This is a genomic window from Facklamia sp. P12950 (assembly GCF_050409465.1).
Lineage (GTDB): Bacteria > Bacillota > Bacilli > Lactobacillales > Aerococcaceae > Facklamia.
The window spans coordinates 230,686-288,356 of record NZ_JBNUPK010000001.1 but is presented as its reverse complement, the minus strand read 5'-3'; the positions used below and the strand labels follow the sequence as shown (position 1 = coordinate 288,356).

Here is a 57,671-nt window from a genome sequence, read left to right as displayed (position 1 = left end):
ATGATCACTTTCTTTTTCCTCCAAAGGTATAAAGTCACTGGAGGCAACTAATTGAGCTGTTGCTCGCATCAATGAATCAATTCCCTGGGCTTGCCAAGCTGAAATTTGATAAATTTTTGGAATAGAAAGATTTAAATTCTGATAATAATCAGATATTTTTTCTTCAAATACTTTTAAATTATCTTTAGCTTGATCTAAATCCATTTTATTAGCCACAATCAACATGGGTCTTTCTAAAAGACGAGGATGATAATTAGCTAACTCTTGCATAATAGAAGAAAAATCTTCAAAGGGATCGCGTTCATGTACCGCTGCCATATCCACAATATGTAATAACGTTTTAGTTCTTTCAATGTGGCGTAAGAAATCAATACCTAAACCAACACCATCAGAAGCACCATCAATAAGGCCCGGCATGTCTGCAACGACAAATTCCTGACCATCAGCAATTTTAACCACTCCCAAGTTGGGTACTAAGGTAGTAAATTGATAATCTGCTACTTTGGGTTTAGCATTAGAAATAATGGACAATAGGGTTGATTTGCCCACGCTTGGATAACCAACCAAGCCCACATCTGCTAGAACTTTAAGTTCCAATTGTAACTCCAAGGCTTGACCTGGTTCTCCATTTTCAGCAATTGAAGGAGCAGGGTTTTTATGCGTGGCAAAGCGTATGTTTCCACGCCCCCCTCTCCCTCCTTTAGCAACAATTACTTCTTGTCCATGGTCCACTAAATCGGCAATGAGTCTACCGCTTGCTTCGTCATAAACAGAGGTTCCTGGTGGAACTTTTACATAAAGGTCTTCTGCATTCGCTCCATATTTACTCTTACTCATTCCATTTTCCCCGTTATGCGCTTTGAATTGACGATTGTATCTAAAATCCATCAAAGTATGAAGGCCTTCATCCACTCGAAAAATGACATCGCCACCGCGGCCGCCATCTCCTCCTGCAGGTCCACCATCTGGTCGATATTTTTCTCTTAGGAAAGCGACCATTCCGTCGCCACCTTTACCAGCAATTACCTTCACTTTTGCGCGATCTAAAAAGGTAGACATTATTATCGCTCCTTTACTCTTATTTATGGACCACTTTTCTAGGATCCATGAGACTGAGAATTGTTTGTGTTAATTGGTACATCATTTGATAGCGATTATGGCGAAGAGCTTCTTGGTCAGCGTTAACCATATGTAGTTCTAAATATGAAGCAATCATTGGACTAATGCTTTCAAAATATTCCATTAATCTTGAGGTGTCTTGTAAGTCCTCTATTGCCACTATCTTTTCAATTAAGTCCTTTTCTAGTTGACTTTCAGCTAGGTTATCAGTGATTTTAACTTGCTCGCTAACCTTTTCACCTAAATTAACTACTCGTGCCAAATTTTCAATCATTTTTGAAAACTCAACCGGTTTGGCAGCTTTGAAGTCTTGTAAACTTTTAGCCGTTTCTTTTATTTTTACAGGATTTAGTTGTTTTTGTGCGAGTGCTGCTTGAATAATATCGTAATCCATTCCTAGATTACCTAATCTAACTTGAATCCGAGCTTCTATAAAACTAAGCAAATCATTTAAGTAATCGGCTGCTGAATCAGCATCTTCATGGTTAATCTTCACTAACAAGCTCTTTAAATCGATATTCCAAGATTGGTCTAAAAGAATGTCAATTAATCCCATGGCTTGTCTTCTTAATGCATAAGGATCATTAGACCCTGTTGGTATCATATCCGCTTTGAAGTAAGCAATTAGACTGTCTAATTTATCTGCAATCGATAAGGCGGCAGCCGCAGGTTTATCAGGTAATTTCCCTCCAGCCGAAGTTGGTAGGTATTGCTGAGCAATTGCTTGCGCTACACTATCTTCTTCACCATAATGTTTGGCATAAATCCCACCAATGACACCTTGTAATTCGGCAAACTCATTTACCGCTTGAGTCACAAGATCAAACTTGTAAATCTCACTAGCACGCAAAATGGTCTTTTGATCTTGAGCAGATAAATCGATAAAATCCATCAATTCTTCAAGCAAGTGTTTAACACGTTCTTGTTTTTGACTATAAGTACCTAACTTAAAATGCTCTTTCAAGCTTGATAATTTAGCTAAGTCTTCTTTTAAAGATAATTTTAAATCTTCTTGGTAAAAGAATAAACCATCTGCTAAACGAGCTCTTAATACCTTTTGATTACCTTTAATGACTTGATCAATATGCTGATCATTACCATTTCGTACTGAAATAAAATAAGGCAACAATTCTTTGCTTTTAGGATCTAAAACATAAAAATAACGTTGATGATCACGCATTGCTGTGATGACCATTTCTTGGGGAATTTCTAAATATTTTTCCTCAAAACTGCCGTAAAAAGCAGTTGGCCACTCGACAATGGCTGTTACCTCTTCTAGTAATTCATCATTTTCCGGTATAACCCAGCCCCTTTCATCTTCAATCGCTTGAATTTGCTGGTAAATCTTCTCTTGTCGTTTTTCAAAACTGGCAATCACATACATCTTTTCTAGTGCGTTTTCATAGTCACGACTATTTTTAATTATAACTTTGTCATTTTTAGTTAGAAAACGATGACCATGTGAAAAATTATTCGCCTGAATACCAGCAAATTCAAAGTTAATCACCTGATCTTCTAGTAATGAAAGTATCCAATGAATCGGACGAATATATTCTAAATTTAAATCTGACCACCGCATGGTAACTGGGAAATGCATACTGGCAAGAACAGTTGGGATAGCTTTTAACACTTCTTCTACTTTCTTCTGCTCAGCCACCTTATTCACAAAGAGGTAGTCAGTTCCTTTAACTTCTTTAACAAATAAGTCTTCCTCTTGACAGGCTTGACCTTTTAAGAAGCCCAATGCAGCTTTCGTCAGATTCCCTTCGTTATCTTGTCCAACTTTTACGGACGGTCCTCTTACTTCTTCTTCTAAAGCTGATTGCTGATCAGATAAACCTTCTACTCTTAGAGCTAATCTTCTAGGAGTTGCGTAAGTTTCAATGGATTGAAAGCTGATTCTTTCTTCTGCAAGAAATGCTGCAAGTTTTTCGGCTAATTGATCACGCAATTTCAATAAAAATCTAGCTGGAATTTCTTCCATTCCTACTTCTAATAAATAATCTCTCATAGCAATCCTCCTAGTTCTTATTTTCTTTTAATAATGGAAATCCAAGTTTTTCTCTTTCTTGTACGAAGGTCTTAGCAATACCGCGAGCTAATTTACGAACACGTCCTAAATAAGCAGGGCGATCTGATGCCGAAATCATCCCTCTAGCATCCATTAAGTTGAAGGTATGACTGGTCTTTAAAATATAATCATAGGCTGGATGAACTAAGTTTTCCTCAAGTAAACGGTTGGCTTCTTTTTCATAAGCTTCATACTGCTTCATTAATAAGTCAGTATCAGCTAATTCAAAAGAATATTTAGACTGCTCATATTCTTGTTGGAAAAAGATTTCGCCATACTTCACGCCTTTGGCCCACTCTAAATCATAGACATTTTCCACATCAAAAATATACATAGCAAGACGCTCCAAGCCATAAGTAATCTCTGACATTACCGGATCACACTTTAATCCCCCCACTTGTTGGAAGTAGGTAAATTGAGTCACTTCCATACCATCAATCCATACTTCCCATCCCAGTCCCGCACAACCCAAGGAAGGGTTTTCCCAATTATCTTCTACAAACCGTATATCATGCTCTAGGGGATCAATGCCTAATTCAATCAATGAATCCAGGTAATATTCTTGTATAGCAAGAGGAGAAGGCTTCATAACCACTTGAAACTGATGGTGTTGGTATAAGCGGTTAGGATTTTCACCGTATCTTCCATCAGCAGGTCGTCTTGACGGTTCGACATAAGCGGCATTCCAAGGTTCTGGTCCATTAGCCCTTAAAAAGGTATAGGGGCTCATGGTTCCGGCTCCTTTTTCAGTATCATAGGATTGAAGGATCAAACATCCTTTCTTTGACCAAAAATTTTGCAAGGTTAAAATCATATCTTGTAACGATTCAACTGCCATTTTGACACCTCTTTCTTAAAATAAAAGTCCCTATGACCCCTTTGGAGGTCATAGGGACGAAATAAATTCGCGGTTCCACCCTAATTCTAGTTAGACTAGCACTCTTAAAATTCATTTGTTAACCCAAAGGACCATTCGATTTGCTCTAGCTTTCACCTGCCTAGAGTCGCTTTACTATCTTCTTTTAATTGCTTTGGCTTGTTAAAATTCTACTAATTATAAAGCTTTTTGTCAATTATCTTCCTTGATTTTTACTGATTTTCAATTGGTCGGCTACTTTATATAATTGATTGAGATAAGATTCTCCTTTTAATTTAATCCCTACTTGTTCATGGTAGATGGTGAAGATCAATTCATCAATTTTTTTGTAAGAAAGGTCTGAAATTGAGACTTGTCCTAATTGATTCAGTTTAATTTCATTAAAGAGTTGTAAAATTTTGACTTGCTTAGAACTAAGATGCATTCGGTTGGGATCTTTATCTAAATGGTTATGACACAAAACACCCAAATGGACCATCGAAAAGTCCTCAATCCTCTGGCTCGATCCGCAGACTACACAATTTTTCATATTTAATTGAAGCCCGAAGCGTTGCAAAAGTTTAAGTTGCAAAAGTAATTGAATAGGCCGGGCATCTTCACGCTCATTGAGACTGCTTAGAGTAGCTTGGAAAAAATCAAATAGCTGTTGATCTTTGCTATTATCATCCACACTGGCATCCACTAGTTGACTTATATAAGCAGCATGCGCTTGCTTAAAGGGATCAGATTGAATGGATCGAAAGAGGTTAAGGGTTTGACCTTCTTTCAAAAAGGACAAACCCTGTTGCTTAATAGTTCCCCAATATTGATGTTCTGTCAATGGGATTAAATGCTTTTTAAGGGGATGATTGAGTGACTGTAAACCTCTTACAAAAAACATTTTAGTACCAAATTCACGTGTAAAAATTTTAACTAGACTATCTTTTTCGCGGTACGGCCGAATAAACAAAACAATTCCGGTAAATTTTTCGTTCATTGGCACTCTCCTTATTAATAATTCTCACTCTGATAGCCCAATTCATTTAAATTACTTTGACGATCCCGCCAATCTTTTTGCACCTTGACCCATAAGTCTAAATAGACTTTGGTTGCTAAAAGCTTTTCAATATCACGTCGTGCCAGATGACCTATCTTTTTAATCATTGATCCTTGAGCACCAATAATTATTCCCTTTTGGCTTTTACGTTCCACGATTATTGTAGCTAGTACTTCTACCTTGTCATCAGCATTTTTTTGCATGGATTGGACTTGGACGGCTACTGAATGAGGAATTTCTTCGCGTGTTAACATTAAAATCTTTTCACGAATTAACTCCGCAACGAGGAAATACTCAGGATGATCCATTACCTGGTCAGCCGGGTAATATTGGGGGCCATCTGGCAAGCTGAGTGTCAGTTGGTCTAATAAAGCTTCGACATTTTCACCTGTAAGTGCAGATAAAGGGATAATCTGATCAAAATCATAAGCATCTTGATATTTAGTGATAATATCAAAAAGCAAATTTTTTTCAATCAGATCTACTTTATTAATAACTAAAAAGACTGGTTGCTGGACATCTTTTAAACGATTGATAATAAATTGATCGCCAGGTCCTATTTTTTCTGTCGCATTGACTACCATAATCACTGCATCCACCCCACTCAAAGAGGAATAGGCTGTTTTTATCATGAAGTCTCCTAAAGCATGCTTGGGTTTATGGATTCCGGGGGTATCAATAAAAATGATTTGTGAGTCTTCACGGGTATAGACACCCTGAATTTTATTGCGGGTTGTTTGGGCTTTATCAGACATAATCGCTATTTTTTGGCCAATAATTTGATTTAATAAAGTTGATTTCCCAACATTGGGACGGCCAAGAATAGCTACAAAACCCGATTTAAAATCTTTTTTCATTTAAACTCCTTTAGTATGATTAATTGTCACCTTTTAAAATAAATAGGGGAGAAATAGTATAGCCCCGATTATAATGGAAATGATTGCTGTCATTAAAACAGAAGCAGCAGCGATATCTTTTGCCTTTTTCGCTAAGGGATGCCATTGGTCTGCTACAATTAAATCAATAACCGCTTCTATTGCTGTATTGATTAATTCGGAAAAGATAACAAGGCCAATAGTTAATAGTAAAATCGTCCATTTCAGTGGTTCAAATTTAAAATAAAAGGCTAAAAGGACTGCCACTAAAGCAAAAAATAAGTGGATTTTTAGATTTCTTTCACTTTTAATTGCTTGAAAAAATCCTTGGCTGGCACAAATAAAAGACTGGAAAAAATTTGAATTCTTAAAAGGATTATCTTGTGAGTCCATATTCACTCAGCACCTCTTCTTGAATTGCAAACATCTCTTTCTCAGTTTCAATGGTTTGGTGATCATAACCATTTAAGTGTAAGAAACCGTGGACAGCTAGAAATCCCAACTCTCTTTCTAGAGAGTGGTTGTATTCACTGGCTTGTTCAAGCGCTCGTTCGATTGAAATAATAATATCTCCCAAGTGAAGATTGATTGGCTCTTGAACTTCATTTGAGCTGATAACTGACCAATCTATTGGTTCTTCCCCCTCCATTAAAGCAAAAGATAGCACATCCGTTGCTCGGTCAATACCACGGTAGTCGCGATTCAATTGGCGAATGGTGTGATTATCGACGATGGTTATGTCTAATTCTGCTTGAGTAGGAGCAGCGATTTTTAAGCCTGCTTGATCAATTAAGTCTAAGATAATCTGTTTTTGTTTTTCAGTCAGCCTCTGACCTTCATCAATTAATTCAACTTGCATTTTCTTCTCCTTATTTAGGATATTCCACACGTGTGTGATACATACTAGCTATCCCTAAAATTAGTGACTTTCTTACTGTTTTTAGTTCATCAACCGTCAACCCACAATCGGCAAATTGGCCATCGTTAATCTTACTCGCAATTATGGAATCCAGTAATTCTTCAATACTCTTTTGAGTATGTTCTTTCATTGTTCGAGAGGCTGCTTCCATTGAATCTGCAATCATCACTATAGCGGATTCTTTTGATTGTGGAATCGGGCCAGGATATCTAAAGGTCTCTGGATTAATAGGCATTTTTTGCTCTTTAGCTTGGTAATAAAAATAGCTAGTCATGGTTGTGCCATGGTGTTCTTTACATAAATCAATAACAGACTGAGGCATACGGTACTCTTCTAATAATTTTACACCTTGAGCAACATGATCAATAATAATTTTAGCAGACTCATCTGGCCCTACCATGCGGTGAGGTGATTCAATGCCTCCAGATAAGTTTTCAACGAAGAATAGGGGATGGACTGTCTTTCCAACATCATGATAGTAAGAGGCTACCCGGGTGGTCAAGGAATCCCCGCCTATGGCTTCCACGGCATTCGCTGCTAAATTAGCCACCATAATTGAATGATGATAGGTTCCCGGTGCTTTTTCAATCAACAATTTTAATAAGGGATGATTTAAATTAGCTAACTGATTCATCGTCATGGCTGAACGACTGGATAAAAGTTGCTCCCAGTAGGGTTCAAAAACAGCGATTAATAACAAGCCAAGTAAATTAGCTGCAATTGTCATTATTAGGATGATAAAAGCCTGACGAGATAATATAGGAATTGTAAGAACAGCCATTAGAGGCAAAGCAATTATGAACTGCCAAATGATATTTAAGGCCACTCTTTTTTCTACTTTCATCGCCTGACGATCAGAAAAAGTAGTCAGTAAAACGGAAACAATGGTAGTAAATAGGTAAAATAAACTGATGAAGGTTACAACAGTTTGATTGTCTAAATCACTAACTATAAAAATAGCAAAGATATTAATAAATAGAAATGCTAACAATGTTACTTTATAGGAAGATTTTTCTTTTAAATATCCTGGTAAAATCATCAAAGGTAGAAGCAACATACCATACTCTAGACCTGCCTGTTGGAAGAAATGTCCCATCTTGGCCATGATCAACGACCCAAAAACAATAATCATATAAGCAGTAGCCTGCATATTCGCACGGCTTAAATCTGTCCAATTTAATTTATCAGAAAAGATATAAACGAATAGAAAAGCATGGACAAAAATTAATAGAACAAAGACTGGCATGAGATATTGCTTAGTCGATGCATCCAAGTAACCAAACATCTCAAGTTGTCGCATATTATTTTGATTGATAATATGACCTTCTTGAACAATAACTTGTCCTTGTAGAATATAAGATGTTTGAACTTTGGAAGCTGCTTCTTCCTTTAAGCGATTTGTTTCTGACTCCGAATATACCATCGTTGGTTTTATCAAGGCGCCTAAAAAGTTTAAAGTCGTTTGCTGAGCAAGCTCTGACATATCGGAAGATGTGATTTGTAAACGATATTTGTCCAACTCTTTATCAACTTGATCAGGACCTAATTCTTGAGCAAGACTCTCGGATATAAAATCAGTTAAATTCGATTGTAATTCAGATAGTTCTAAGGGACTGATTTTAAAAACTTGATCAATTGAGCGGTTAGAAAGCTGATCAAACAAATTAAAAACATTTTCATCTACCATTTGTAATTGTGCTTGAATCACTGTTCGCTTTTGCGCCTCGGATAAATTATCGAAGTTGGTTTTTTTAGTTGGTAAATTATTGACCTTTTCATTAAAAGATTGATCCAGTGGCTTTTCTTTAGATGCATTCTTTAAAGAATCAATTACACCGTCTCGTGAGTACTTACCATTACGAGCCTCACGAACAAAGCCAAAAAACTGCTCAATCCGCGTAATTTCCTGAATCCTGATATCTTCTTGATATAAATAGATATCATTAATAGCATCCTTAGCTCTTTGTTGATTGGCTTTTGTCTGCTCAACATCTTCCATCGTCACAGGCGCTAAAATTGTTTCATCTGCTACTTGATTCAATTCAAAGTGATAAACTTCTGGTTTGACGTGTTGATAGCCAATTAAAAAAATTGCTAAGGATAGTATGAATGTAATAAGAGGTATAAAGACTTTACCTAAACGCTCATGAAGTAACTGTAGTCGACGATTCATTTTCTTCTCTCCTTGGAAGGTTTTCAATCATGGGTTCTTTGCTATAAGCTCTAATAATATCCGCAACTACTGGATGACGAACCACATCGAACTCATCAAAAGATACAAATTCAATGCGTTTAACCTTTCTTAATTTATGATAGGCGTCAATCAATCCAGATTTTACCCCTTTAGGTAGGTCAATTTGTGACTGATCGCCATTTATAATCATTTTTGAGCCAAAGCCTAATCGAGTTAAGAACATTTTCATTTGTGCAATTGTTGTATTTTGAGCCTCATCTAAAATAACAAAAGCATCGTCTAGGGTTCGACCTCTCATATAAGCCAATGGCGCAATTTCGATAATGCCTCTTTCCATTAGACGGTTGGTTTGTTCCGTTCCGTAAATGTTATATAAGGCATCGTATATTGGTCTTAAGTAAGGATCTACTTTTTCTTTCAAATCACCTGGTAAGAAACCAAGGTTTTCTCCAGCTTCGACTGCTGGGCGTGTCAGTATTATTTTTTTCACTTTACCTTCTCGCATAGCCTGGACAGCCATCAAAACAGCCAAGTAGGTCTTTCCAGTTCCAGCAGGTCCCATACCAAAGACAACGTCTTGTCGGTTAACAGCTCTAACGTATTGTAACTGTCCAAAGTTTTTGGCACGAATAGCTGTTCCATCTGCAGAACGACCCACCACTTCTTCGTAAAGGTTGAGAAAAAAATCTAATTTATTACTTTTTGCCATTTTAATGGCTGTCATGACATCCATGGATCGAGGGGTGATTCGCCTTTCCAAAAGTTGAATAAGGTTTAGGAGGATTTGACGAACAGACTCCACTGTCTCTTCACGCTCACCAATAATGTTAATTATTTCACCGCGGTTGGTTATTTCTACTTCGAAACTATCTTCAATCATACGTATGTATTTATCATGATTGCCCAACAAGGAAATTAGCCAATCTGTGTTTGTGACGGTGACTTGTTTTGAGAATTTTTCGTTGTTATTCAAATAGTCGTCTCCTTTATTAATAAACTAAGTTAAGATTACCATAAAATGCTTATAAAATGGAATAAAAGACCGATATATTAATACTTATTATGATATTTTTTAAAAATAAAAAAGAACCAGAAAACTGATTCTTTTTAAACAGAATATTTTATTCTATATTGTTGCTTAGGCGATACGCTTAAAACTTGCGTTTACGAGCTGCTTCTGATTTCTTTTTACGTCGAACACTTGGCTTTTCGTAAAATTCACGCTTACGAGCCTCTCTCAAAGTACCGGTTTTAGAAACGTTACGCTTAAAGCGACGAAGAGCGTCATCCAATGATTCGTTATCACGAACTACTGTTTTTGACATCTGGTTCCCCTCCCCCCGAGCTTATAGTAACCTTTCCTTAGAAATAATAATCTAAACAAAGTCCTCTCTATATTATAGCATGAATCTAAAGCTTTTCAAGAACAAAGAAAAACTTTTGTGAAGTTTATGCGGGATTATCTTGTAATACTTCTTTACATTCAGCACACAGGCCAAAGACTTCAAAGCGGTGACTCCTTATTTCAACTGAGGATAAATCGGTTGTAATATGTTGCATGGGACAAGCATCAAGTAGAATTGTTTTACCACAATTGGTGCAAATAAAATGATGGTGATGGTGATGGTCTGTGCCGTGAGTTAAATGGCAATTATATCGAAATAGTTGTTCTTGTTGGTATTCCGTCGTTTCAAGAATACCCACTTCAACGAAATCATAGAGGTTACGATAAGTAGTATTATAAGACATGGTCGGATACTTCTCTTCCAATGCTTTATGAATGCCCAAAGCAGATAGGTAGCGTTGGTTTTCAGCAAAGAGGGAAAGTATTTCTCGGCGCTTCTTGGTCATTTTAAATCCTTCTTTTTTTAGAGTCTTTAAACCTTGATCAATAAGTTGTTGAACTTCTGGAGCTAACTGACCTTCATTTAATCTAACTTCTTTCAATTCTGTCACCTCTTTCAAGAAATATGGTAAACTTAAATTAATTCATTAACTGGATAGCCATTAGGAATCAAGCAAATCCGTTACCACTTCATTTTTTATCATATCGGATTCAATTGGTGAGACCACCTTAAGAGTTGCTAAAGCAGTAGCCTATCAATTCCCATATGTTCATATATTATTGCACAAATATGTCTTCATTTCAACAAGCTCGCGCTTGCAAGGGGTTCTACAAGAGGCTAAAAATCATCAAGCTAAAGAGGCCGAATCTTTTTGCATAATGAATAATTTACATTTCTTTAATTTATCACCACCCTTTACTCAAGTGGTATCACAACTTACCGAAAAAACAAGTCAAACTATCGGTGCTCAAAACGAGTTAAACCATGAATATTTTGACCGTATTAATGCCGTGGAATTTGCCATGCGCTATGCTGATGGAAAAGAGCCCAAAATTTTTATCGAAGCAGATATTATCTTATTAGCTGTCTCACACCCTTCAAAAACACCCCTAAATGTTGACGTAAAAACATTTAGGGGTTATTATCATTGCCATTGTTGATATTTTTCTTTTAAATAACTCGTAATATCCATTTGATAACTGCTATTTAATTTTTCTGAAGACAAAGCCTTAGACACATCATTAAAAACTACTTGATGTCCCTCTTTTAACAATAGAGCCCGATTTCCATATTTTTTAGCAAGACTCAAATCGTGCATAACTGTAATAATGGATCGTCCTGGCTGCTGCAACCACTCTTTAAGTGTTCTAAAAAGGTTTTGCTCATATATTAAGTCTAAATGATTACTTGGTTCATCTAATATTAATAACTTAGGATCCTGTAAAAAAAGTTGAGCTAAGTATGCTCGCTGCCTTTCTCCTCCTGATAAGCTTTGAACTGATCGCTTACGCTTTTGATATAGATTGGTTTGAAGCAGGACTCTTTCAAGCGCCTCTTGATCTATGTCTGTCCAGCTCTTAAACCAGCCTTTAAGATGTGGGTAGCGTCCCATACGCACTAATTCTTCTACAGTAAAATCAAAGTCTGAACCAGGATGTTGGTCTAAAACACCAAAAATCATTGCCTTTTGATTGCTTTTTAAAAGCCGAAGGTTGCTGCCATAGATCTCAATTTCTCCAGTGTAGGGATTTTGACCAGATAGAGCTTTTATTAATGAGGTTTTTCCTGATCCGTTTGGTCCACAAATCATCAACCAATCACCCTCGGCTACTTCAAAATTAATGTCATGTAAAATTATTTTTTTATCTAATTCCATTTTGAGTTTATTAACTTTAAGCATTACGCTTCCCCCTAGCAAAGATAAGAATAAAAATACAGCTGCCAAATAAGGAAGTGATTGCCCCTATTGGTATTTCAAGGGGGGAGGCAATGGTGCGAGCTAATAAATCGGTTACCACCATAAAGTTACCACCAATAAATAGAGTCCAAGGAATCAAACGTCTATGATTGGAGCCCACAATTAAACGACTAATATGGGGGGTTATTAAACCTACAAAAGGTATCGAACCGCCTATTGAAACAGCAACACCAATCAAGATGGAAGTGGCAATAAACAATTTAATTCGAACAGAGACTATGTTTATCCCAATATTTCTTGCGATGTTTTCCCCCATTGAAAAAGCGTTCAATTCTTGCCATTTCATAACAATATAGCCACCCATTATTATGACGCAAACACCCATTACCCAAACATCGGTATACCTGGAGCCTGAAAGCGACCCTAAAGTCCAAAAAACTAAAGAAGGCAGCTTTTCTTTGCTAATAATCATTAAAATATTCATTAATGAAGAGACCAGCATGGTAAAGACGATTCCAGTTAAGATAACAGTCATATTCTTTAACTGTTTATCCAAATAATAAGAAAAAGATAAAATCAATACTAGTGATCCAAAAGCAAAGATCACCGCCATCAAAAAGATTCCTTGCCTTTGGATAAAGGAAGGAATCCCAATGACGATAGCAATGCCAGCACCCAAGCTTGCTCCAGCTGAAACTCCCAAGGTAGAGCCATCAGCCAAGGGGTTCATTAACAAGCTTTGCATGGTCATTCCACTCAAAGAAAGGGCCATGCCGATTAAAAAAGCAGTGAGTAAACGAGGTAGTCTAACAGCAAGTAAGATGGTTGCCTGTTGTTCCAAGTCGGTCATTGATTGATTTAAGACTTGATTTTCTAGCACTTGATACAAGTCAGTAAAAGAAATTTTCACACTTCCTATAATCAAAGCCATAGCTAGTATTAAGAGAGTTATTGACACCATCAGGACTAATTTTACGACACTTTTTTTAGCTGATTGTGAAAGCTGCCAGCTCTTATTCTGTGCCATAAACTAGATCATATAGTTCTTTGACAGCATCCATCAAGCGCGGTCCAGGTCTAGTGAAAGCAGAATTGTCTACTGCAAAAACTTTATCATTTTTTACAGCTGAAAGGTCATCCCATTCTTTGCGTTGCATAATTTCTTCTTCAGGAGAAGGAGCCTCTTCATCCATAGGAAGAGAAGTAGTAATGATTACTTGTGGATTGGCTAATAAAACTTGTTCTTCTGAGACTTCAACAAAGGATTTTTGATCTGCAAAAACATTTTCTAAATTCAACATCTGTCCAATTTCATCCATGAAGGTTTCAGAACCAGCAGTCCATAAGCCAAACTCTAGCGGAGAAACTTCATAATAAACACTCTTAGATTCTTCTTCTTGGTCAGCTTTTTCTTCAAACTCTTTAAAGACTGTTTCCATTTCTTCAATTAATTGGTCTGCTTCTTCTTCTTTACCAACTAATTGACCGAGCAAATCGATTGCTTCATAGACTTCCTCAATTGTCTGGGCATCTGTCACCAAGACGGTAATTCCTGCGTCTTCAATAGCAGTCATTTGATCTTCAGTTAAGGACATAGCAGTCATCACAACCACTTCTGGGTCTAGGGCAATAATTTCTTCAATATTTAAATTTTCACCAGTAGCGATAGCTGGAATCTCTTCCACTTCATCTGCCGGGAAGTCTACATAAGTTCCTCGACCCACAATAGTGTCTCCCGCTCCTATTTCAAAGAGTATCTCAGCATCTGCTGGCATTAAAGTAACAATTTCATCAACGGGTCCCTCTTCAAGCACAACTTCTCTACCAACCATATCGGTCAATGTGAGAACCGTCGTTTCTTCACTAGATACCATTTGTCCGGTAAACAGAGTCATCACAAACATCATTAAAACAGCAATTTTTTTATTCATTTAATTTTCTCCTTTATTTCTTTAAATTTTTTTACTTTATATTCACTGCAATTCCTGAAACCACCCAATAAACTAAGTTCGCTTGTCTGGCAATTTCTTGATTCATTAAACCATGAATATTTCTGAAAATGCGCCCGAGTTTATACTCTGGAACTAATCCTAGACCTAGCTCATTTGACACAATGATAAAATCCGTTGATGAAGCTTTTATTTCTTTTAAAAAAGCATTAAGCTCTTCCATAACAAAATCTTCTAGCTTTTGGATTTGCTCACCCTTTAGTTCATTGACATACTCATCAAAAGATAGTTCTTGATTGTTAGCTAAGAATTGCCATTTATCAAAAAGAATATTGGTTAGCCAAACCGTCATACAATCGACTAAAGCAATTTGATAATTATTTGAAAGTTGCTTAACCAATTGATCCAAATCATGAGCCTGTTCATAAGTATCCCAATCTTTGGGTCTTGATAAACGATGTTTTTCAATACTCCTTTTTACTTCTGAATCAGAAAACTTATTGGCTTGGGTTGCTATATAAGCAATATTTTGAAGCTTTCGTCTATAAATTTCTTCTTGAGCTAATCTAGATTTACCAGATTTAGCTCCTCCAGTATAATAAATAATTTCCCCCATTCACTCACTTCCTAAACATCGATATATTTATTTTTGTTAGACCTTCAAAAAGTCGCAAAGCTAACAATATATTAGCAAGAGTAGCTAGCTTTAAGGGCCAAAAGAAACTTACCAGCATTGCAGCCCCTAAAATCGGTTGAAAACATAGAAGTGGTAATAAAACATTAAACAAGCAGGCGCCTAGAGTTGGAAGAATAACCGGCCATATTTCAAAGATTTAAATTTACGATAAATCATAACAAAATTAATCTGAGCTAGTATCATAAGTGCCATTAATAAAAGATAAGTGGAATACTTAAGGGAAAAGCTGAGCTCATTGCCGTTGTTAAATGTCCTATAGCACCAACTATCGCGCCAGCAGATCTTCTCATAGCTAGCAAGAGTATAAAAGCTGGACTTGAATCAAAAGCTACTGTCAAGAATAGCTTGAACTGTGCTAAGATGATTGACAATGACATCATATGAGCAAGGGTTACTAAATCTTTTGCCTTCATCTTACCTCCTTAAAAAAACCAGACTAGCTACTTGTCTGGTTAATAAACGTATTTGTTAACGAACCTTGTTACGAGACCTTGAGAAATAACAATCATCCTTGATAAAATAGGTAATCTGACTTAGATTTTCATCCATACAGTAGCAAGGGACTGCGCACGATTCTCACGTGCTTCCCCTATTCTATCTTAATTATCAAAGAGCTTAGCATCATTATAGCATAATTATTAAAGAAAATGACAATCCTAATTCTTATTAAAAAGAAGTAAAACAAACAGCATATAAATGATTTGACCAATTAAAGCAGCAGCTCCCATGGTATCTCCTGTCATACCTGAAATTTTATGATACACGAAATAGCGATAAAAATACATGGTAAGCAAAAGACTTATATAACTAAGTAGATACGGCCACCCTAATAGGAAAAAGAAGGCCATTGTTAAAATCTGACTGGCCACAATTTTCCAAGTAGAAACGCCTAGGAAAAGACTACCTAAGCCATTGGGGTTATCACCAACATACACTAACTGATAAAACATTAAGGGTAAACAGCTACGACCACTGGCAGCCCAAGCAATAACAAAGACTATTTCATTTTCAAAATAATTAATTAAAAACTCTCTTCCTAAAACAAAGGTAAGTAAAATAGTCGAAATTAAGATCAAAGCACCATTGGCTCCAATTGCTGAATCTTTCATAATTCGAACCATCTCATCAGCTTTTTTAGAGGATAATAGTCCGTCAGCAGTATCAGCCAAAGCATCATAATGAAAGCCTCTAGTTAGTAAAATATCCAAGATAATTAATAGAGACCATGCGATGGTGGATGAGAAAAAGTTACGAAATAAAAAAAAGAACAAAGCAAAGATTCCGGCATATATAAAAGCAAAAGCTGGGAAATAGATTACCCCTTTTTTTAATTTAGTAGCTGCTTGATCGACTGATTGATTAATTGGGATTGCTGTAAAAAATTGAAAATATAAAATAATAGACTCAATCAATATAGCTCACCCACCCATTTAATATCTTTAAAAATTGTCAATAAATTAGCTTTAAAAGCTGGTTTTATTACAATTAAGAGCGATGTTGCAGGCCCTGCTGATTGATAAAATTGAGGTAAATCTTGACCTAATCTAAAATCAAGTTGGTTAAATTTAGCCACTTGCTGTGCTTCAGCAATCGCACCTTTAGACCCAATTGGAACTATTTCATGAATGACATCTTTAAGATTTAATAAGTGGTAAAGCTCTTGATAACTAACTATTTGATCGACCTGGTCAATTAAATCCTGACCCATTAAAGGTTTTCCTATTTGATAGACTTGATCCCCTGGTTGGACTTTTTTTATTTTTAAATCAGCGATTTTGGCCTTTGCAAGCAAGGTGAGTCCAAGGGATGTCATCTTAGTTGGCATATTTTCCTCAGTTGAGCCATTCATTGCTAAATCAAAAAGACCTGCTAATGCCAGTTCTTTTTTTATACCATCAAGCATTAAATCTCCAGTTGGATTCATTTCATTGCCAAACATATTTATTAATAATTGTGGCTGGGCGTTTACAGAAAGAACCTCCATAAGTACCACGCGAACAGCAAAAGCTGCAGTAATTTGGGGTGAAACGCTTAAAACATCAGCTTCTTTTTGGCCGATTGAAGCTGAAGTGTCACAAGCAATAACTAAGGACTCATCATTACTTAATGGCATAATATGTATATCACGATATTTTTCCATTTCTACTCTCCTATCTCAATAACCTTCAAAGCTTCCTTTAGATTGTCCAACAAAGTCGATCCCTCTTCCCACTCTCTAGGTGTTCCTAAACTTGTTAAATAATAATTACATCCTTGCTTAGTCAGTTTCTGTCTGCGGTGGACATGTCCCATAAAACTATGACGGATGGGATATTTATCATAAAGAGGCTTAAGATCATCAGTAGAAATAAAAGCATTAAAATAATCTATGTCTTCTTGAAATTTAGGATCTGGTAAGATTTGCAAATCAAAATCTGTTACAAAATGAGTGACTAGAATATAATTAGCTTTGTTTAGGTAGATCATATCTTTTTCTATTGTTCTGGCAAATTCTCTTGAGACTTGGCGATCAGATTGCTGCCAATTAATATGTAGTTTATCCTCCCACTTATAACCTTGGTATCTACCTGCTTGAAGAAATTTTTCATCATGACGTCCAAAATTTCCCGAATGATTGTACCAAGCGGAGTGCCCGACTAATCCCCAATCTTGATTTAGAGAAAGTGGCTTTCCTATTAAACAGTTCGGATGGTTACAATAGCTATCATAAATAATTTGGGTTTCTTGATTAGTAGACCAATAATCGTGATTTCCTGGAACAAAATATAAAGGGATGGTTATGGCTGCTTGTAAGTCCTTAATGAATGAAAAAACTAAAGACTGATGATTCGCTATGTCTCCAGCTATAATTAAATAAGACAAATTCCACTCATCAGTTTCTTTAGCCAGTAAATCAATAATTGTTTGAGCGTAGGGCTCTGCTTGTAAATCAATATGGAGATCAGAAATAACACCAATCTTCATTTTCTATCTCCTCACAATTAATTTAAACCACTTAGCGAAACACTTTCCCCGATCTTACATACTTCGGTTCTGCTTGATTATTAAGGTGGTTAACTAAGCGACCACCTACAAACAAATAATCGGAAAGCCGATTAAGAAATTTTAAGACATTCGGATTTAACTTTTCAGAAATTGGTAGGCTAACCAGCCTTCTTTCAACTCTACGAGCAATACTACGAGCATATTGAAGTTGACTGGCTTCCATGGTTCCTCCAGGCAAGATAAAAGATTCAATAGGGTCAACTCTTTTATCGTAAGCATCAATTCGTTCTTCTAACCAAGTAATAGCAGTCTCTGTGGTACGATAAGGAATCTTTTCATCTGCGTTTGCAACATCTGTCCCACAATCAAATAGTAATTGTTGAATTTCTAATAAATCTTGACGAATTTCATCGGCTAAATTAGGGCTTGCAATAAGGATACCAATATAAGAATTGAGTTCATCAATACTTCCATATGCCTCAACTAAGGGGTTGTTTTTGGCTACCACACGGTTGCCAATTAAACGCGTATTCCCTTGATCTCCTGTTCGCGTATAAATTTTCATTGTTTTCTCACCTCTTTGATAGTTACTGAATCAGGTCGTTAAAATATTTCCAATCATGATAAATTATTTTTTTACGTGTAAAAGTAATTTTTTTCTCTTGAGTTAAATCTTTAATGACTCTTCCTGCTGTCTCTCTTGTCGTACCGGCTACTGTCGCCGCTTCGTTAATAGTCAATGGATGTGGAATAACCACATGATCACCCATAAAACGCCCCATATCATACATCCATAAAGCCAGGGTCTGAATTACTCGGCTAGAAGCACTTGGTATAGCCGTCATTTGCACACGTTTTTCCAAATAATATTGGACACTGGCTAAATTTTCATAAAGAAATTTGAATTGTTCCGCATTTTTAAAGACAATATTTTCCATTAGGTTTTTGGGGATGTAAGCTAAATCAACATCTGTAGCTGCATAGGCATCATAAAGATGGTGGTCTTTAAAAAAGAATTCCGCATAAGGAAAAAAACTTTCCTCCGCCACATAATCTAAGTAACAAAACTCTCCTGAAGCATTTTCTCTTTCAAGACGAACCAATCCTTTAAAGACGAAATAACAATAAATATTTGGATCATCTTGAAAAAAGATTAACTGACCTTTTGGAATGTGATGAAAAATAGAGTTAGAAGTAATTTGATTGACTTCATCAATTGAAAGTCGATTGAAAAAATCATAGTTATATATATCGTTAATATAATTTTCAATTGCCCGATTAACCATAAAGACCCCTTTCTTTGTCAAAGTAAATTGTTTACTGACGATAAAAGGAGTCTTTTGTATAGAAATTTAGTTTTCAATTTTCAAAATTCAATTCAAAAGATGCCACTATATTTACTCACCTTTTATGTCATTTATTCATAGATATTATCTCACTTGTGAATATATAAATCAAACAATGAAAGGTGTCCAATAAATGTTAACAGGAGGTTCTCATTACATCTTTTCAGGAGCGCCAATACCTAGCAATGATAATGCATCTTTTAGAACAATCGTAATCGCTTTAACCAATTGAATTCTTGATTCTAACTGATCATTTTCTTCCAAAATACGGACTTTGGCATAATACTTATTGGACAATTGTGCTAATTGAATAACATATTTTGCAATGACTGATGGTTCAAAATGCTCAGCTGCCTTAATAATGACTTCTGGATACTGTTTAATTAATTTAATGATTTCCCATGAGTGTTCATGATCTAAGTTCAACTCTTCCGTTGGCTTTATTTCCTTACTATATTTATTAAGCACTGTATTTAAACGCGCATAAGTATACTGAACATATGGACCAGTTTCACCTTCAAATTGAACGATATCATCTAAATTAAAATCAAAAGAGTTGAGACGATCTGCTTTTAAGTCATGGAAGACAACAGCCCCCACACCCACTTGTTTAGCAATCTCAGCTTTATTTTCTAAGTCAGGGTTCTTAGCTTTGATCTGTTTATCGGCAATTTCAATCGCTTCATTAAGCACTTTTTCAAGTAAAACTATCTTACCTTTACGAGTGGATAATTTTTTACCATTTAAAGTAATCAAGCCAAATGGAATATGGTGCATATTTTCAGCCCAATCGTTACCCATTTCATTTAAAACAGCTTTTAATTGTCTAAAGTGATCACTTTGCTCATTACCAACAACATATAAACTCATCACGAAATCAAAAGTACGCTTGCGATAGTAAGCAGTCGCTAAGTCTCTAGTCAGATACAAAGTAGCTCCATCTGATTTTTTAATTAAAGCAACAGGTAAGTGATACTTTTCAAGGTCAACAATTGTGGCTCCACGTTCGATTTTAGAGATATTATTATCTGCTAAATAATCTAAAACTTCGCCCATCTTATCATTATAGAACGATTCTCCAGTATAATAATCAAATTTAATATTTAAAAGATTGTAAACACGTTTAAATTCATTAATAGACTCTTCTTTAAACCAAGTCCATAGTCTATGATACTCTTCATTGCCATCTTCTAGGGCTCTGAAGACTTGTCTTGCCTGATCTTCTAATTCGGGATTTTCTTCAGCTTTTTCATGGAAATCAACATATAACTTTACTAATTCATTAACTGGATCTTTCCTTACTGTTTCTTCATCACCCCAACCTTGATAAGCAACAATTAATTTACCAAATTGCGTTCCCCAATCACCTAAGTGGTTAATACGAATAGGATTATAATTTAATTTTTCCAAAATTAAGGCAATCGAATTCCCTAATACGGTTGATCGTAAGTGTCCCATTGACATTGGCTTAGCGATATTAGGAGACGACATATCAATTGGAACGTTACCTCCTTTACCAATATCTGTTTGACCATAGCTTTCACCTTGTTCAAGTACTTCTTTTAAGACTTTGCTAGCCAAGTCGTCGCGCTTAATATAAAAGTTGATATAAGCTCCGACTACTTGAACTTTTTCAAATGCAGAAGTATCAATTTTTTCTGCTACTTCTTCAGCAATTTGATGGGGGGCTTTGCGAAATATTTTAGCCAAAGAGAAAACTGGAAAAGCATAGTCTCCGTGCTCATTATTATTAGGTTGTTCAATTAAATTTTCGATCTGTTCTTGGGTCAAGTGCTCTGATAATACAGGATATAAAGTTTCAACAACTTGCTTTTTTACTAACATAAAATCTTCCTTTCTATACAAAAAAGCCTCTAGAATTCCTTCTAGAGGCATATGGTTATACGCGGTACCACTCTAATTCACCTTAAATTTTAAGGTCTTAAATTGATAACGCAGTTGCCTACGTGATGAACTACTCATTTCATTCACCCAGATAATAAAGTGCGGTTCAATTAATTAAGACTCATCGGCTCCCATCATCCCAACTTGCTATTCAGTCTTGCATAATCTACTCTCTTTAAGATTTAATTATTAATTTTGTCTCATTGTATATTAATTTTAAAAAAATAACAAGCTCTTATTTTTTAATAATCGTTCCTGATTCATTTTCAATTAATGCTTGAAGATTTTCTAATGAAGTAATGACAGCCTTACCATGATCTGTATTTTCAACGAATGCAATAGCTGCTTCAACTTTTGGTAACATAGATCCCGGTGCAAACTGCTCTTCTTTAATATATTCTTTCAAGCTTTCGATCGAAACTTTTTCTAATTTTTTTTGATTTGGTTTGTTGTAGTTGACATAGACATAATCCACACCTGTTAGAACGATAAACAAGTCAGCTCCGAGATCGTTAGCTAGTTTTTGTGAAGCAAAGTCTTTGTCAATAACTGCTTCTACTCCAACTAATTGGCCATTGTCTTCAAGTACTGGGATACCGCCACCACCAGTTGCAACCACTACATTACCAGCATTTACTAAGGTATTGATGGAATCAACTTCTTTGATAGCAACTGGCTTAGGTGAAGCAACAACTTTACGCCATCCACGACCAGCATCTTCTTTAAAGCTAGCATCAGTTTCAGCCATTTGTTGTTTGGCTTCTTCTTCACTGTAGAATGGTCCAATTGGTTTTGATAAGTTATCAAAAGCTGGATCGTTTTTATCTACAATAACTTGAGTGACCAAACTAACTACTGGCTTATCGATACCTAATTTATTTAATTCATTTTGCATGGCATTTTGTAACCAATAACCAATTGAGCCTTCGGTCATAGCCACTAATGAATCTAATGGGAAAGCTGGGTTTTTCTCAGAATCAGCTGCAATATTTTGTAGCAATAGATTTCCAACTTGGGGACCATTACCGTGAGTAATAATAACCTCGTCTCCATTTTGAATTAATTTCACTAAATGTTTTGCTGTTTCTTTTAAAGCGTCTTTTTGTGCTTGAGCGCTTGGGTCGGAAGATAGAATCGCATTCCCACCTAAAGCGACAACAATTTTACGTTTTTTCATATATTCAATCCTTTCATTAGGCCTTAGTAACTAAAGCCTTCAATGCATGGGCATAGATTTCCATGGTTTGATAGAAATTATCGAGTGGCATTCTTTCATCTATTTGATGCATTGTATCTTCTACCCCTTCTTGAAGGGCACCAAATGCCACACAATTTTTCATTGTGCGAGCAAAGGTAGCGCCACCAGAAGAAATTGGTTCAGTCATATCGCCAGTTAAGTCGCGATATACTTTTAACAAAGTAGTTACTAACTCAGAGTCAACTGGAACATATAACGAAGCTAGATAATCAAACTCATTATACTTGAGTTTGTACTCTTTTGCTACTTTAGCTAATTGTTCTACCAATTGATCTTTGTCAGCAGTTACTGGAATACGCATATCAATACCTAGTTTGGACTCTTCAGCCGTAACCTCTAGGTTAGCAATGTTACATGTTAGGCTGCCAGATGCTTGGTCTTCAACCTCACCAAAGATACTCTTACCATTAACATCATTAGCAAAGTGATCTTTAACAAATTTTAAGACAGGATGGTCATATAATTCAGACATTCCTTCAATTAGATGCGTTAAAGCATTGTCTCCTTTTAAGGAGTCTTTAGAGTGAACGGATTTACCTAAAACGGTTAAAGTTTCACCGTCTACTTGGTATTTGTAGCCTAAATCCTCAAGAATTTGTACTAATTCATCTTTTTTATCACCCTTGTAAATAGCTTTATCAGGCACCACATTTAGGGCTCCTTTATTTTCCATTTCAAAAGCATCTGAACCTGGACCGGTGATGTGCAACTGTAGTAAGCCTTTTTCTGCATAGGTTAGAGGGAAAGATGAGTCAGGAACAATACCCATTGTTACTTGCTCTTCTTTTTCATTGTAACGGTTTAACCCACGCCACAAGTTCTCTTCGTCTGTTCCAAAGATAAAGCGAACACGTTTATTTAATTCATGTCCTTGGTCTAATAAAGCTTTTAATGCATACAAGGCAGCAATAGAAGGTCCTTTATCATCTTGTGTTCCACGACCAAATAAGGCTCCTTCACGGATATCCATTTCAAATGGAGGCGTTGTCCATTCATCTGGGTTTAAAGCTGGAACCACATCCAAGTGACATAGAACACCAAACAACTCTTCACCCTGACCCATTTCTGCATAACCATAATAACCCTCTGGATCAATATAGGTTTCCATGCCCATTTCTTGACAAGTTTTTAAAGCAAATTCTAGCATTTCTTGAATGGGTTGACCAAATGGAGTTTCCGCATCATTTTCATCTAATACAGATGGAATAGCAACCCATTGGCGCAAAGTTTCAATAGCTGGTTCTTGATGATTTTTAGTTAATTGGTAATCCATTTAAACACTCCTTTAAATTCCTAAGTAAGCTCCAATAAGTAGTAAAACAATGGTCACTACAAAGACTATGATAATCAAATTGCGCATAAATTTCCACCAAGTTGATAGGTCAATATTTGCAATTGCTAAAGCACCCATTACGACACCTGATGTTGGTGTAATTAGGTTAACAATACCACTGGCAGATTGGAAGGCAGTGACGACAATACTTTCTAATACATCAGCAAATTGGGCTAATGGCGCCATGATACCCATAGTAGCTGCTGCTAGACCAGAAGTCGATGGAATTAAGAAGGACATTGGGATATAGAAGATATAAGTTAAGACTGTGAAAACACCTTTTGGTAAATTCGCTAACCCTTGTTCTCCCCAGTGTAATACAGTAGCGGTGATTTGACCATCATTCATCACTACTTGAATACCACGAGCGACTGCAGCAATTAGAGCTACTGACATTAAATCTTTTACTCCCGCGATAAAGACTTCTACGAAACGATCTTCTTTAATTCCATAGTATGCTGCGATAATAACTGACATTAAGAAAAAGAGAACTGAAATCTCAACTAGATACCACATACCAAAAGGTAGGTCTTCTAAAGATTGTCCAATCAAATCTCCAATTACTGGTATGCCTAGTAGGAACTCATGAGCATTTTTAAAGAAAGTAAAGTTATTATTTAAATCTGTCCATGGAATTAAAGCTAAGATCATAATAACAAATGTAAGCGCAAATAACCAAAGAACGCCCTTTTGTTTTTTAGTAACTTTTGGCATATCTTCGGGCACTTTCCATTTTTCTTTGTCCGCTTCCATTTGATCAGCTATCAGAGAGTTATTCTTATCAGCCATTACCTTTTTAGCGTAGCGCGTAACATACCAAGCTCCAATTATATATGTGACTATCCAGAAAATTACTCTTAATACCATTCCATCTATTATTGATATACCAGCCATATTTGAAGCAATTGTGGTAGCAAATGGATTAACGGTTGAAGATAATACTCCTAATCCAGCCCCAATCAAAATTATCGCCACAGCCACTAAAGCATCAAACCCGACACCTACCATTAAGGGAATTAATAATGGATAAAAGGCCATGGTTTCCTCAGCCATACCATAGGTAGAGCCACCTAGTCCAAAAATAGCCATTAAGATCCAGATTAAACCGGTCATATTATTCTTATTGTTTTTGATAGTAGAGGCGATTCCGGCGTCAATAGCACCTGTTTCCGTAACAACTCCCAAGAATCCACCAACGATCATAACAAATAGCGAAACTTCAACAGCTCCCGGAGTGGTTTCAGTACCTAAAAACCCACGAATAGGTGCAGCAAATAAATCCCACAACCCTTGACGTGTACGCTCTACTGTGTGATAAGTTCCAGCAATAAAATTTCCTTCAGGATCCACCTCATAGGCGCCTGATGGAATAATCCACGTTAATACAGCGATAACCGCCGTAATAATAAATAGTATCGTAAAAGCATTCAACATCTTTCGTTTCTTCATCTTTTCCATTTTCTTCCTCCTCCTTTTTTAAAACAAAATCCGATTGCGGTTCATGGCCACAATCGGATTTCATGCCCCGTTTCACTTTTTATAGGGTAATGTTATTGTTATTAAGCTTTAGGAATGAACAAGTTCCCGTTAGTAACTGCCATAATCGCTTTGATTGAGTGCATACGGTTTTCAGCTTGTTCAAATTGACGGGCTTGTTTACTGCGGAATACTTCGTCAGTAATTTCCATTTCTTTAACACCGAATCTTTCTGCTACATCTTTACCATATTTTGTTTCTGTATCATGGAAAGCTGGTAAGCAGTGAAGGATAATATAATCTCCCTCAATTAAGTCAGTCAATTCTTTATTGATTTGGTATGGTTTTAATAAGTTAACACGTTCTTCGAACTTGTCTTCTTCACCCATTGAAACCCAAACGTCTGTATATAATGCATCAGCATCTTTAACAGCGGCTTTAATATCAGATGTAATTTCAATAGTAGCACCTGATTCTTTCGCGTACTCTTGAGCTTTTGCTACCAATTCTTCATCTGGGAATAATTCTTCTGGTGAAGCGATGGTCACATTAACACCGATAATAGCCCCAGTGATGAATAATGAATTAGCCACATTATTACGACCGTCACCACAATATACTAACTTTTTGCCCTTTAGCTCTCCAAAATTTTCTTTTAAGGTCATATAATCAGCAATCATTTGAGTTGGATGCCATTCATCAGTTAAACCGTTCCACACAGGAACTCCAGCGTATTTACCTAAGTCTTCGACCATCTCTTGACTGAAACCACGGAATTCAATACCGTCGAACATGCTACCTAAAACGCGTGCTGTATCTTCTACAGATTCTTTTTTACCTAATTGAATGTCATTAGCACCTAAGAATTCTGGAGCCGCACCTAAGTCATTAGCAGCTACTGTAAAGGCTGCTCTTGTACGAGTAGATGTTTTTTCAAATAATAGACAAATGTTTTGTCCTTTTAAATACTCGTGTGGAATCCCACGTTTTTTCAAGTCTTTTAAGTGAATTGAGAAATCAATTAAGTAGTTTAATTCGTCGGCAGTAAAGTCGATTTCTTTTAAAAAGTTTCTTCCTTGGAACATAAATTCCCTCCTATATCTGTGTGTTTATCAAAAAAATTAAATATCTTCGCGAACAAATGGCATTGACATGCAACGAGGACCACCACGACCACGTACTAATTCACTACCTTCGATTTGGTGAATCTTAATACCATTTTCAATCAATAATTTGTTGGTTACAGTATTACGGTTGTAAACAATTACTTCACCTGGTGCTACCGTTAAGGTGTTGGCACCATCGTTCCATTGTTCACGTGCTCCAGCTACGATGTCATCACCACCACAACGGATTAAGGTAACTTTTTCTAAACCTAAAGCTTCTGCTAAGATGTCTTCTAACAGCCCTTCTTTTTCAGTCACCTTGATTTCACCATTTTCACCAGGAGTTACTGAGAAGACTTTTAATTCGCCTTCAATTTCAGGGTGGATAGTGAATTTATCATAATCGATCATAGTAAATACAGTATCTAAATGCATGAATTTACGGTTGTTATCGATTAAGAATGCTAATACTTCTTTGAATTCAGTCTCTTTAAATAAGTTGCGAGCTAATTTCTCGATTGAATATTTATCAGTACGTTGAGAAATCCCAACTGCTAGAGTGTTTTTAGATAAAACTAACTCATCTCCACCTTCGATACGTGTATCTTCATCACGTTCATAATAAAGGGTAGTTCCTTTATATTCTGGGTGATAGTTAAAGATATATTTTCCATATAATGTTTCACGGTTACGTGTATCTGAGTACATGTGGTTAAGAGAAACACCGTTACCCATCGTTGCAAAGGGATCTCGAGTGAAGTATAAGTTTGGCATTGGGTCCACTAAAAAAGGATAGTTTGACAGCAATTCATCAAAACCATTTGATTCATGCTTAATCTCACTCTTCTTGAATCCTTCCATCGTTTTTAATACCATTTCATAGATATCTTCCATATCCATTAAATACTGTTTAACTTGGTCATAATTTTGGCCTGGCTCTAACCCTGTTTCAGCCATCCACTCATCAACAAATTGTTCTTTCAATCCTTCTGCATCAATTGCTTCAGCCACTAATTTTTCCAAATAAAGTACTTCAACACCTAGGCTTTCTAATAACTTAGCAAATTCATCGTGTTCTTTTTGCGCTGCTTCAAGATAAGGAATATCATCAAACAATAAGCGTTCAAGGTAATCTGGCATCAAATTTTCTAATTCTTTACCCGGACGGTGAAGCATTACTTTCTTCAAGCGACCAATTTCAGAATTAACATTAATACTGTGGGACATTTTATTTCCTCCTTAATTATTTGTTAACTCTAGTCTAACATACGATAGAAAACGTTTCCGTTAAATCGGTCACTTCGATAAATTGAATTGATAACATTCTAAATGAGATATTCATCACATTTATCCCTTAAATTTTAGAATACCACTATCTTTCGTCAGAAAGATAGTGGTATTAATAACTACTTCAAATTTTAATGGGAATTATTTTTTAGCTTTTAATTGTAAATATAACTCATCCAATTGATCGGTCGAAACATGACTTGGTGCATCTGTTAATAAGTCGTGACCACGACCATTCTTTGGAAAGGCAATGACTTCACGAATATTAGGCTCTTGAGCAAGTATCATCACTAATCGATCTAAGCCTAAAGCGATACCACCATGAGGAGGGAAGCCGTAATCCATTGCTTCTAATAAGAAACCAAATTGACTTTTAGCTTCTTCAGCAGTAAATCCTAATAATTCAAACATTTGATCTTGCATCTCACGTTGATAAATTCTTAGAGATCCACCTCCCACTTCATAACCATTAAGAACAATGTCGTAGGCTTTAGCTTTAGCATCCGCTGGATTGTCTTTTAATGCTTGGACATCGTCGTTTTGCGGAGCAGTAAACGGATGATGCATAGCAACATATCTTTGATTATCTTCATCATATTCAAATAATGGCCAATCGGTAACCCACAAAAAAGCTAACTCTTCAACATCGTATAAGGTGTGTTTCTTGGCTAAATGATTACGTAAAGCGCCTAAGGAATCAGCAATGACACTGGCTTGATCAGCCACAAAGAAGAGGATGTCTCCCTCTTTAGCTTCCAACGTCTCTTTAATCTGGTCTTGGTCTTCTTCAGTAAAGAATTTAGCGATTGGTCCATTAAAGCCTTCCTCTAATACTTTAATCCACGCTAAGCCTTTAGCTCCATAGGGTTTAACAACTTCTGATAAGGCATCTGCTGTCTTGCGTGTGTATTCATCAGCTAAGCCTTTAAGGTTTATGGCTTTGACTTGCCCTCCATCTTTTACAGCATTTTTAAAGACGCCAAATTCACTATGTTCAGCCCATTGAGAGAGGTCTTTTAATTTCATGTCAAAGCGAATATCTGGTTTATCTGACCCGTATTCTTCCATTGCTTGAGCATAAGTCATGGTTGGGAATGCTTGCTTAATTTCTACTCCTCTTGTTTCTTTGACAACTTCTTTTAGCATCTCTTCTATATATGATTGAATATCTTCTTGACCTAAAAAGCTGGTTTCAATATCGACTTGGGTAAATTCTGGTTGACGGTCACCACGTAAATCTTCGTCTCGGAAGCATTTAACTATTTGATAATAGCGATCCATGCCTGCACCCATCAGCAGTTGCTTAAATAGTTGGGGTGATTGAGGTAATGCAAAAAAGGATCCCCCTTCACGGCGAGTAGGTACTAAATAGTCTCTAGCACCTTCCGGAGTGGATTTGGTTAACATAGGTGTCTCAACATCAACAAATCCTCTTTGGTCTAAGAAATTACGGATTGTTCGCGTTACATTATGACGTAGGCGAATATTTGCTTGCATTTTAGGACGACGTAAGTCTAACATACGATTTCTTAAGCGAACTTCTTCATCCACATCCAAATCATTTTCAATATATATAGCAGGCGTTTTAGCTTTAGTATAGATGGTTAAAGCATTGGCATACAGCTCAAAACGTCCTGTTTTAACTTGCTTATTCATTTGATTGTTTTCTCTTAATGCCAATTCTCCAGTCACTTCAATAATGTATTCTGAACGAATCCGATTGGCTAGCTCAAAATCTTCTTTTGAAAGTCTCTCAGCATTAAAGACCACTTGACAAAAGCCTTCACGATCACGTAAATCAACAAAAATTAAACTCCCTAAATCTCTTCTTTTTTGTACCCATCCTTTTAATGTGATCTCTTTACCAAGGTACTGTTCATCTACTAATCCACAATATACAGTTCTTTCTGTCATTTTATTCACCCCTAAAATATTTATCAATTACACTCGTATCCGTTGTTAAACGGCGATAAACGCCATAAAAATCAGACCATAAGTCACCTTTTGAAATCTCGGTCTCAGTCCCATTTTCTTGATTTTTAACAACTAATATCTCAGACTCAACTTCTTGCTCACCCAACATAATAGTTAATTTGGCCCCTAATTTGCCGGCTGTTTTAAACTGAGACTTTATGCTTCTAAATAAGTAATCTCTTTCTGCAATCAATCCAGCATATCTAGCCTTTTGAACTAACTCGGTTGCTAATTGATTAACCGACTCATCACGACATAAGACATATAAGTCTAGAGGCTCATATGGTGGAATGTCAATCTTTTGTTGATCCATTAATAACATGAGACGTTCAAGCCCTAATCCAAAACCAAAGCCAGGCTTCTCAGGTCCGCCTATTTGTTGAACCAGTCCATCATAGCGACCACCACCACAAACCGTTGATTGAGCACCAATCCGATTATCATCTACTACAAACTCGAAAATAGTATCCTGATAATAATCCAAACCTCTTACCACCTTGTCATTGACTTCAAAAGGTATTTCTAGTTGCTTGAGCATGGATTGAACTTGTCCAAAATGCTCCTTACTCTCTTTAGATAAATAATCTAAAATACTTGGAGCCTCTTTTACATAAGCTTTATCCTTAGCATCTTTTGAATCTAGTACACGCAGTGGATTGTCATGCAGTCTTTTTTTAGAATCATCACTTAAATTATGAATATGTGGCTCAAAATAAGCAATAAGCGCTTGACGATAAGCCTGCCGATCGTTTGGCTTTCCTAGTGAGTTAATTTGTAAAGTAATATTTTTTAAACCTAACTCTTGAAAGAAATGCCAAGCTAAACTGATAACTTCCACATCCGTTGCTGGATTTTCTGACCCGAAAACTTCGACGCCCATTTGATTGAACTGTCGTTGACGTCCTGCTTGGGGTCTTTCGTAACGAAAGTAAGGACCTAAATAATAAACCTTAAAAGGCTGTGCATGTTCTGGACCAAACAATTTATTCTCAACATATGCTCTCACAACACCCGCAGTCCCTTCGGGGCGTAAACTAATATGTCGTTCTCCTTTATCATAGAAGTCATACATTTCTTTAGAGACAATATCTGAAGTATTACCAACTGAACGTGAAAATAAATCATAGGACTCAAAAAGCGGTGTCCGTATTTCACGATACATATATTGATCAAATAAATCTCTTGCTACATCTTCGACATATTGCCAACGATAACTATCCTCTGGCAAGATATCAACGGTGCCTTTCATCTTTTGAATCATTCTACCCCTCCTAATATAAAAGCGCCCTAAGTTTTCACTTAGGACGCATTAACGTGGTACCACCTATATTTGTAATGAATTTATCCATTACCTCTTAATCGTAACGTGATTGACGGAATAACTTTTGATTATTCTTCTCCATAGTGTCTTCACTCTCAAATGCAACTTTTCACTCAACGTTGCTCACTGTATATTACAGAGCTACTTGTCTATTTCACCGAATTGATTAATTATGTTCAGATTACTCAATGATGATTGATTTGTCAAGTTGAATTAAAATTCTTCTTTAGTTTACTTTATAGCAAATGATTAACAATCTAGTTACTATTGTGTAACAGTCCATCTAGAGTTGACCTTTAATTCAATTAATCAACTATAATGCAATTAATAGAGGAATAGTGGAGGAATATAGGATGGCTATCGTTTGGACCAAAAATTTGAAACACTTAACTAAAAAGCGACTTACTCCTTTCTTATTAACACTTATAATTAGCGTCATAACAGTATGGGGAATTGTTAATCTTAGCAATTTAAAAGCTTTACCAATTGATCGTCAAGGAATCGTTCTGCACTCTTTTCCAACTACTAATTCCGAGGTTTTAACCGAAATTGATCCTGACTTTCCTATTGAAATTATTCAAGAACAAACCGGTTGGCTTAAAGTACGCTATCAAGGGAAAGTTGAAGGTTGGTTACCCAAGTGGCTAATCGAAAACAAGGAACTTAAAAGTGACCAAGATTTAGCAGCCTCTTTTGAAAAATCAACGGCTCTTTATCAAAAAGCTGATTCTAAAAGTCCTATTCTCTCAAATATTCCTAAGGAAAGCCTCATCCCTATTAATTATATAGAAAAAAATTGGGCTCAAGTTAATTATCAAGGTAAACCAGCCTTTGTAAACATAAACGAGATAGAATTATTGAATCGACAAGACGCGGAGCGTTTAATTGCCGAAAAGAATGCTTTAGATAGCAGAATTAATAAAAAAGAAAAAGAAAAAGAAAGCTTGAAAAACAAGCTTATCATGCGCAAAAAAGAAGAATACTTATTAGAAGAAGCAGACTTTTTTTCTAATATGATTTATCAAACGAATTACCTACAAGAATTTACAAGGCTTGATTATGTTGAATATAGTCCTCAGGAATCATTTTACTACGTAGAAGATAGTCAAGGAGTTAAAGGATATATTGATTCCTTCTCTCTATCTGAGCCTTACTATTCAATTGACCATCGCTTTCTACCTATTAAATCTGAACTCCAACAAGCGACCATCATGCTAGACCCTGGCCATGGTGGAGAAGACCCAGGTACATTGAGTAAAGATCAAAAGTATGCTGAAAAAAGCTTTACCTATAAGATTGCTAAAGTATTAAAGAAAACACTTGAAGCTTTCGGGGCTAAAGTTATCTTAACTAATGAAAGCGACCAATTTTTAGACCTCGCTGAAAGGGTTAAAATCAGTAACCAAAAACAGCCAGACTTATTTCTTTCGTTACATTTCGATTCCTCCTATGACACTCAGGTCAAAGGTGTTCGTACATATTTCTATCATTTAAATGACGAAGAATTTGCGAAGACCTTACATTCTGGGTTGATAACATCTGGTCGACCTAATTTGGGTGTGGAGTATGGAAACTTTCATGTTTTACGCGAAAATACCGTCCCCTCCCTCTTGCTCGAACTCGGTTATATTACAAACAGCGAAGACTTGGAGTTAATGTTAACGGATGACTACCATCAAAAATTAGCTGATGCTATTACTGAAGGACTCTCAACTTATTTTAATCAAGTTGGAAATCAATTAGAAATAAATACCCCTGATAGATAAGGTCTCTATCAGGGGTATTGTTTACTCATTGGAGTCCAAAATTATTGTAACAGGTCCATTGTTTTCAAATTCAACTTTCATGTCAGCTCCAAAAATACCTGTTTTAGCTTTAAAACCTTTTTTGTCAATCTCTTGGTTGAAATAATGGTATAATTCTTCAGCCTGGTCTGGTTTTGCAGCATTGGTAAAGCTAGGGCGATTCCCTTTCTTACAAGAAGCGTACAGGGTAAATTGACTGACTGAGAGAATACTGCCGCCAGTATCTTTCAACGATAAATTCATTTTTCCTTCTTCATCGTCAAAAATCCGCATAGTTACAATTTTTCTAGCACAATACTCACAGTCTTTAACCGTATCTTCAGGTCCAAATCCGACTAAAAGTAGAAGTCCTTCTTTAATGGCTCCTACTACTTCTTCATTAACTGTTACACTGGCATGGTTCACTCTTTGAATAACTACTTTCATTTGACCTCCTAATTGCCTTGACGTTTAACTTCGTAAACATCTGGGATGTTCTTTAATTTAACAATTAATTCATGTAATTGTTGTGTATCAGCAACTAAAACCTTAAGTTTGATGATGGCTTGACTTTGATCATCAATGCGCCCATTGACTGCTTTAAGGTTTTTGACCGTATGGTTGACAACGTTTAAAACGTCGTTAATCATACCCGATCGGTCAAAACCAATGACTTGTATTTCTGTTTCATACTCATGTTCTTCTTGCTTTTCTTCGGACCAATGCACTGCAATCGTTCGATCATCCAATTCAATTTCACTTTTTAAGTTGGAACAATCTTTGCGGTGAACAGAAATGCCTCTGCCTCTTGTTATATAACCAACTATCTCATCACCGGGAACCGGGTTGCAACAACGACTAAGTCGCATCATTAAGTTATCAACGCCGTCAACCACTAATCCTTTTTCATTTCCTACTTTTTCTTTGTTAGAGTCGGTCTCCCTATCTTTAGAAATGACATTAGATAGCTTTACATTTTTGTCGACTTTCTTAATATTCCAAAAATGCATAATAGAAGTCGGTGAGATTTCTCCTAAGCCGATAGAAGCATAAAGATCTTCCATCTCATTGAAGTTAAATCTCTCAAGTAAGTCTTTTTCTTTGTTCTTTTTAAGTTCTATTTTTAAAGATGTTTCGTTTTCTTTCAGGGCTTTTTCAAGTATTTCCTGTCCAATTTCGCTATTTTTCTCACGCTCTTGCATTTTAAAATAACGTTTGATCCGATTGCGTGCTTTAGAAGTTTTAACAAACTTGAGCCAATCACGGCTAGGGCCAACAGAACTCGGATTGGTTAATATTTCAACAATATCTCCATTTTTCAAGCGATAATTAAGAGGAACGATATTACCATTAACTTTTGCTCCAACCGTCTTATTTCCTATTTCAGTATGGATATGGAAAGCGAAATCGACTGGACCTGAACCTAATGGTAATTCAAAGACGTCGCCTTTAGGAGTAAAGATATAAACTTGATCTTTAAAAACATCTTCTTTAATAAATTCCATGAATTCACTAGCATTCCCTGCATCATCTTCATACTCAACAATATCATGAAACCATTTTAACTGTTGTTGAATGTTATCTCGTGGTTGCTCATCGACTGTTTTCCCTTCTTTGTAGGCCCAATGAGCTGCTAGTCCGTACTCTGCCACTTCATGCATAAGGTGCGTTCTTATTTGAACTTCAACAGGTTTGCCTTGAGGTCCAATAACAGTCGTATGAATTGATTGGTACATATTAGCTTTAGGCATAGCAATATAATCTTTAAAGCGTCCTGGCATCGGCTTCCATTTTGTATGAATAATGCCTAAGACTCCGTAGCAATCCTTAATCGAATCGACTAAAACGCGAACCGCTAATAAATCATAGATATCATCAAACTCTTTTTTCTGATCGACCATTTTACGGTAAATGGAATAAATATGTTTCGGTCTTCCATAAACAGTAGAGTCCATGGACAGTTCGTCAATCGCATCTTTTATCTGATCAATGACAACTTGAATATATTCTTCGCGCTCATCTCTTTTTTGGTCCATTTGATGGACAATATCATAATAGGCTTGAGGATTAATATATCTTAAAGAAATATCTTCTAATTCCCATTTAATGACACTCATACCAATTCGTTCAGCCAAGGGTGCATAAATATCTAATGCTTCTTGAGACTTTTCAATTTGTTTGTGGGGTTTTTGAAATTTCAAAGTGCGCATATTATGTAAACGGTCAGCTAATTTAACCATTACCACACGAATATCTTTAGCCATGGCAATCAACATTTTACGATGATTTTCTGCTAATTGTTCTTCTTTACTTTGAAATTTAATCTTACCGAGTTTAGTAACGCCATCTACTAAGAAGGCGACGGATTCTGAAAATTCTTCCTGGATTTTTTCCAAAGTGTAGTCCGTATCTTCCACTACATCATGTAAAAAGCCAGTAGCTACTGTATCAGGGTCTAATTTAATATTCGCTAAAATACCTGCTACTTGAATTGGATGATTAATATAGGGTTCTCCTGAGAGACGTTCTTGCCCTTCATGGGCCTTGGTTGCTACTGCTAATGCCTTTTTTACAAAAGCTACCTTACTGTCATTCATATAAGATCGACAAATTGCTATAACTTCTTCACCAGTATAGACATCATTTCTACCCATATTATCACCACTCTTTCTAGATAATTTTTCTACTATTATAACTTAAATACTCACTATAAAACAATATTAGCCTCTTTAATACTATCAATCTTAGCTTATGCTAAAAAACAACTGGTCGAAAGACACAGTTGTTTTAAAATTTTATTCAGAAACAATTTTAATCCCTTTAGAAGCACCAATACGGTTTGCGCCTGCTTCAATCATTATTAATGCAGTTTCTTTATCGCCAACGCCTCCAGAAGCTTTGACTCCCATTGTTTCACCAACAGTCGAACGCATTAGAGCAATATCTTCTTTCACAGCTCCTGCTATTGAAAAGCCAGTGGAAGTTTTAACAAAATCTGCTTTGGCTGCTTTGGCTGCAAGGCAAGCTTTCACTTTTTCTTCTTTTTCAAGTAAACTAGTTTCGATGATAACTTTCACAATAATTTCTTCTGGAACAGCTTGAACGACTTGACGGATATCCTCTTCTACTGTTTCCCAATCAGCAGCTTTAGCCGCTCCGATATTGATTACCATATCAATTTCACTAGCCCCATTTTTCACTGCTTCTTTTGCTTCAAAAGCTTTAGTAGATGAAGTATTCGCTCCTAAAGGGAAACCAATCACTGTACAGACTTTGACGTCTGAATCCTTCAACAAATCACTCGCATAAGTAACCCATACTGGATTAATACAAACTGACATGAATTGATATTCCAAGGCTTCTTGACAAATTTGCTTAATTTGGTCTTTGGTTGCATTTGCATTTAATAAAGTATGATCGATATATTTATTTAATTCCATTTTAAAACTCCCTTTCAATTTCAGTGACATATGATAGGACACTTAAAAGATAAATAGGTGCCGTCTCTGCCCGTAAGATTCTTGGACCTAAGCTACAAATCTCAAAGCCATTTTCTACTAAGAAAGATACCTCTTGTTGTTCTAATCCACCTTCCGATCCAAATACCATAACTATCTTTTTATTCTTTTCGATATTTTTTAATATTTTGGCTAACAGATGGTGTTGACCTTCTTTAGCACTTTCTTCGAATGCCACTAGTTTAATGTCATGAGTACGATACTGATTAACAAAGTCTTTTAAATTTAAAAGCTGCTTAACTTCAACCTTTTTTAAACGTTTTGACTGTTCTGCAGCACTATCAGCAATTTTTTGTAGTCTTTCAACTTTTTTACCAGCTTTTTTCTGGTCCCATTTGACTACATCACGTTTTAAAGCTAATGGTTGAAAGCTGCTCATGCCGCATTCTGTAGCTTTTTGAACAATTGAATCCATTTTGTCATTTTTGGATAAACCACAAGCTACAACTACCTCGACCGGTAACTCCGTTTGACTGAGAGTCTCACTTAAGGGTGACATGATTTCTAATAGAGCATAATCATTCTTTTTTTTGAGATAAGAAGCTAGATACTTCTTTTGATCGTATACAACTATTAACTCCTTCCCTTGCTTAGCCCTTAAAACATTGACCAAATGATGACTGTCTGATGGATTCAAAACAACTTTCTTGCCAATTTCTACTATTTGATTCGAATCATCGATAAAATATTGATGCATAACTCACTCTTTCTTCTGAGCCGTGATACCAGCCCATCCTTTATAATAATTAATTTGGATTATTTCCCACTGATCTGTTGATAAAGAATCGATTACTTGTTCTGCCTTCTCAGTCAGTATGCCTCCAAGAATGAGATAGCCACCCTTTTCTAAAAGCTGATAGGCATCCTGATAGAGCTTGAGTAATATATGAGGTAGGATGTTTGCCATGATGATATTTACTTTTTCTTCAACACCTCTTAATAAATCATTGACATGAAATGATATAGGTGGTTGAAAATCATCAGAATAGCCCATATTTTGCCATTTTTGATAAGTAAGATTTTGTTTAGCAGCTGCGATTGCTTGAGGATCAAGATCGTATCCCACCACTTTTTGTGCGCTGAGAGCAAAAGCTATCAATGCAAGGATACCAGATCCCGTTCCAACATCATAAACTTTCTCGTCACCTCGCATAACCATTTCTAAAGCTTGCGCGCCGAGTCGGGTTGTCGGGTGATCACCTGTTCCAAAGGCAACTCCTGGGTCTAAATAAATAACTTTCTCATCCTTATATTTTGGAGAATAAGCATCCCATACCGGAACAACTTTTATAAATCGTGAAATTTCTTGAATTCGGTAGTTTTTCATCCAATTTTTTTGCCAATTTTCCATTTCAATCGGCTCTTTTTCCCAACTATAATCGAAATAAAGGTTATCTTCTAAATAACTATCGAACAAGTCTTTTTCTATATCTTGTTCAAAAAAACCTAAGACAAGCCCCCGTTTATCTTGTTCTTTAAGGGATGGAGCTAAAGGAATTTCTCCAAATAAATTTTCTTTATTTTCCATATATCCATCGACATTTATAAGCTGCGTCCCTTTCGCCCCCCACTCAAATAAGAGATGAGAAACATATTCCACTTCATCAGGCTTCTTAGTTTCAAGATAGATAGTCACTTTTGTCCAATGAGTCATTAAACCCCCCCAGTCAATGCATCTAAAAAATTTAAAGCTGAGCTTATTCACATTATGGAGGACTGTTTATCTTTTTTCAATCAAAAGAAGTTATTTTTTCAAGATTAAGTCTAGCTATTTTAATAAGGGCATGTAATAATAAATAATAGACTTTAGAATATTTGTAACTTTTTTTGAAATTTTCAAAAGAAAAGGATAAAATAGTAGTTGATATTCTATTTAATATAAAAGCTAATAAACGAGGTGAACTTCATGGCAGAAAAAAACTTAACAGCAAAAGATATCTTACAAAAAGAATTTTCTCGTTCCATGCGTGGCTATAATGCTGCTGAAGTCGATGAGTATCTCGATAGTATTATTCGTGACTATGATTCTTATCAAAAAGATGTAGTGTTCTTAAAGAATGAAAATGAGCGACTCATTGCTAAAATAGATGAATTAACTAAGCAGTTATCATTAGCTAAGAAAAACGTTTCAACAACTCCAGGTTCTGGCGTAACCAACTTTGATATCCTTAAACGTTTATCTAACTTAGAAAAACATGTTTTCGGAGCCAAAATTTCAAACACAGAGTATAGTCAAAATTAATGATCATAGTAAATTTCAGGTAATCGCGGTCAATTCATTTGGCTGAGGAAAGTCCATGCTCGCACAAGCTGAAACGCTTGTAGTGTTCGTGCTTAGCGAAACAATAAGCTAAGGTAGCCTTAAGGTGAACGGCGAGTGAATATTCTAAGGCTTAGCTAAGAATAAGTAATTCATAAAGTGCCACAGAGACGATCTTTTTGGAAACAAAAAGCTGAAACGCGGTAAACCCCTCGAGCGAGCAACCCAAATTTGGTAGGGGCACTCTCTGTATGGGAAAATGCGTAAGCATTGCTTAACTGAAAGAGAGACAAGTTATCTTGTAGATAGATGATTACCCTTTATTTATTCTTGCCTATGGAATAAATATTGACAGAACATGGCTTATCGAAATTTACTAATATAGGTATTTATAGATGCGTATAGTCAACAACACGATTCTGAGCCTAAAAGCTTGTTGAATCGTGTTTTTTTAAAAGGAAGGATTATCCATGAAAACATATCACTTAATTGCTACAGCAGCTGCAGGTATCGAGGGAATAGCTAATCAAGAACTCAAGGATTTAGGCTATGAAACACAAACAGAGAATGGTCGCGTGCGCTTTAAAGGAACTGCAGAAGATATTGCTAAAACAAACCTATGGTTGAGAACAGCTGATCGAATTAAAGTAGTGGTTGGCGAATTTAAAGCAACCTCTTTTGAAGAATTGTTTGACCAAACCTATGCGATTGCCTGGGAAGACCTCTTACCCATGGATGGAGAATTTCCTGTTTCAGGTAAATCGGTGAAATCAAAACTTTATTCTGTCCCTAACTGTCAAAGAATTGTCAAAAAAGCCATTGCCAAACGGCTAATGGATCACTATGCTCGTAAAATGCCTTTGAGCGAAACAGGTGATTACTACCCTATTGAAATATCGATACTAAAAGATGTGGCGATGATTACTTTAGACACAAGTGGAAGCAGTCTATTTAAACGAGGTTATCGAACTGAAAAAGGTGGCGCGCCTCTAAAAGAAAATATGGCAGCAGCTTTAGTCAAATTGACTACTTGGTTCCCTGACCGTCCTCTTTATGATCCAACTTGCGGGTCTGGAACAATTTTAATTGAAGCTGCCTTAATGGGACGCAATATTGCTCCAGGATTAAATCGGTCATTTGCAGCAGAAAAATGGGAGTTCTTTAATCCAGAAGTATGGTCAAAGGAAAAAACAAAAGCACGTCAAAAAATTAACCATGAAATAAAACTCAATATCTTTGGAAGCGATATAGATGGAAGAATGATTAAAATCGCCAAGCAAAATGCAGCAAATGCCGGTGTGGGAGAAGATATTACTTTTAAACAAATGCAGTTAACAGATTACCGTCCGAATGAAGAATATGGCATTTTAATCTCCAACCCTCCTTATGGAGACCGCTTGCTAGATGAAGATAAGGTACACCAACTATACCAGGACATGGGTACTATTTACCGTTTGATGACCACTTGGTCGAAGTATATTCTCTCAAGTGATGACTCATTTGAGAAATTTTATGGTGAAAAAGCTAGCAAAAAACGCAAGTTATATAACGGTGCCTTAAAAGTAAATTATTATCAATTTTGGTCTACAAATAAATAAGGGTCTAAAGTCTTTACTTTCCCTTGTTTACGTAAGGCTTGTTTTGCTGCTTGATCAGCTGCTCGATTTTCTTTTTCAGGAATCCATTTTAGAAAAAGTAAAGGATAATGGTCCATTTCAAAGAGAATAACTTTTAAAAGCTTGCTAAAATAGTCTTTTTTGGCAAAACGTTTTTCAATCGATTGGAAAACAATCTTAGAATCGGTTTTAATTTGAATGAGTTGATCTGTTTTTAATTTTTCTTGCTTGATCCATTGCATAGCTAATCTTAAAGCAAAAAACTCAGCTTGGTGATTATCCAGACATTCATTAATATAAAATTTAAAAGTAGCAACTTTTTCACCATTGAATACCAAAAAAGCTAGGCCCGCTTCTTTAGTTTTAGGATCAAAAGCGGCATCAATTTGTATCCACATAGGTTTTTCACCCTCTCTATTTTGAAAGGAGTCTCCTCAATTGACAGATCTTATTCATATGCCAAATAAGAGCGAATATTTCTATCGCAAAGCCATGAATGCGCTTGAACAAAATGATTATGCAAGTGCATCTAACTTTTTGAAAGAAAGCTATCAGATAGAACCTTCCCTTAAAGTGTTTAAAGAACTAATTTCTATTCATATTATTCAAAATAAAAGTCAAGCTGTCAAAAAGTTATGGCAAAATTTTCTTTCAGACCACTCCATACAAGACCTTGACTATGAATTAGCGATACTTTATGTTCATTCTTTACCTTATCTTTTTTCTCATCAAAAACTATTGATTCAGTTATATGAAATCAAAGAATATTTTGATCAAAAAAAATGGGATATCTCTTTGATTGTTAAACAAATTGAAAAAATTAAAGAAAAAGAAGCTCTTTCTAAAGAACTTCAACTCCTTATAAATACGAAGGGGTTAGATTCAAAGTTGAAACAATTGAAAGAACTAACCTTATATGAACTTTTAAAAGAAATCAAAAACTTCTATAGTTTAGATTACTCCCTTAAACATCCAATCTTGACTGCATTATTGGCTGACAAAAAGATAAGTCAATTCGTTAAAAGTGATATATTGCATCATTATATAGTTCGAAATTACCAGGCCCATCTAAAACTGACATGGTTTGAAGAAATTAAAATCATCGATAGCCTATCTCTAGTCCCTTATAAAGAAGATTCGACCTATTTACAAATAAAAGCTCTTCTTGAAGATTATACGGTCAATAATAATCCTCATATTTATGATGGTCTACTAGAAGAAATAAATTTATTGGTGATGGTATACTATCCATTTATCAAAGAAAAAATCTCAGACCCTGTTGCATGGTTTAATAGCTTTTTAAGTTATTACCATATAGAAAAAAGTGAAGAATCCGATCAAAATGAGCGAATGGATGAAATTCTCCAACAGGCTATCGATGAAATCAAACAACTAAGTCTATAGATAGAAATTTAAAGAAAACTTTCTAAATAAATTAGAGCAAGTCTATAGTAGACTCGCTCTAATTTTACTTCTCTTCTTCTGACTGTGTATCATTTTCCTTGGTGTTTTTATGGTGCACGGTAGGTTGTGGATCAAGAATGACATGCTTATCCTCTTCTTGTGGTGGTAAGGATATAAAATCAATAATATCTTTGAAATTAACTATGGTCTTCTCTTCAATAATATCTTGCATCATCATATCTGATTCTTGCCAATAAATATCTACAACAGCACTATTAGAAAGCAATTTTGTAATTATTCCTGTCATGCTACTTTCTCTAAATTTGAAAGTAATCTTATCCCCTATTTCTGGTCGAATTGCTAACTTTACTGATTCAATCATTTCAAGACCCGTTTCATAATCTACATCTAATAGCGAAGCGATACGTGACTTGCTTGTCCCGCGTCTTAACTCCTTTTCAATTAGACTTCGTTGCCCATCTGAAATTTTTTTCGACACGTTATCCCTCTTTTCTTAAATTGCCCTCTGTAATTGTTATTATACCACATTTTTCTTTTTTATTCTAAAGGTTACTCTTTCTCTACCTTTGGAACCCATACAGAAAGTGCTTGACTATGAATCTTAATTTTTAATGGTAAACTTGGGCCTTTATCGCCATCAATGTTCGCTTTTAGTTCACGTTCTTCATTCAAGGAAGCGAGTTTAATATCGAATGTTTTACCCTTTAACGACAAGATGGACTCATTATCTAATTCGTGTCGAGGCAAGCCTTTCTCTTCAATAAAAGTAGCTATACTTGATATAGCCAATGAACCCTTAAAAGCATAAAGATGACCCAATCCATCAAATAGCTGGTCTTGTGAAAGAAGATTTTCCATTCCTCCCACACTAGTAGTGAGTGTTAATAATATAAGATTGGTTTTAAGGTGATGAGATTCCTTTCCATCGACACTAATGTCTAAATCAAAATCTTCCTCTTCAAACATCGCTTTAAAGCCATCAAATAAATAAGCTAATACCCCAATCTTATTTTTTACTTTAGATTCAGTTTCAAATACTGCTGAAGGAATAGCTCCTAGCGCAAGAACATTCGCAAAATACTGCTCGTTAACTTGCCCGATATCCAATTTTTTTAACTCTAAAGATTTAAATTGATTAATGGCTTTTACTGGGTTTAGAGAGATTCCTAAAGATCTTGCTAAATCATTTACAGTCCCCAAAGGTAAAAAAGCAAAATGAGGTGGTTGTGAATTCTCCATTAAACCGGATACCACTTCCTTAATAGTGCCGTCACCGCCCAAACAAATAATAGTGTCGTATTCATCTGCAGGGGTAGTTTTTGCCCAATCATAGGCATCTTGAGGTTTTTCAGTTGTTCGGTGTTTGACTTGAGCATCGTATGTATTAATTAGTAAATCAGCTAACTGCTCAGCATATGCTTTGGCCTTACCCTTACCTGAACCTGGATTAGCGATGATTAAAACGCTCTTCATATTAACCCTCCTTTTTTTACATTATACCACAAGTCCTCCTAAACGATTTTCCCTTCCAATTTCTTTGAAAGTAAGTTACACTGATGTATATCATTAGACAGAGTAAAAGATAGAACGTCAAGTGTTGTTGGATGGGATGTGGCCAACAAACGAAAAGAATTTATTCTTGCGATACTATCTTTGCATTCGCTGCATTAATATTAATTGTAGCGCTCTCTTGTCAAAAAAAGGAGCGTATTTTTTATGCAAAAACCTGATTCCCGTCGTATTATTTCATATGGTAATAAAGGAAAACTAACCACCCTACAATTAACTACCATGGCTTTATTATTAGCGTTTCGTATTATGTTAGCTTATATACCAGCGTTTAGAGTAGGTGAAATTGCCCAAATTGGAGTTGGCTTTATCGGTACTGCTATTTCCAGCGCTATAATTGGTCCATGGTGGGCTATCGTTATATCGGTAGCTAATGACATTATCACTGCTCTTCTAAATGGCTATAGCTTCTTCTTCGGTTATACCTTTAGTGCCGGTTTAGCTGGTTTCATTTATGGTTAGTTTTTGTGGCGTAAAGAACGTAATTGGAAAAATATTCTTATAGCAGTTGTTTTAGTAACCTTTATTGTAAACTTAGGATTTGGATCTCTATGGATTAAAATGATGCAAGGTAAAGCTTGGGCAGCATTCATGCCAATTCGTATCGCTAAAAACGCTGTTTCTCTTCCATTGAACACAATTATTTTAGTGATTATCCTAAAATTGCCTGTAATTGATCGTTTAATCAAAAAATTCCAATTTTAAACTTTATGGTAGCTCTTTTAGGTAGGTAACGCACTACTTACTATTTATGAATTATCTTATAAAATTAATAAAAAGGGCAGAAGTTTAAGCTTCTGCCCTTTTTATTAACGAAAATTTACTGTACTAAATATTATAAACTTCACTCAAAAAATCAAAAAAATACTAGTAAACTTATTTAACAATCAGATTAAAAATTGTAAAAACTTGTGACATTTACTATATTTACGTATAATATGAAGATATGAAAATAAATGTAGCTTGCAACTACAGGAGGTATACTATGAAGAAAAATTATCGTGTATTGTTATATTACAAATATCAAAGAATTGAAGACCCTGAATTATTTGCCAAAGAACACTTAGAGTTTTGCCGTCGTATCGGTTTAAAGGGGCGCGTATTAGTCGGTGAAGAAGGAATAAACGGAACCGTTTCAGGCACCCTAGATCAAACACAAAAGTATATGGACTATGTTCATTCACTAGAAGGTTTTGAAGATTTATGGTTTAAACAAGATCTTGCTGATGATTATGCGCATAAAAAGATGTCTGTGAGAACGCGTGAAGAAATTGTAGCTTTAAACTTAGATGATGATATTGATCCACATGAAATTACAGGACAATATCTATCCCCTAAAGAATTTAAAGATGCTCTACTTGACAAGGATACAGTTGTTCTTGATACTCGTAATGACTATGAGTATGATTTAGGTCATTTTAAGGGTGCGATCCGTCCTGAAATTCGTAATTTCCGTGAACTTCCTGACTGGGTGAAAGAAAACAAAGAAAAATTTATGGACAAACGCGTTGTTGTCTATTGCACAGGTGGTATCCGCTGCGAGAAATTCTCAGGTTGGTTACTTAAAGAAGGTTTTAAAGATGTGGGGCAATTACATGGTGGTATTGATACTTATGGAAAAGACCCTGAAACTAAAGGTGAGCTTTGGGAAGGTAAGATGTATGTTTTCGATGAACGTATTGCTGTCCCAGTTAATCAAGTAAATCCTACAGTAGTCGGAAAAGATTATTTTGATGGAACACCATGTGAAAGATACGTAAATTGTGCAAACCCAGAATGTAATGAACAAATATTGACTTCTAAAGCAAATGAAGATAAGTATTTACGTGGATGTAGTGAGGCCTGTCGTCGTCATCCTCGAAACCGCTATGTCGCTGAACATAACTTTTCCACAGAAGAATGGGAAGAAAGATTAAATGCAATTGGAGAAAGCTTAAGTAAAACACATTCTGCATAATTTAAGCCGATAAAGGGGATAATGAAATGACTAATAAAGAAAGCAAGAATCATCTGCCACCTTTGGAGGGTCATCATTTAAAAGATAGTAAGCCTAATCTCAATCAAAGGCGGCAAAGATTAATCGACCAGAAATCTTCTAACTATGTTAATAGCGAAGAAGCTCGAGCAAGAAGATTGAAAAGAATTAGTGAACTTGAAAATAAGAGCTTTAATAATTTTGATAAGGCTATTCCTCAGTCAAATGAGGATAGAAGACAGTTTTCTTCTAATCATTATCAATCGCTTAAAGTCAAAAAAGAAACTCCTATAGGTGAGTCAGTAAGCAATTTACACAATAAATCGATTAAAAAAGATCGCTCAGAAAAGAAAGTTATTAAAAAAACTGAAACTGACACTGATTTAAAGCTAGAAAATAAGACTAATAATCATACTAGCAGTAATAAATCTAGTAAGTTCAGTCGAGACGCTATAGAATCAAACAGACCTCAACAGAAGTCAAATCAAAAAACTGAAAGTGAAAGTGACAACCACTCAACGGATAAAAATCTTTTTCAGACTTACCTTGATAAAAGAAGAAAAAGAAAAAAAGAAGTGCGTAGTCAACTATCTTTGGAAGGTCTTGACCGGTTTTCAAAAATTTCCTTAGTCCTTTCGATTATCTTTAATGTATTTAGACGTCTATTCATCTACTTTGTAGTTGTAGGTCTTCTTTTTGGCTTTCTCTTATCAGGTGTTGGATTAGGCTACTTCACTTCATTAGTATCTGATACGACTCCACCAAGTAAACAAGAGATGGCTGAAGCTATTAATCAAGTCGAACAACAATCTAGTTTATATTATGACTCTGGCGACCTTATTGCTGATATAAGATCGGACGTCGTTAGATCTGTTACTAATTTAGAAGATATTTCACCCTATATTAAAGAAGGTTTAATTTCCATTGAAGATCAAGCTTTTTATGAGCATTATGGTGTTAACCCTAAATCAACACTTAGAGCAGTGCTTCAAACGCTTATTACCGGGTCTGGTACTGGAGGATCAACATTAACTCAGCAATTAGTTAAGCAGCAGTTATTAACAAATGATGTTACTTTCTTTAGAAAGGCTAACGAAATTCTCTTGGCCTTAAGAGTTGAAAAATATTTTACCAAAGACGAAATATTAAACGCTTATCTCAATGTTTCTCCTTTTGGCCGTAATAATGAAGGAGATAATATTGCGGGAATTCGTGAAGCTTCTGAAGGCATTTTCGGCAAAGAACCAAATGAAGTTAATTTAGCTCAAGCTGCCTTTTTAGTTGGTTTGCCTCAAGATCCTTATAACTATACTCCTTATAACTATAACAGTTCACTTAGAGAGGATTTCAATCCTGGTATCAATCGAATGAAAGCTGTGCTATTCAGTATGTATCGTAACAAGGCTATTACTAAAGAAGAATACGAAACTGCGATTGATTATGATATTAGTAAAGATTTTATTAAACCTGAAAATCGTCCAATCGAACGCCAATCCTACCTGTATCAAACCGTCATGAATGAAGCCATTAAGAAATTAATGGAAATTAATGTCAATGACGATGGAAATCAGATGAGCGATGTTTTACAAGACATTGAATGGTATAATCAATATTATTCTGAAGCAGAAAACCAGCTGCGTACCGGGGGCTACAAAGTATATTCAACTATTGATAAAGAAATTTATGATCAATTACAAGAAACTGCTAAAGAAAACGTAGACTCATTAGGAGTAAGCTATGATGGGGTTTATACAGATCCTAGTACCGGTGAAGAAATCTATTATGTTGAAAATATTCAAACTGGTGTTGTGGTGATTGAAAACACTAGTGGAAAAGTACTGGGCTTTGTGGCTGGGACCGATTATGATAATAATCAAATTGACCATGCCTTTGCCACTCGCCGCTCTCCTGGTTCAACCATCAAACCACTTGCAGTCTATGCACCAGCAATTGAGAATAATCTTATTGCTCCTGCCACAATTGTACCCGATACACCATTTGTAGAAACTTATCCCGATGGAACTGAGTGGAAACCGACCAACTACGGCGAATCAATTTCTAATAAGTTTATCTCTGCCAGAGAATCATTAGCTAAGTCACTGAATTTGCCAACTATTCGAATTTATCAAGGGCTTATACAGCAAAACGTACCAGTCTATGATTATCTTGAACTCATGGGCTTTAAAGATGGCTTTGCATATGATCAAGAAGAAACATACAACCTAGCCTTTTCCATTGGTGGAGTGAATACCGGACCGACTGTTTTTGAACAAACATCTGCTTTTTCAACTTTTGCCAATAATGGTTATTATATTCAAGGGCATATTATCAGTAAGATTGTCGATTCATTTGGAAATACTGTATTTGAACAAGAAGTAGAGCCACAAAAAGTATTTAGTGAGGATACAAACTACTTAATGGTAGATATTTTAAGGGATACAACCGAATTCGGTTCAGGACAATATGCCAAAGCTAATCTGCAAGTTCCAGGAGACTGGATTGCCAAATCCGGAACTAGTGAGAATGCTAAAGATCTATGGTTTATTGCCTCTACTCCTTCTGTTACCATTGGTACATGGGCAGGCTATGATTCACAATATTATGAATACTTTGTTAACCCAGATGATGGACTTGGCAATGAATCGGTTCGTTCACAAATATACTGGGCTAATATCGCCAACGCCTTATTCAGAGTTCGACCTGATATTTTTGGATCTAATGAAGTCTTTGCACAACCCGCTTCCGTTGTTAGCCAAAATATTGTAGCAATGACAGGAACTTTACCTGGAAACATTACCTATAATAACCGAATTGCTAGTCTAAATGGCCCTATTAAACAAGATTTGTTTAAAAATTCAAATCCTGCTGCTCCACTCTCTTATAACTTCATGTTTAACGCTAGTGATCAAGATACTGCACGTTTTTGGAATGCTTATATGGAATCTATTGAGGAAAAGACAACATCAACGACCTCTGCTGAAGAAACAACGGATGAGGATGATGAGTCTCGTTCTGAAAGCACAGATGAAAATGGTAATCTAATACCGGCGCAACCAGAAAATAGCGAGACTGTTACTGAAGAAGTATATTATGAATAATTTTGCAAAATAAAGGCTCTATAATAAAAAGCTATGAGTTAAAATCTCATAGCTTTTTAATGTTTTTATTCACTCAGTGTTGAACCACGGTGTACTAATTTATGGGGAAGAATGATTTGACGCTGCTCGATACCCTCATCATTCATAATTTTCGTTAGCAAGCGCATTGCTACCGCTCCAACATCATATAAAGGATATTGTAAAGATGATAGTTGAGGACGCGAATATTTTGTAAGGACTGAGTTTTTACTAGTAAGTACTTGAAAGTCTTCAGGTACTTTAATATTTCGATCAGTTAGGGCATTTAAAATGGCTACTGCTAAGAAATCTTTAGTAGCGATAACTCCGGTAGCTTTAGCAGCTAATAATTGATCTACAATTATATCTCCTTCATCATCAGTAAAGTCACTTTGGATAATCAAATCTTCATCTACCGCTATATTATGCTTAGCCAATGCTGATTTATAACCAGGAATCCGATGCACTCGATTGACATAATACTTTTCTGAATCGGTGATAATAGCTGGTCTGTTACCCTTTTGAAGTAAGAAATCTGTCATTTCTTCTATTGCTAATCGAATATCAATTGATACTGTATAGAGATCAGGATCTTCACTAATCATACCCGCAATAACTACAGGTGTTCTTGAAGTTTTAATTAATGACTTAAGTTCTTCGCCGACATTATAACCCATATAGATAATACCATCTACTTGTTTAGCTAATAAATTATTAAAAACATTAATTTCTTTGTCGACACTTTCGTCGGCATTTGCTAAAATAATGTCATATTTGTACATAGCTGCTATATCATCAATTCCGCGTGCCAATGCCGAAAAGAAGATATTAGTAATGTTAGGAATAATAACGCCAACTGTGGTTGTTTTTTTACTGGCTAGTCCTCTTGCTACAGCATTAGGTCTATAATCTAAACGTTCTATAACTTCTGAGACTTTTTTTCTAGTACTTGGCTTTACATTTGGATTACCATTTACAACTCGAGATACGGTGGCCATTGATACGCCAGCTTCACGAGCTACATCATATATTGTAATTGTTTGCTTTTCCATGCCTACCCTTCTTTCAAATTTTTAATTTACTCTTTGAATTTAACATAAGCAGACAGATAGTGCAAGCGTTTTCTAGCTTTATTCTCAAGTTTTCACAGTTTTTTCATAAATAATGAACTCGCTCATTAGAGGGTGTTTGCTGTCTTCTCCAAACCAAAAGATAGGTTAACACTGATTTCATTTGTAGAGCAGTTTATCCTTCAACTTTTTGGATGGTCAGTGACACCAAATATGGCAGTGATGAAAATTTAACTTAATTAACCTACCATGGGAATAAGCACCTTATCAAATATAATCTATTCGAGAAAGAAGAAACGAAGAAACATCATCGGAGCTTTTAATTTATGGGAATCGCCGAATCGAGCGCAATGACAGACCATCATACTGCTTAAAGGAAGTAGTTATTATTAATAGCATTCAAGATTTTTAAAATACGCAATGATTATGAAAGTACGAGCGATGTTTACCGACCGAAGGAAACAGACACGGCACCTCAAAAAGCATTCTACTACAAACCGTCTTATGAATCACTCAAGTTTAACGAACGAGCCAAGCTCTTATCTGACGAAGGAAAGACACTCTACAGTCAACGAAGAATTGCTGTAGAGTCTGTATTCGATCATGTAAAGACAAATTTAAGCTCCTTCTTCGCCTTAGAGATAAGGTGAAGACTATTGTAAGACTGGTATTAATGGCCAATAATCAAGCAAATATGCAAAGCAGCGAGCTTAGAACGAAAAACACCTTTCCATTCTAAGCTCGCTGCGTTTTATGTAGCGGGTGAAGAGGCCTTTTGTCCAGCCTCTAAATTTATTTTAGTAGTTCATCTGTTTGCTTCTCGACTTCTTTTTTCACATCTTTTAGTTCTTCTTTTGTATCAACTTCAATATCTTCAATTTTGGCACTCAAGATGTCTTTAGATTGACTGAGGTCTTCTTTTACATGATCCCATTCTTTGCTTGCTTCTTTCTTTAATTCTTCAGCAGAACGTTTAATATGATCAGCTGAAGTTTTAAGATTTACACGGAAATCTTCACTCGCATCAGAAGCTGCGTCATACATCTCTACACCTCTTTCCACGGCATAGTCTGTATAATCATTAGCACGATCAATCCAATAATCTAATTCTTCATTTAAATCTTCACGTAACTCTCTACCTGATTTAGGAGCATATAAAAGAGCAGCTGCCCCTCCAATAAGAGCGCCTAATAAAGCTCCCGCTAAAAATCCATCATTATTTTTCATATTATTTTGCCTCCTTTAAATTAATTGAAATCTCACCAGCTGTTTTAGAAGGTTTTCCTTGAATAAAGGAATCTAAGCTTCTCTTTTCCTGTTTAGCTGGATCCTTAGCCAAAATCTCTGAATTTTTGGCTTGTGGCTTCACTTTGAAACGATTTACCATTCGCGATGCTTTTTGAATTGAATCAATTGGTGATTTTTTCTTGTTTTTCTTAAGCATATTTGAAACAAAGTTCGATGTCATTTCTTTAGTCGAGTCATTTAATTCTGAAACGGATGTTCCGACATCACCGATAGCAGTAAATAACGGATCGGTTTTTCCTAATTTAGCATTTAAATCATCTACAAGTGTATTTGACTTGTTCAGTAAACCTTCTACCTCAATTGATAGATGGTCAACATCTTTAGTCACCACATCAATGGTATTATTTAATTTGCTCACCGTTTCCTTCAGATTTGTCAGAATTTCACCAATTTTCATCAAGGTCATCGATAAGAATACAACGAGAATTGCAAAGGCTAAAGCTGCAATCATGGCTGCAATTTGACCAATTGTCATATCTAATCCTCCTTTGCTAAGTTACTAGCTTAAATATATCATGAAAGCGCATTTAACTCAAAGATAAGGGCTTAGAAATGAGCTATTTATTTATTAATTTTTTCTCACGCCCTTGTTGGAAGTTTGAAACCCTTAACTCTTTTAAACTTGTACGATGCAAGAAAGCATTTATTCGTTTTAAAATCATATTTCGAGTAATAATACCAATGAATTTCTTTTCTATATGGTTTTCAACCACACATAAAAAATTATTATCTACCAGTTTATGCAAAATTGATTCGAGCTTTTCGTTCATTGTTATAAATTCTGGTTTCCTTAAGTCTAAATGCTTAATTAATTTATAATTAAGGTTGTCAAAGTCTATGTCTTCTAAAGTAATAGCTTCTTTAACAATCATGTTAATACTTACTAAGCCCACTATTTGACCATTTTGATTGACCACAGGAATCATTGAATAGTCGACTTGATTAAGGACTAATAAGCCGTGAATTAATGAATTAAAGTCATAAAGATAGACTACATTATCAGCCGGGATAATAACTTCTTTTAGATTTTCAACAATATTTTTTGATAAGTTAGGATCTATCAAGATCAATCAGCTCCATCTAGTTTAAAATAATAAGACAAATCTTCTAACTGTATTGCATGTGAATTATAATAATCAACCTTAATAAAGTCATCGGAAATTTCAACTATAGAAAATGTTTTTTCTTGAATTTCGCCCCTTGCTTTTGCAATGGAACCAGGGTTCATAAATAAGATTCCTCGCTTCATTTCAGCATATAGGCGATGTGTATGGCCGTGGAAAACATATTTGGCATTCTTTTGTAAAGCTAATTCTAAAAGATTAATGTTTCCTTGATTTACTTGATACAAATGGCCATGAGTAATCAAAATTTTTCCCTTAGGGGTCGATAAAATTTCGCTAGATGGATAGCCTGGAGAAAAATCCATATTTCCTGCTACTTTAACATCGACAGCCTGCCAAATAGGATCATCAAATGAAAATTCTGAATCACCACAATGAATAATATAATCTACTTTATCCCTAAACTGCTGAATGATGTTTTTTACAATAGAGTAATTTCCATGATTGTCACTTAATACTAACAATTTCATCTCTATCCCTCCAACCAATCATTTAGTTTTTCTTTTAACTTCTCCACTGCTTGGCCTCTGTGAGAAATTTGGTTCTTACGTTCCGCAGAGATTTGAGCAAAGGTTTGTTGATCTTGAGGATAGTAAAATAGTGAATCATAACCAAAGCCACCCTCACCGATAGGCTCTTTGGTAATGATTCCTTCTACATTACCTTCAACAACTAATGAATCTTTTTGTGGATCTGCTAATACGATAACGGTTGTGAAATAGGCTTTTCGTTGATCACCGTTAAATTCTTTCAAATTTTCTAAAAGTTTCAAACGGTTTCTTTCGTCATTTTTTTCTTCTCCAGCATAGCGAGCCGAATAGACACCCGGCTCATTATTCAGTGCTGGAACACATAAGCCTGAATCATCTGATAGGGCTAAGCAGTTCATTTCCTTAGCGATTGTTTCTGCTTTTAAACGTGCATTCTCCTCAAATGTTGTACCTGTTTCTTCTACTTCTGGAATTTCAGGATAATCAAGCAAAGATTGAACTTGTAAATCAAAAGCTTCAAAAAGAGCTTTAAACTCTGCTATTTTTCCTGGATTATGACTAGCTATAATCAGTTTCATAAATTACTTCTCCTTTAATTTCACATTTTCTGACATCAAGATCTTTTCGAGCTAGCCAGTCGCTAGCCATTCGATCAAAGTGTTCGATGTCTCCTGTTGTATAGAAAGTTTGTGTAGGAGATTGTTGTAAGGCATCATTTGCTGTTCGACTTAAGTTAAAATAATCCAACAGCATACTAACATCATTAATTGTTTCAACTCCTGAATCAATCAGATGAACCTTAGGACCAACTACTTCTTGAATTAAACCGCGCATGATTGGATAGTGGGTACAACCAAGTACTAATGTGTCAATTTCTTTTTTTAATAGCGGGGAAAGTTCTTGCGACACTTTTTCTTTAGCTTGGCTACTATAAATTTGGCCAGTCTCTACCATTTCAACAAAAGACGGACATGCAAGTCCTTCTACGACCACATCATTTTTTTTATTGATAATCGTTTTTTCATAAATTTTACTCTGAATAGTTCCGATTGTTCCAATCACACCGATTTTTTTATTATTAGTTTGGATAATGGCAGCTCGACTACCGGGTTCAATTACGCCAACAACAGGTATGGGTAAAGTTCGCTTCAAATCTTCTAAAGCTGCAGCAGTCCCAGTATTACAAGCAATCACAAGCATTTTAATGCCTTTTTCACGCAAGAAATTGCTGAGTTGCCAAATATACTTCTTAACTTCATTTAACGGACGCGGACCATATGGACAACGAGCATTATCACCAATAAAAAGAACGGATTCATTAGGAAGTTGTTTTAAACTCTGTTTAACAACTGTTAATCCGCCGAATCCAGAATCAATAAAACCGATGGGTAAGTCTTTCATAAAATTCTCCTCACTTCACAATTATTATTTTAACATATCTATGCAAAAAAAGAATGGAAGTCATCTTGTTATTTACTAAAAAACAAGGCCCTTAATTAACAACCTACTGAAGTTGTTTGCAAGGCCTTGTTTTAAAATTAATTAACTTTTTTCTCGTTTTTCCATATAGCAAAGGACTTTTTAAAACTACCAATTAATCCTTTTTCACTATAAACTAGAACATTTGATTTATAGAACACAACCGATAACCAAATCGATAAGGCTAAGAAAACAATCGCAACTAATACCGATAACCATATTTCACTAGTGGCAACTGTGTCATTAGCCAAACGGAAAGGCATAATAAAAGGCGTAAATAATGGGAAATAAGAGCCTAAACGAACAATGGCTGAGTTAGGTGACTGCATACCGTATAAGGCAATATAAAAGCCTGCTACTGCTAATAAGGTGATTGGGGTGATCATTTTATTGACGTCTTCAGTTTTAGAAACTAATGAACCTAAAAAAGCTGCAAGTATTGAATAAATTGCCATTCCTATAACAGCAAACAATATTCCATATAATATCACCGGTCTAGCTTGTGAAATATAATCGCTGATTATGGCCGGATCAAAACTTTCGCTCATGGCTTGTGTGCCAGCTTGAATATTTTCCATATTTTCAGATGAGTTTACAAAAAATTGGGCTAATACTAAGCCGGATACATAGGAAATAATAACTCCTAGTATACCATATATGACTAATTGAGTAAGAATTACCAAGCCCACTCCAATCAGCTTACCTAAAAAATGCTGGGTAGCGGTGATACTGGAGAGAATAATTTCCATGATTTTAGAGCCCTTCTCTGCCGCAATTTCTTGAGAGACTATGGATACGTAACTCATAATAAACATTAAAACCACAAAACACACTACATAAGCCACTCCAATTTTAGCGGCAGTTACTGGATCATTTTCTGAAACCTCTGTAACAGCGCCATCATCGTCTGGTTGGATGCGAATAGTTTCAATGTCAACAGCACTATCTTTTAATTGATTCACTTCTTCTTGTTTTAAATTAAATGCTTCTGCTTGTTTTTGAATGCGATATTCTGAAAGTACTTCTTCGATATTATAAGTGGCAATATTCTTGCCTGAATTATGGCGATAGAACTTAGCATTAAGATCTACATTTTCGCCTTCAACAACTAAATAACCATCAATTTCTTCTGCAAATAAGGCTTCTTCAGCTTGCTTTTCATTTAAGTCAAATTGGTAGTCATTTTCATCTTCTATTGCAGCAATCAATTGATTAATCTCTGCATTTTCAGATACAATTCCAACATTGCCGACTGAAGAGCTGGATTGGTCAAGATAAATAAAATAACCGATTGCTAAAATAACCAACCCCATAATAATGGGGCCTGCTATCATCCAGAAAAAAGCCCAAGACTTCACATTTTTCCGATAAACCTCTTTTGCTACAAGCCACATTTTATTCATGAATTCGGTCACCTACTTTCAACTTAAATATTTCCTCTAAGGTCGGTGGTTGTTGAGAGAACATTGGGATAAATTGTCCTTGAGTGATTGTTTGGAAGATGCTAGGACCAAATGATTCATCGCTAAGATTTAAGGTGTAATGATCAGGGCTGGTACGAACTACCGAATCTACCCCTTCAATTTCTAGCAGGCTAGCTTCATTCCACTTTTTACTTTCAATATAAATGCGAATACGTCCAAACTGTTCTCTAACTTCATTAATCGAACCGTAAAGAACTTGCTCACCATCAAGAATCATGGCTAACTTATCACATATTTGTGACACATTTTCCATATTATGACTAGAAAAGATAATGCTCGATCCACCTTCTTTTAATTCTAAGATGCCTTGTTTTAAAAGGTCAGCATTGACTGGATCTAGGCCAGAGAATGGCTCATCTAAAATAACTAATTTAGGTCGATGGATTAATGTAGCAATCAATTGTATTTTTTGCTGGTTTCCTTTAGAAAGCGTATTAATCTTATCTTTTCGTTTACCTTTTACGGCAAATTTATCCATCCATTCATCTATTTGAGTGATAATATCAAGGTATTTCATTCCTCTAAGGCTAGCGAAATAGACAATTTGTTCTTCAATAGTCATCTTTTCATAAAGACCACGTTCTTCTGGTAAGTAACCAACTAAATCATATAATTGATTATTAATCGGCTTTTGATTCCAAGTAACTAGTCCCCCAGGTTCAGGATTTAAGAAATCTAAAATCATTCGAAAAACAGTTGTTTTCCCTGATCCATTTGGACCAATAAATCCCATAATCGTTCCCGATTCAATGTCAAAAGAAACATTCTTTACAGCTTGAAAACTACCAAATTTCTTGGATAGGTTTTTTACTTCTAACATTATATCCTCCTCTTAACTTTTTATGATTATTCCACATTGTCTAGCAGCGGATCAGTATCTTCACTGGTTGGAATCACTTCTTCTTGAGCCGCTTTGTCGCCAAATATTTCCGTCAAATCGACTAAATGAATGTTTGATCGATCATCTAATTTAAGCGTGATTGTTTGTCCTTCTTCTACAAATGGTAGGTAATCATTCAATTTTGCAGGCACTTGATAAACATTACCATCTAACATGAAATAATAGAAAGTTTCCCCCTCTTTTATAACAGCTTGGATTTTTTCAACTTTTCCGGTTACTTTTTCTAATGTGTCCTCATTGATTGCCTCTAAAACCACAGGATTATCTTCCCCATACTTTTGGATAAGCTGAGTCATATTGCTAGCAATGTAGACTTTCTGATAATCTTGAACATCTACTAAGCTATAATTTTTAATAAGACCGGAAGAGTCTTTTAAAGTTAAAATATACATAGGATTGCCTTGTAAGTTAATCAAGAGAGGGAATGTTGCAATATATCCTTTTTCTTGAACAGACCCTTCAGCTGAAGCCATAGCAGAGAACTCTTCGGCAGCAGATAAATTGTACATAGTAGCTTCTTTGGTTCTTAGATTAACTAATACAAAGCCAATGTTTGATTCATCTGATACAACAGAAGTGATACCAGTATAGAGGTAAATATCATCATTCATTGGTAGATAATTATAACCTTTGGAGGTTTCTGTTACGCCTTCTTTGGCAAAAACTGAGTTCCAAAAACCATTTTTAAATTTACCGTTTTGGTCTAACTGGTGCATGATTAAGTCAGCAGAATAAACGCGGTCTACCCAAGATGGGATCTCATCCATGGAGTATTTTTGGTGTTCTCCTGTCATCGCATTAACAATAATTAATCCATTAGGTTCTGGCTCATTAAGAAAGAAATTTCGTCCATAGCTAGTAGCTATATAATAAGGATTGCCCTCATCATCGATTTCAAAGTCAGGGCTTTCAAAAATACTGAATGGATAATTGAATCTTAAATGTCTAGAAATATTCCGACCGAAATGATCTGAATAAGAATATCTAATCGGTTTTTCAGGTGTTTTTACTTCCACTTTTCCAGTAACATTATCAACTTGAAGATAATGTGGGATTCCTTCTGAAAAGTTGTTTAACCACTTAAACAGTCCTGCATACTTCAAGGGAGTTACCCGGTAGGGTTCTGCTTCAATATTGATTTGGGTATATTCATCCGATACTTCAAATTGAGAAACAAGCTCAGTTAAAGCTCCTAAATAGCGATCTCCAAGGCGCACTGCTGTATCTCGATCCACTAATGGCACATTATCAATATTAACTTCAGGAAAAGTGGTCTCGAAATCTTTATTGACTGGTGAGATCATTTGACCATAATCTTTTGCCATAAAGAAAGGAGAAAAAACAAACTTCCCAATTAATCCTACTAATAAGACAATAACAACCGGCCAATAGAACAAGCGGTATTTCTTTGGCAATTTGCCGAATTTAATCTCAGTAACTTGATTAGGATTATTCTTGATCTGCTTGAACCACTGATTGGAATCTTTAATCAATTCGATGGCAAAAACACCGGCCACAATTAATAGAAGAAAAAACCAGCTTTGATAAGAAGCGTAATG

General features: G+C 35.7%; 56 protein-coding genes, 1 other RNA gene, 2 riboswitches and 1 other annotated feature (2 of these 60 only partly in view). Of the genes, 10 read left to right on the top strand and 47 right to left on the bottom strand.

Going from position 1 to position 57,671, the window contains the following annotated elements:
• The 11 genes from obgE to ACQV2Q_RS01460 form a co-directional block, all read right to left on the bottom strand.
• Nucleotides 1-1,059, bottom strand: the 5' portion of a protein-coding gene (obgE, locus tag ACQV2Q_RS01510; protein ID WP_428873810.1) for a GTPase ObgE. It extends 246 nt beyond the left edge of the window; 1,059 of the gene's 1,305 nt are visible here — the first part of the coding sequence; the start codon lies at nucleotides 1,057-1,059; its stop codon lies off the left edge, out of view.
• A 19-nt stretch (nucleotides 1,060-1,078) separates the two neighbouring features.
• A complete protein-coding gene (glyS, locus tag ACQV2Q_RS01505; protein WP_428873811.1) occupies nucleotides 1,079-3,130 on the bottom strand; it encodes a glycine--tRNA ligase subunit beta in 2,052 nt (683 codons plus the stop codon).
• Between the two features lie 10 nt (nucleotides 3,131-3,140).
• Nucleotides 3,141-4,028: a glycine--tRNA ligase subunit alpha gene (gene glyQ, locus ACQV2Q_RS01500; protein WP_428874679.1), complete on the bottom strand. Its 888-nt coding sequence runs from the start codon at nucleotides 4,026-4,028 to the stop codon at nucleotides 3,141-3,143.
• A gap of 235 nt (nucleotides 4,029-4,263) precedes the next feature.
• Nucleotides 4,264-5,043 carry a DNA repair protein RecO gene (gene recO, locus ACQV2Q_RS01495; RefSeq protein WP_428873813.1) on the bottom strand — a complete coding sequence of 260 codons (780 nt, stop codon included), beginning with the start codon at nucleotides 5,041-5,043 and terminating at the stop codon, nucleotides 4,264-4,266.
• Nucleotides 5,044-5,057: 14 nt separating this feature from the next.
• Nucleotides 5,058-5,960: a GTPase Era gene (gene era, locus ACQV2Q_RS01490; RefSeq protein WP_428873814.1), complete on the bottom strand. Its 903-nt coding sequence runs from the start codon at nucleotides 5,958-5,960 to the stop codon at nucleotides 5,058-5,060.
• Between the two features lie 33 nt (nucleotides 5,961-5,993).
• The gene (locus ACQV2Q_RS01485) at nucleotides 5,994-6,371 is read right to left on the bottom strand and encodes a diacylglycerol kinase family protein (protein WP_428873815.1); all 378 of its coding nucleotides are present in this window, start codon (nucleotides 6,369-6,371) and stop codon (nucleotides 5,994-5,996) included.
• Nucleotides 6,355-6,837, bottom strand: a complete 483-nt coding sequence (ybeY, locus tag ACQV2Q_RS01480) for an rRNA maturation RNase YbeY (RefSeq protein ID WP_428875802.1) — start codon at nucleotides 6,835-6,837, stop codon at nucleotides 6,355-6,357. The genes ACQV2Q_RS01485 and ybeY overlap by 17 nt, the downstream gene beginning before the upstream one ends.
• A 10-nt stretch (nucleotides 6,838-6,847) precedes the next feature.
• Nucleotides 6,848-9,070: an HD family phosphohydrolase gene (locus ACQV2Q_RS01475; RefSeq protein ID WP_428881719.1), complete on the bottom strand. Its 2,223-nt coding sequence runs from the start codon at nucleotides 9,068-9,070 to the stop codon at nucleotides 6,848-6,850.
• The gene (locus ACQV2Q_RS01470; RefSeq protein WP_428873818.1) at nucleotides 9,042-10,064 is read right to left on the bottom strand and encodes a PhoH family protein; all 1,023 of its coding nucleotides are present in this window, start codon (nucleotides 10,062-10,064) and stop codon (nucleotides 9,042-9,044) included. Before ACQV2Q_RS01470 ends, ACQV2Q_RS01475 begins: the two co-directional genes overlap by 29 nt.
• 178 nt (nucleotides 10,065-10,242) lie before the next feature.
• Nucleotides 10,243-10,416 carry a 30S ribosomal protein S21 gene (gene rpsU, locus ACQV2Q_RS01465; RefSeq protein ID WP_066126806.1) on the bottom strand — a complete coding sequence of 58 codons (174 nt, stop codon included), beginning with the start codon at nucleotides 10,414-10,416 and terminating at the stop codon, nucleotides 10,243-10,245.
• A 124-nt stretch (nucleotides 10,417-10,540) separates the two neighbouring features.
• The gene (locus ACQV2Q_RS01460; protein ID WP_428873819.1) at nucleotides 10,541-11,038 is read right to left on the bottom strand and encodes a Fur family transcriptional regulator; all 498 of its coding nucleotides are present in this window, start codon (nucleotides 11,036-11,038) and stop codon (nucleotides 10,541-10,543) included.
• A gap of 97 nt (nucleotides 11,039-11,135) precedes the next feature.
• Between ACQV2Q_RS01460 and ACQV2Q_RS01455 the strand changes: the two genes are divergently transcribed.
• Nucleotides 11,136-11,597, top strand: coding sequence for a kinase/pyrophosphorylase (locus tag ACQV2Q_RS01455; RefSeq protein WP_428876428.1), 462 nt, complete (start codon nucleotides 11,136-11,138; stop codon nucleotides 11,595-11,597).
• On the opposite strand, the gene ACQV2Q_RS01450 is transcribed toward ACQV2Q_RS01455, so the two are convergent.
• The 18 genes from ACQV2Q_RS01450 to hisS all read right to left on the bottom strand — a co-directional run bounded on the left by ACQV2Q_RS01450 (nucleotide 11,582) and on the right by hisS (nucleotide 30,932).
• Nucleotides 11,582-12,337 carry an ABC transporter ATP-binding protein gene (locus tag ACQV2Q_RS01450; protein ID WP_428876427.1) on the bottom strand — a complete coding sequence of 252 codons (756 nt, stop codon included), beginning with the start codon at nucleotides 12,335-12,337 and terminating at the stop codon, nucleotides 11,582-11,584. The two genes, ACQV2Q_RS01455 and ACQV2Q_RS01450, sit on opposite strands and share 16 nt — an antisense overlap.
• A complete protein-coding gene (locus ACQV2Q_RS01445) occupies nucleotides 12,330-13,382 on the bottom strand; it encodes a FecCD family ABC transporter permease (RefSeq protein ID WP_428873821.1) in 1,053 nt (350 codons plus the stop codon). The genes ACQV2Q_RS01450 and ACQV2Q_RS01445 overlap by 8 nt, the downstream gene beginning before the upstream one ends.
• The gene (locus tag ACQV2Q_RS01440; RefSeq protein ID WP_428873822.1) at nucleotides 13,369-14,286 is read right to left on the bottom strand and encodes an ABC transporter substrate-binding protein; all 918 of its coding nucleotides are present in this window, start codon (nucleotides 14,284-14,286) and stop codon (nucleotides 13,369-13,371) included. Before ACQV2Q_RS01440 ends, ACQV2Q_RS01445 begins: the two co-directional genes overlap by 14 nt.
• Nucleotides 14,287-14,317: 31 nt before the next feature.
• Entirely contained in the window at nucleotides 14,318-14,920 is a 603-nt protein-coding gene (gene cobU, locus ACQV2Q_RS01435) for a bifunctional adenosylcobinamide kinase/adenosylcobinamide-phosphate guanylyltransferase (RefSeq protein ID WP_428874672.1), read from the bottom strand.
• 272 nt (nucleotides 14,921-15,192) lie between these two features.
• Nucleotides 15,193-15,414, bottom strand: a complete 222-nt coding sequence (locus ACQV2Q_RS01430) for a hypothetical protein (RefSeq protein WP_428873824.1) — start codon at nucleotides 15,412-15,414, stop codon at nucleotides 15,193-15,195.
• 100 nt (nucleotides 15,415-15,514) lie between these two features.
• A riboswitch (adenosylcobalamin-variant (AdoCbl-variant) riboswitch) is annotated at nucleotides 15,515-15,609 on the bottom strand.
• A gap of 48 nt (nucleotides 15,610-15,657) precedes the next feature.
• Nucleotides 15,658-16,413: an adenosylcobinamide-GDP ribazoletransferase gene (locus ACQV2Q_RS01425; RefSeq protein ID WP_428874670.1), complete on the bottom strand. Its 756-nt coding sequence runs from the start codon at nucleotides 16,411-16,413 to the stop codon at nucleotides 15,658-15,660.
• The gene (locus tag ACQV2Q_RS01420) at nucleotides 16,410-17,141 is read right to left on the bottom strand and encodes a hypothetical protein (protein WP_428873826.1); all 732 of its coding nucleotides are present in this window, start codon (nucleotides 17,139-17,141) and stop codon (nucleotides 16,410-16,412) included. Before ACQV2Q_RS01420 ends, ACQV2Q_RS01425 begins: the two co-directional genes overlap by 4 nt.
• A 2-nt stretch (nucleotides 17,142-17,143) precedes the next feature.
• On the bottom strand, nucleotides 17,144-17,965 hold the full coding sequence (locus ACQV2Q_RS01415; protein WP_428876424.1) for a metallophosphoesterase: 822 nt from the start codon (nucleotides 17,963-17,965) through the stop codon (nucleotides 17,144-17,146).
• A gap of 31 nt (nucleotides 17,966-17,996) precedes the next feature.
• On the bottom strand, nucleotides 17,997-18,551 hold the full coding sequence (locus tag ACQV2Q_RS01410; protein ID WP_428874667.1) for a cob(I)yrinic acid a,c-diamide adenosyltransferase: 555 nt from the start codon (nucleotides 18,549-18,551) through the stop codon (nucleotides 17,997-17,999).
• Nucleotides 18,552-18,573: 22 nt separating this feature from the next.
• Nucleotides 18,574-19,272, bottom strand: coding sequence for a Crp/Fnr family transcriptional regulator (locus tag ACQV2Q_RS01405; RefSeq protein WP_428873830.1), 699 nt, complete (start codon nucleotides 19,270-19,272; stop codon nucleotides 18,574-18,576).
• A 213-nt stretch (nucleotides 19,273-19,485) separates the two neighbouring features.
• A complete protein-coding gene (gene argS, locus ACQV2Q_RS01400) occupies nucleotides 19,486-21,177 on the bottom strand; it encodes an arginine--tRNA ligase (protein ID WP_428881717.1) in 1,692 nt (563 codons plus the stop codon).
• Nucleotides 21,178-21,472: 295 nt separating this feature from the next.
• Entirely contained in the window at nucleotides 21,473-22,414 is a 942-nt protein-coding gene (gene arcC / locus ACQV2Q_RS01395) for a carbamate kinase (RefSeq protein ID WP_428873832.1), read from the bottom strand.
• Between the two features lie 16 nt (nucleotides 22,415-22,430).
• Complete coding sequence (locus ACQV2Q_RS01390) at nucleotides 22,431-23,768, bottom strand: M20 family metallopeptidase (protein ID WP_428873833.1); 1,338 nt, start codon at nucleotides 23,766-23,768, stop codon at nucleotides 22,431-22,433.
• 12 nt (nucleotides 23,769-23,780) lie between these two features.
• Nucleotides 23,781-25,286: a YfcC family protein gene (locus ACQV2Q_RS01385; RefSeq protein WP_428873834.1), complete on the bottom strand. Its 1,506-nt coding sequence runs from the start codon at nucleotides 25,284-25,286 to the stop codon at nucleotides 23,781-23,783.
• 101 nt (nucleotides 25,287-25,387) lie between these two features.
• The gene (gene argF, locus ACQV2Q_RS01380; protein ID WP_428874663.1) at nucleotides 25,388-26,389 is read right to left on the bottom strand and encodes an ornithine carbamoyltransferase; all 1,002 of its coding nucleotides are present in this window, start codon (nucleotides 26,387-26,389) and stop codon (nucleotides 25,388-25,390) included.
• Nucleotides 26,390-26,425: 36 nt separating this feature from the next.
• Nucleotides 26,426-27,637 carry an arginine deiminase gene (gene arcA / locus ACQV2Q_RS01375; RefSeq protein ID WP_428881716.1) on the bottom strand — a complete coding sequence of 404 codons (1,212 nt, stop codon included), beginning with the start codon at nucleotides 27,635-27,637 and terminating at the stop codon, nucleotides 26,426-26,428.
• 201 nt (nucleotides 27,638-27,838) lie between these two features.
• Nucleotides 27,839-29,611: an aspartate--tRNA ligase gene (gene aspS, locus ACQV2Q_RS01370; protein ID WP_428876420.1), complete on the bottom strand. Its 1,773-nt coding sequence runs from the start codon at nucleotides 29,609-29,611 to the stop codon at nucleotides 27,839-27,841.
• Between the two features lies 1 nt (nucleotide 29,612).
• A complete protein-coding gene (hisS, locus tag ACQV2Q_RS01365) occupies nucleotides 29,613-30,932 on the bottom strand; it encodes a histidine--tRNA ligase (protein ID WP_428881715.1) in 1,320 nt (439 codons plus the stop codon).
• 36 nt (nucleotides 30,933-30,968) lie between these two features.
• Nucleotides 30,969-31,159 (bottom strand) — a binding site (T-box leader).
• A gap of 186 nt (nucleotides 31,160-31,345) precedes the next feature.
• Here hisS and ACQV2Q_RS01360 point away from each other — a divergent pair.
• Nucleotides 31,346-32,758: an N-acetylmuramoyl-L-alanine amidase gene (locus ACQV2Q_RS01360; RefSeq protein ID WP_428881714.1), complete on the top strand. Its 1,413-nt coding sequence runs from the start codon at nucleotides 31,346-31,348 to the stop codon at nucleotides 32,756-32,758.
• Between the two features lie 21 nt (nucleotides 32,759-32,779).
• Here the strand turns inward: ACQV2Q_RS01360 and dtd are convergent, their stop codons facing one another.
• From dtd to ACQV2Q_RS01335, 5 genes are all read right to left on the bottom strand, one after another.
• Nucleotides 32,780-33,223, bottom strand: a complete 444-nt coding sequence (gene dtd, locus ACQV2Q_RS01355) for a D-aminoacyl-tRNA deacylase (RefSeq protein WP_428881713.1) — start codon at nucleotides 33,221-33,223, stop codon at nucleotides 32,780-32,782.
• Between the two features lie 8 nt (nucleotides 33,224-33,231).
• The gene (locus tag ACQV2Q_RS01350) at nucleotides 33,232-35,430 is read right to left on the bottom strand and encodes a RelA/SpoT family protein (RefSeq protein WP_428872997.1); all 2,199 of its coding nucleotides are present in this window, start codon (nucleotides 35,428-35,430) and stop codon (nucleotides 33,232-33,234) included.
• Nucleotides 35,431-35,571: 141 nt separating this feature from the next.
• Nucleotides 35,572-36,216, bottom strand: coding sequence for a deoxyribose-phosphate aldolase (gene deoC, locus ACQV2Q_RS01345; protein WP_428881711.1), 645 nt, complete (start codon nucleotides 36,214-36,216; stop codon nucleotides 35,572-35,574).
• Nucleotide 36,217: 1 nt separating this feature from the next.
• Complete coding sequence (locus ACQV2Q_RS01340) at nucleotides 36,218-36,991, bottom strand: RsmE family RNA methyltransferase (protein ID WP_428874660.1); 774 nt, start codon at nucleotides 36,989-36,991, stop codon at nucleotides 36,218-36,220.
• A gap of 3 nt (nucleotides 36,992-36,994) precedes the next feature.
• The gene (locus tag ACQV2Q_RS01335; protein WP_428872993.1) at nucleotides 36,995-37,948 is read right to left on the bottom strand and encodes a 50S ribosomal protein L11 methyltransferase; all 954 of its coding nucleotides are present in this window, start codon (nucleotides 37,946-37,948) and stop codon (nucleotides 36,995-36,997) included.
• 252 nt (nucleotides 37,949-38,200) lie between these two features.
• Here ACQV2Q_RS01335 and gpsB point away from each other — a divergent pair, with 252 nt between their 5' ends.
• The 3 genes from gpsB to ACQV2Q_RS01320 all read left to right on the top strand — a co-directional run bounded on the left by gpsB (nucleotide 38,201) and on the right by ACQV2Q_RS01320 (nucleotide 40,152).
• Nucleotides 38,201-38,536, top strand: coding sequence for a cell division regulator GpsB (gene gpsB, locus ACQV2Q_RS01330; protein WP_428872992.1), 336 nt, complete (start codon nucleotides 38,201-38,203; stop codon nucleotides 38,534-38,536).
• Between the two features lie 11 nt (nucleotides 38,537-38,547).
• Nucleotides 38,548-38,925, top strand: an RNA gene (rnpB, locus tag ACQV2Q_RS01325) — RNase P RNA component class B.
• A gap of 99 nt (nucleotides 38,926-39,024) precedes the next feature.
• A complete protein-coding gene (locus ACQV2Q_RS01320) occupies nucleotides 39,025-40,152 on the top strand; it encodes a THUMP domain-containing class I SAM-dependent RNA methyltransferase (protein WP_428881710.1) in 1,128 nt (375 codons plus the stop codon).
• On the opposite strand, the gene ACQV2Q_RS01315 is transcribed toward ACQV2Q_RS01320, so the two are convergent.
• Complete coding sequence (locus tag ACQV2Q_RS01315; RefSeq protein WP_428874657.1) at nucleotides 40,128-40,568, bottom strand: ribonuclease HI family protein; 441 nt, start codon at nucleotides 40,566-40,568, stop codon at nucleotides 40,128-40,130. The genes ACQV2Q_RS01320 and ACQV2Q_RS01315 overlap by 25 nt on opposite strands.
• A gap of 40 nt (nucleotides 40,569-40,608) precedes the next feature.
• Between ACQV2Q_RS01315 and ACQV2Q_RS01310 the strand changes: the two genes are divergently transcribed.
• Nucleotides 40,609-41,574, top strand: a complete 966-nt coding sequence (locus tag ACQV2Q_RS01310; protein ID WP_428881709.1) for a hypothetical protein — start codon at nucleotides 40,609-40,611, stop codon at nucleotides 41,572-41,574.
• 64 nt (nucleotides 41,575-41,638) lie between these two features.
• Here the strand turns inward: ACQV2Q_RS01310 and ACQV2Q_RS01305 are convergent, their stop codons facing one another.
• Together ACQV2Q_RS01305 and ACQV2Q_RS01300 are read right to left on the bottom strand one after the other, a co-directional pair.
• Nucleotides 41,639-42,073: a DUF2187 family protein gene (locus ACQV2Q_RS01305; RefSeq protein ID WP_428872988.1), complete on the bottom strand. Its 435-nt coding sequence runs from the start codon at nucleotides 42,071-42,073 to the stop codon at nucleotides 41,639-41,641.
• 71 nt (nucleotides 42,074-42,144) lie between these two features.
• Nucleotides 42,145-43,068 (bottom strand): diacylglycerol/lipid kinase family protein, encoded by a 924-nt coding sequence (locus ACQV2Q_RS01300; RefSeq protein WP_428881708.1) that lies wholly within the window; start codon nucleotides 43,066-43,068, stop codon nucleotides 42,145-42,147.
• Nucleotides 43,069-43,164: 96 nt separating this feature from the next.
• Nucleotides 43,165-43,262: riboswitch (THF riboswitch) on the top strand.
• Between the two features lie 49 nt (nucleotides 43,263-43,311).
• Here ACQV2Q_RS01300 and ACQV2Q_RS01295 point away from each other — a divergent pair.
• The 4 genes from ACQV2Q_RS01295 (at nucleotide 43,312) to ACQV2Q_RS01280 (ending at nucleotide 48,237) form a co-directional block, all read left to right on the top strand.
• Nucleotides 43,312-43,626, top strand: a complete 315-nt coding sequence (locus ACQV2Q_RS01295; protein WP_428881707.1) for a hypothetical protein — start codon at nucleotides 43,312-43,314, stop codon at nucleotides 43,624-43,626.
• 3 nt (nucleotides 43,627-43,629) lie between these two features.
• A complete protein-coding gene (locus ACQV2Q_RS01290; protein ID WP_428881705.1) occupies nucleotides 43,630-43,869 on the top strand; it encodes a hypothetical protein in 240 nt (79 codons plus the stop codon).
• A 280-nt stretch (nucleotides 43,870-44,149) separates the two neighbouring features.
• Nucleotides 44,150-45,121, top strand: coding sequence for a rhodanese-related sulfurtransferase (locus tag ACQV2Q_RS01285; protein ID WP_428874653.1), 972 nt, complete (start codon nucleotides 44,150-44,152; stop codon nucleotides 45,119-45,121).
• Nucleotides 45,122-45,147: 26 nt separating this feature from the next.
• Nucleotides 45,148-48,237, top strand: a complete 3,090-nt coding sequence (locus tag ACQV2Q_RS01280; RefSeq protein ID WP_428881704.1) for a transglycosylase domain-containing protein — start codon at nucleotides 45,148-45,150, stop codon at nucleotides 48,235-48,237.
• Nucleotides 48,238-48,302: 65 nt separating this feature from the next.
• On the opposite strand, the gene ccpA is transcribed toward ACQV2Q_RS01280, so the two are convergent.
• The 10 genes from ccpA to ACQV2Q_RS01230 form a co-directional block, all read right to left on the bottom strand.
• Entirely contained in the window at nucleotides 48,303-49,307 is a 1,005-nt protein-coding gene (gene ccpA / locus ACQV2Q_RS01275; RefSeq protein WP_428872981.1) for a catabolite control protein A, read from the bottom strand.
• A gap of 810 nt (nucleotides 49,308-50,117) precedes the next feature.
• The gene (locus ACQV2Q_RS01270; protein ID WP_428872980.1) at nucleotides 50,118-50,552 is read right to left on the bottom strand and encodes a YtxH domain-containing protein; all 435 of its coding nucleotides are present in this window, start codon (nucleotides 50,550-50,552) and stop codon (nucleotides 50,118-50,120) included.
• 1 nt (nucleotide 50,553) lies between these two features.
• Nucleotides 50,554-51,108 carry a DUF948 domain-containing protein gene (locus ACQV2Q_RS01265; RefSeq protein WP_428872979.1) on the bottom strand — a complete coding sequence of 185 codons (555 nt, stop codon included), beginning with the start codon at nucleotides 51,106-51,108 and terminating at the stop codon, nucleotides 50,554-50,556.
• Between the two features lie 82 nt (nucleotides 51,109-51,190).
• A complete protein-coding gene (cbpB, locus tag ACQV2Q_RS01260; protein WP_428874651.1) occupies nucleotides 51,191-51,703 on the bottom strand; it encodes a cyclic-di-AMP-binding protein CbpB in 513 nt (170 codons plus the stop codon).
• A complete protein-coding gene (locus ACQV2Q_RS01255) occupies nucleotides 51,700-52,227 on the bottom strand; it encodes a metallophosphoesterase (protein ID WP_428872975.1) in 528 nt (175 codons plus the stop codon). Before ACQV2Q_RS01255 ends, cbpB begins: the two co-directional genes overlap by 4 nt.
• A 2-nt stretch (nucleotides 52,228-52,229) precedes the next feature.
• On the bottom strand, nucleotides 52,230-52,826 hold the full coding sequence (locus ACQV2Q_RS01250) for an XTP/dITP diphosphatase (protein WP_428872973.1): 597 nt from the start codon (nucleotides 52,824-52,826) through the stop codon (nucleotides 52,230-52,232).
• On the bottom strand, nucleotides 52,807-53,649 hold the full coding sequence (gene racE / locus ACQV2Q_RS01245) for a glutamate racemase (protein WP_428872971.1): 843 nt from the start codon (nucleotides 53,647-53,649) through the stop codon (nucleotides 52,807-52,809). The genes ACQV2Q_RS01250 and racE overlap by 20 nt, the downstream gene beginning before the upstream one ends.
• 137 nt (nucleotides 53,650-53,786) lie before the next feature.
• Complete coding sequence (locus tag ACQV2Q_RS01240) at nucleotides 53,787-55,130, bottom strand: ABC transporter permease (RefSeq protein ID WP_428872969.1); 1,344 nt, start codon at nucleotides 55,128-55,130, stop codon at nucleotides 53,787-53,789.
• On the bottom strand, nucleotides 55,123-56,031 hold the full coding sequence (locus ACQV2Q_RS01235) for an ABC transporter ATP-binding protein (RefSeq protein WP_428872967.1): 909 nt from the start codon (nucleotides 56,029-56,031) through the stop codon (nucleotides 55,123-55,125). The genes ACQV2Q_RS01240 and ACQV2Q_RS01235 overlap by 8 nt, the downstream gene beginning before the upstream one ends.
• A gap of 26 nt (nucleotides 56,032-56,057) precedes the next feature.
• Nucleotides 56,058-57,671: the 3' portion of a hypothetical protein gene (locus tag ACQV2Q_RS01230; RefSeq protein WP_428872966.1), read on the bottom strand. It continues 135 nt past the right edge of the window; only the last 1,614 of its 1,749 coding nucleotides appear in the window; the start codon falls outside the window, past its right edge; it ends in the stop codon at nucleotides 56,058-56,060.

What these genes read in the sequence shown, in the direction of transcription:
- glyS (WP_428873811.1), bottom strand. Translation starts at nt 3,130, where the DNA reads ATGAGAGATTATTTATTAGAAGTAGGAATGGAAGAAATTCCAGCTAGA.
- glyQ (WP_428874679.1), bottom strand. Translation starts at nt 4,028, where the DNA reads ATGGCAGTTGAATCGTTACAAGATATGATTTTAACCTTGCAAAATTTT.
- recO (WP_428873813.1), bottom strand. Translation starts at nt 5,043, where the DNA reads ATGAACGAAAAATTTACCGGAATTGTTTTGTTTATTCGGCCGTACCGC.
- era (WP_428873814.1), bottom strand. Translation starts at nt 5,960, where the DNA reads ATGAAAAAAGATTTTAAATCGGGTTTTGTAGCTATTCTTGGCCGTCCC.
- ACQV2Q_RS01485 (WP_428873815.1), bottom strand. Translation starts at nt 6,371, where the DNA reads ATGGACTCACAAGATAATCCTTTTAAGAATTCAAATTTTTTCCAGTCT.
- ybeY (WP_428875802.1), bottom strand. Translation starts at nt 6,837, where the DNA reads ATGCAAGTTGAATTAATTGATGAAGGTCAGAGGCTGACTGAAAAACAA.
- ACQV2Q_RS01475 (WP_428881719.1), bottom strand. Translation starts at nt 9,070, where the DNA reads ATGAATCGTCGACTACAGTTACTTCATGAGCGTTTAGGTAAAGTCTTT.
- rpsU (WP_066126806.1), bottom strand. Translation starts at nt 10,416, where the DNA reads ATGTCAAAAACAGTAGTTCGTGATAACGAATCATTGGATGACGCTCTT.
- ACQV2Q_RS01450 (WP_428876427.1), bottom strand. Translation starts at nt 12,337, where the DNA reads ATGCTTAAAGTTAATAAACTCAAAATGGAATTAGATAAAAAAATAATT.
- ACQV2Q_RS01445 (WP_428873821.1), bottom strand. Translation starts at nt 13,382, where the DNA reads ATGGCACAGAATAAGAGCTGGCAGCTTTCACAATCAGCTAAAAAAAGT.
- ACQV2Q_RS01440 (WP_428873822.1), bottom strand. Translation starts at nt 14,286, where the DNA reads ATGAATAAAAAAATTGCTGTTTTAATGATGTTTGTGATGACTCTGTTT.
- cobU (WP_428874672.1), bottom strand. Translation starts at nt 14,920, where the DNA reads ATGGGGGAAATTATTTATTATACTGGAGGAGCTAAATCTGGTAAATCT.
- ACQV2Q_RS01430 (WP_428873824.1), bottom strand. Translation starts at nt 15,414, where the DNA reads ATGAAGGCAAAAGATTTAGTAACCCTTGCTCATATGATGTCATTGTCA.
- ACQV2Q_RS01420 (WP_428873826.1), bottom strand. Translation starts at nt 17,141, where the DNA reads ATGGAAAAATATCGTGATATACATATTATGCCATTAAGTAATGATGAG.
- ACQV2Q_RS01415 (WP_428876424.1), bottom strand. Translation starts at nt 17,965, where the DNA reads ATGAAGATTGGTGTTATTTCTGATCTCCATATTGATTTACAAGCAGAG.
- ACQV2Q_RS01410 (WP_428874667.1), bottom strand. Translation starts at nt 18,551, where the DNA reads ATGAAAATTTATACGCGAACAGGAGATCAAGGGAATACGCGTTTAATT.
- ACQV2Q_RS01405 (WP_428873830.1), bottom strand. Translation starts at nt 19,272, where the DNA reads ATGGTTAATCGGGCAATTGAAAATTATATTAACGATATATATAACTAT.
- argS (WP_428881717.1), bottom strand. Translation starts at nt 21,177, where the DNA reads ATGTTAGTAAAAAAGCAAGTTGTTGAAACTTTATATCCTGTATTATCA.
- arcC (WP_428873832.1), bottom strand. Translation starts at nt 22,414, where the DNA reads ATGAAAAAACGTAAAATTGTTGTCGCTTTAGGTGGGAATGCGATTCTA.
- ACQV2Q_RS01390 (WP_428873833.1), bottom strand. Translation starts at nt 23,768, where the DNA reads ATGGATTACCAATTAACTAAAAATCATCAAGAACCAGCTATTGAAACT.
- ACQV2Q_RS01385 (WP_428873834.1), bottom strand. Translation starts at nt 25,286, where the DNA reads ATGGAAAAGATGAAGAAACGAAAGATGTTGAATGCTTTTACGATACTA.
- argF (WP_428874663.1), bottom strand. Translation starts at nt 26,389, where the DNA reads ATGTTCCAAGGAAGAAACTTTTTAAAAGAAATCGACTTTACTGCCGAC.
- arcA (WP_428881716.1), bottom strand. Translation starts at nt 27,637, where the DNA reads ATGTCCCACAGTATTAATGTTAATTCTGAAATTGGTCGCTTGAAGAAA.
- aspS (WP_428876420.1), bottom strand. Translation starts at nt 29,611, where the DNA reads ATGACAGAAAGAACTGTATATTGTGGATTAGTAGATGAACAGTACCTT.
- hisS (WP_428881715.1), bottom strand. Translation starts at nt 30,932, where the DNA reads ATGATTCAAAAGATGAAAGGCACCGTTGATATCTTGCCAGAGGATAGT.
- ACQV2Q_RS01360 (WP_428881714.1), top strand. Translation starts at nt 31,346, where the DNA reads ATGGCTATCGTTTGGACCAAAAATTTGAAACACTTAACTAAAAAGCGA.
- dtd (WP_428881713.1), bottom strand. Translation starts at nt 33,223, where the DNA reads ATGAAAGTAGTTATTCAAAGAGTGAACCATGCCAGTGTAACAGTTAAT.
- ACQV2Q_RS01350 (WP_428872997.1), bottom strand. Translation starts at nt 35,430, where the DNA reads ATGGGTAGAAATGATGTCTATACTGGTGAAGAAGTTATAGCAATTTGT.
- deoC (WP_428881711.1), bottom strand. Translation starts at nt 36,216, where the DNA reads ATGGAATTAAATAAATATATCGATCATACTTTATTAAATGCAAATGCA.
- ACQV2Q_RS01340 (WP_428874660.1), bottom strand. Translation starts at nt 36,991, where the DNA reads ATGCATCAATATTTTATCGATGATTCGAATCAAATAGTAGAAATTGGC.
- ACQV2Q_RS01335 (WP_428872993.1), bottom strand. Translation starts at nt 37,948, where the DNA reads ATGACTCATTGGACAAAAGTGACTATCTATCTTGAAACTAAGAAGCCT.
- gpsB (WP_428872992.1), top strand. Translation starts at nt 38,201, where the DNA reads ATGGCAGAAAAAAACTTAACAGCAAAAGATATCTTACAAAAAGAATTT.
- ACQV2Q_RS01320 (WP_428881710.1), top strand. Translation starts at nt 39,025, where the DNA reads ATGAAAACATATCACTTAATTGCTACAGCAGCTGCAGGTATCGAGGGA.
- ACQV2Q_RS01315 (WP_428874657.1), bottom strand. Translation starts at nt 40,568, where the DNA reads ATGTGGATACAAATTGATGCCGCTTTTGATCCTAAAACTAAAGAAGCG.
- ACQV2Q_RS01300 (WP_428881708.1), bottom strand. Translation starts at nt 43,068, where the DNA reads ATGAAGAGCGTTTTAATCATCGCTAATCCAGGTTCAGGTAAGGGTAAG.
- ACQV2Q_RS01295 (WP_428881707.1), top strand. Translation starts at nt 43,312, where the DNA reads ATGCAAAAACCTGATTCCCGTCGTATTATTTCATATGGTAATAAAGGA.
- ACQV2Q_RS01285 (WP_428874653.1), top strand. Translation starts at nt 44,150, where the DNA reads ATGAAGAAAAATTATCGTGTATTGTTATATTACAAATATCAAAGAATT.
- ACQV2Q_RS01280 (WP_428881704.1), top strand. Translation starts at nt 45,148, where the DNA reads ATGACTAATAAAGAAAGCAAGAATCATCTGCCACCTTTGGAGGGTCAT.
- ccpA (WP_428872981.1), bottom strand. Translation starts at nt 49,307, where the DNA reads ATGGAAAAGCAAACAATTACAATATATGATGTAGCTCGTGAAGCTGGC.
- ACQV2Q_RS01270 (WP_428872980.1), bottom strand. Translation starts at nt 50,552, where the DNA reads ATGAAAAATAATGATGGATTTTTAGCGGGAGCTTTATTAGGCGCTCTT.
- ACQV2Q_RS01265 (WP_428872979.1), bottom strand. Translation starts at nt 51,108, where the DNA reads ATGACAATTGGTCAAATTGCAGCCATGATTGCAGCTTTAGCCTTTGCA.
- ACQV2Q_RS01255 (WP_428872975.1), bottom strand. Translation starts at nt 52,227, where the DNA reads ATGAAATTGTTAGTATTAAGTGACAATCATGGAAATTACTCTATTGTA.
- ACQV2Q_RS01250 (WP_428872973.1), bottom strand. Translation starts at nt 52,826, where the DNA reads ATGAAACTGATTATAGCTAGTCATAATCCAGGAAAAATAGCAGAGTTT.
- racE (WP_428872971.1), bottom strand. Translation starts at nt 53,649, where the DNA reads ATGAAAGACTTACCCATCGGTTTTATTGATTCTGGATTCGGCGGATTA.
- ACQV2Q_RS01240 (WP_428872969.1), bottom strand. Translation starts at nt 55,130, where the DNA reads ATGAATAAAATGTGGCTTGTAGCAAAAGAGGTTTATCGGAAAAATGTG.
- ACQV2Q_RS01235 (WP_428872967.1), bottom strand. Translation starts at nt 56,031, where the DNA reads ATGTTAGAAGTAAAAAACCTATCCAAGAAATTTGGTAGTTTTCAAGCT.